The following is a 49,731-nucleotide window of genomic DNA, read 5'->3' on the forward strand; positions in this document are numbered from 1 at the left end:
TGGGTGTGCCGGATGAAGACGATGTCGATCTTGTCGTAGCGACGCTTCAGGAACAGGTGCAGCAGGACGAAAAAGCGCTTTGCCAAGTCCTTCTCCCGCTCTCCCATCGAGCCGGAGACATCCATCAGGCAGAACACAACGGCCTTGGAGTTGCGGACACGTTCGGGAACATGTGAATCGAAACGCAGGTCCAACGGGTCGATGTAGCCCACGATCTTGCGCCGCCGCACGAGGCGTTCCATCTGTTCGCGCAGGGCCTCCAGAAGCTGGCGTTGCTCTGGGTTCAGCGGCGTCTGATCCTCGAGCGCGCTTATCTCGGCCTCAAGCCTCTGGATGTCCGAAAGCGACGGGCGGCGCAGGGCCAGGCGGCGCCCAAGCGCATTGCGCATGGTACGGATCAGGTTGAGGTTGGCAGGCGTCCCCTGCGTCGTAAGCCCGGCCCTGCGGCGGCTCACGGATTCTGTTTCCAGAATGTTGCGTTTGATCAGGTCAGGCAGTTCCAGCCCCTCGAAGAGGATTTCGAGGTATTCGCCCTTGGTCAGTACGAAGGTGAACTCGTCCTCCCCCTCACCGCCATCGGACGCCTTCCGTCCGCCACTTCCGGCACCGCCCTTGGGTCTTTTGAACCGGTCGCCAACCACGAACTCCCGATTGCCCGGGAACACACGGTGACGCAGGCCGGAATTGCTGGCATGCACCAGCCGGGGTTCGCGGATGCCCTTGACCGGAATCGTCACCTGCTCGCCGCTGACCAGTCCCCTTGAGCTGCTCTCCTTGATCGTGCTGTCACGTACGGATTTGTCGACCATCTCCTTGACGTGGCGGCGCGCCCTGCGCAGAAACCGCTGACGGTTGGCCAGGCTCTTGCCCTTCGGATTGGGGCGCCTGTCGATGAAGTGATGCATCTGTCCCTGGCCCTCCCTCGTCTAGCCGGCCTTGTTCACCCGCATGTACCATTCAACCAGCCTGCGCGTTTGTCGCGCGGTGTAGCCATGGCCCCGCATCCGATCGACGAACTCCACATGTTTGCCTTCGGTTTCGCTGTCCTTCTTGGAGCCGAAACTGATCACCGGCAGAAGTTCCTCGACCTGGCTGAACATGTGCTTTTCTATCACGTCACGCAGTTTCTCATAAGAGTTCCACGCCGGGTTCTTCCCGGTGTTGGCCCGATGACGCAGGGCGAATTTCACGACCTCGTTGCGGAAATCCTTGGGGTTCGAAATTCCGGCAGGTTTCTCGATCTTCGACAGTTCCGCGTTCAGAACCTCGCGGTCATAAAGCTGACCGGTGTCCGGGTCCTTGTAGTCCTGCTCTTCGATCCAGGCATCGGCATAGGCGATATACCGGTCAAAGACGTTCTGACCGTATTCCGAATAGCTCTCCAGGTAAGCACGCTGGATTTCATTGCCGATAAACTCTCCGTACCGGGGGGCCAGTTCCGACTTGATGAACTCCAGGTAGGTCGCTTCGGTCTCTGGCGGGAATTGTTCGCGCTTGATCAACTGCTCCAGCAGATACATCAGATGCACGGGGTCCGCCGCCACCTCTTCGGTGTCATAGTTGAACACCGCGCTCAGCGCCTTGAAGGCAAAGCGGGTGGACACGCCGCTCATCCCCTCGTCGACCCCGGCCACATCCTGGTATTCCTGAACGGTCTTTGCCTTGGGGTCCGTTTCCTTCAGGGTTTCCCCGTCGTAGACGCGCATCTTGGAATAGAGGTTCGAGTTCTCGTGCGGCGTCAGTCGGGACAGCACGCTGAACCGCGCGAGGATCTTCAGCGTCTCGGGCGCACAGGGGGCGTCCTTGAGTTCACTGTTTTCAAGCAGTTTCGCGTAGATCTGCGCTTCTTCGGTAACGCGCAGGCAATAGGGCACCTTCACGATGCTGACCCGGTCGATGAAGGCTTCGTTGTTCTTGTTGTTCTTGAACTGCTGCCATTCGCTTTCGTTGGAATGGGCCAGAATGATGCCCTGATAGGGGATCGCGCCGAAGCTTTCGGTCCCCATGTAGTTGCCTTCCTGCGTGGCAGTAAGCATCGGGTGCAGCATCTTTATCGGGGCCTTGAACATCTCCACGAACTCCATCAGCCCCTGGGTCGTGCGGTTCATTCCGCCCGAGAAACTGTAGGCGTCGGGGTCGCTCTGGCTGAAGTGTTCCAACTGGCGGATATCGACCTTGCCCACCAGGGTCGAGATGTCCTGGTTGTTTTCATCACCCGGTTCGACCTTGGCAATCGCGATCTGACGCAAACGCGACGGATAAAGGCGGACGACGTTGAACTTGCTGATGTCACCCCCGAACTCGTCCAGCCGCTTGACGGCCCATGGCGACATCAGACCGGGAAGGCGATGGCGCGCAATTCCATATTGATCATACAGAATGTCACCCATCCGGACCGGGTCGAACAGGACGAGAGGACTTTCAAAGATCGGGCTGATCCGATCACCGGCCTTGAGGACAAAGATCGGCTGCTCTTCCAGCAGGCGCTTCAGGCGTTCCGCCAAAGAGGACTTGCCGCCACCTACCGGACCCAAGAGATAAAGAATCTGTTTTCGTTCTTCCAAACCCTGCGCCGCATAGCGGAAATAGCCGACAATGCGTTCGATGGTTTCTTCCATTCCGAAGAAGTCATCGAAGGCACGGTAGAGTTTGAGTGTTCTGTTCTGGAAGATTGACCCGAGCCGAGGGTCTTTCGATGTTTCGATCAGCTCTTCCGGCCCGATGGCTTTCAGCATGCGTTCCGCAACCCCCGCATACAAGGACTGGTCGTCCCTGCACCTGGTCAGGTATTCACCAAGAGAGATTTCGATGTCTTCTTCCTGGTGCTGCTTGGTGAAAACCTCAAAAATGTCGTCCATCGTTTAGCCTCCTACCAGATCGTCTCCCATGCGCTTGAACTCTGAAGTCGCCCCACCAAAACAGGGCTGCGGCAAGTCCAAAACGACTTCTTGCCCCAGAAGGTCTTGCCTATACCGCCCCATTCCAGCCCGTCTTGCCTCCCTGTGAAACACCTGTGGTCCCCGGGTCGAAACACCTGACGTCTTACGCCGATCAAGGCCGGCCTCTGATCACACAGTGTCTTTGGTCGTTTGCAATCCTGACATCCTGAATATGGGGATTCTGGTCGCGCAATTCGATACGGGCTTTCAACAAAACTGTGTGAGAAACGACCGCGTGGTCCCTTGCGAGGTACGATCATGGTTTCCAGACACGCAGGCTTACGATCTCTGGCCTGACAAGCATGATCAACCGGCGGCGCACCAGCGCGGCCAGGACCAAGTGAGCGGCTGGTAGGGTCGAGTACCTTGATTTCGAGAGTGCCATGGAAGAATCGGACGTGCCAGGAAGACCACAACTCAGTCTTGACCACTGTGCGTCCGTATTGCTTCCGGCGACTAGAAACACGAAAGCCGCGTCTTTCGACGCGGCTCGCAACATCTTGATATTCAGGATGAAAGTGGTGAGCCGTGTAGGATTCGAACCTACGACCCACTGATTAAAAGTCAGTTGCTCTACCAACTGAGCTAACGGCCCACTCTGTGGAGCCGGTGAGTATAACCCGGAGCGGGGCGGGTCAAGCACATTTTGGCAGGAATCTTCACGATCTCTGGCAAATTAATTGGGGGGGGCGTATATCGCCCTTCATGACAAGGCCGCAACAGACAGAATCCCTGCGTTTCATGAAATGGCATGGGGCGGGAAATGACTTCGTGATGATCGATTCACGGGGGCGCGAACCCGTGGTGACTCGCGAGTTGGCCGCTGCGCTGGGGGATCGGCACCGGGGGGTGGGATTCGACCAGTTGGCCGAAATCCGCACATCGGACGTGGCGGACATCGATCTTGATTTCTGGAACTCGGACGGCAGCCGCGCCGGGGCCTGTGGCAATGCCACCCGCTGCGTGGCGCGCTACATGATGGATCGCGCGCGGACGGATCGTTTGATCATTCGCACCGCGCGAGGCGTTCTGGAGGCACGCAGCGAAGGCGCGCTGGTCACGGTGAACATGGGCCAGCCGCAGCTGACCTGGCGCGAAGTGCCCCTGGCGCGGGAGGTGAACCTGCAACACCTGCCACTGGAGGGCGATCCGGTGGCGGTTGGCATGGGCAATCCCCATTGCGTCTTTTTCGTCGAGGATGCGGAGGGCGTGGACGTGGCCGGGATCGGCGCGCGGTTCGAGAAAGATCCGCTCTTCCCCGAAGCCACCAATGTGGAATTTGCCCAAGTGCGCAGCCGGGACGAAATTCGCATGCGGGTCTGGGAACGTGGCACCGGCATTACGCTGGCCTGCGGTTCGGGCGCCTGCGCCACCGCCGTGGCCGCCGCGCAGCGCGGCCTCACCGACCGCAAGGTGCGCATGGAGGTCGACGGCGGCTGGCTGTCGCTTGACTGGCGCGAGGACGGTGTGTGGATGACCGGCCCGACAGCCTTCGTCTTCGAGGCCGAACTGACCCCAGCCTTCCTGGACGCGCTCTGATGACCGCCAAGCCCCCCGTCTTCGCGACGCTCGGTTGTCGCCTGAACGCCTATGAGACCGAGGCGATGAAACGCCTGGCCGCCGAGGCGGGTGTCGAAGGTGCTGTTGTGGTGAACACCTGCGCCGTCACCGCCGAGGCGGTGCGCAAGGCGCGGCAGGAGATCCGCAAGCTGCGCCGCGACAACCCGGATGCCAAGGTGATCGTCACCGGCTGCGCCGCTCAGACCGAGCCCGAGACTTTCGCAGGCATGGAGGAGGTGGACGCAGTCATCGGCAATTCGGAAAAGATGGCGCCGGAAACCTGGGCGGGCCTCGCCCCCGACCTGATCGGTGATACCGAACGGGTACAGGTCAACGACATCATGTCGGTGACGGAAACCGCCAGCCATCTGATCGACGGGTTCGGCACGCGAAGCCGCGCCTACGTGCAGGTCCAGAACGGCTGCGACCACCGCTGCACCTTCTGCATCATCCCCTATGGCCGGGGCAATTCGCGTTCCGTGCCCGCAGGCGTCGTGGTGGATCAGATCAAGCGCCTGGTGGACCGCGGCTTCAACGAGGTGGTGCTGACTGGGGTCGACCTGACGTCCTGGGGCGCGGACCTGCCCGGCGAGCCGCGCCTGGGCGACTTGGTCATGCGGATCCTGAAACTGACCGACGTGCCGCGCCTGCGCATTTCCTCGATCGATTCGATCGAGGCGGACGAAAACCTGATGCTGGCCATCGCGACCGAGCCGCGCCTGATGCCGCATCTGCACCTGTCGCTTCAGCACGGCGACGACCTGATCCTGAAACGCATGAAGCGCCGCCACCTGCGCGACGATGCCATCGCCTTTACCGAAGCGGCGAAGAAACTGCGGCCCGGGATCACCTTTGGCGCAGACATCATCGCAGGTTTCCCGACCGAGACGGATGAGGCCTTCGAGAATTCGGTCAAGCTGGTGGCCGATTGCGAGCTGACCTGGCTGCATGTCTTTCCCTATTCGGCGCGCGAAGGCACGCCGGCGGCGAAGATCCCGAACAAGGTGGACGGGAATGTGATCAAGGCCCGCGCCGCACGCCTGCGCGAGGCGGGCGCCCGGCAGGTGGAACGGCACCTGGCGGCCCAGATCGGCCGGACCCATCGCATCCTGATGGAAAACCCGCGCATGGGCCGCACCGAACAGTTTGCCGAGGTGCGCTTTGGCAGCGATCAGATCGAAGCCCAGATCGTGACCGCCCGCGTCACCGGGATACTGGACGGACAGCTGACCGTCTGACAGGCTGCCTCCGATCCGAGGAGGTCCCATGCACCCGAACCCCGTCTTTCGCGACACGCCCACCACCCGCAACCTGGCCTTCGCGCGCGAGCGCGGCTTTGGCGTGCTGTCGGTCAATGGTGGTTCCGGCCCCCTGCTGGCCCATGTGCCCTTCGTGGTGAATGCCGAGGGGACCGAGGCCTATCTGCACCTGATGCGCTCGAACCCCATTGCCCGGGCGCTGGAGCAGGACCTGCCCGCTGTTCTGGCCGTGTCGGGGCCGGATGGCTATGTCTCGCCGGACTGGTACGACATGCCCGACCAGGTGCCGACCTGGAACTATGTCGCGGTGCATCTGCGCGGGTCGCTCACGCGCATGGCCGACATCCGGCTGCGCGGGGTGCTGGACTTGCTGTCGGCGGAATTCGAGGCCCGGCTGGCCCCGAAACCGGTCTGGCTCAGCGCCAAGGTCAGCCCGGAGGTCATGAACCGCATGATGCGCATGATCCAGCCCGTAAAGCTGGAGATCGGCGCGGTGGACGGCACCTGGAAGCTGAACCAGAACAAGCCCGATATCGCCCGCCTGGGCGCCGCCGAGGCATTGCCCGGCGGGGTCGGGCAGGAGCTCGATGGCCTGAGCGCGCTGATGCGCATGCCGCCCGAATAGGTGGACTTTCACACCTCTCCTTCCTACATTTTCTCTCAGGAGGAGAATGTCATGGCCCTGCCCCTAGCCCCCGTCGCCGCCCTTGCCCTGCGATATGGAACCGTCGCGCTTGCCGGATATGCGATTGCCCGGACCGTCGAAAAGGGGCGCCGCGATCAGCGGGCCGAAGACGCGATGGACGAGGTGCCCGAGGGTCTGACCGCCCGGCGGGAAGCCGAACAGGTCAATGCCACACATCGTTTTCGTCGTGTGATCCGCCTGGGCTCTGACGGTCCGGGGGTCGAGATCGACGCCACCACGCTTACCCGCATTCGTTTCCGAAAGGTTTGACCCCATGCAACTGATTTCCTCGCCCGCCTCGCCCTTCGTGCGCAAGGTGCGGGTGCTTCTGCTTGAAACCGGCCAGGACGGGGAAGTGGAGCAGATCGACGTCTCGACCACTCCGCTGGCTCCGGCCGCCGAAGTGACCGCCGCCAACCCCCTGTCGAAGATTCCCGCCCTGATCCGCCCGGATGGCCCGACACTCTATGACAGCCGCGTGGTGACACGGTTCCTGGACGCCCGGGCCGGGGGGCATTTGTACCCGTCCGAGCGCATTTGGGAGGTGCTGACGCTGGAGGCAACCGCCGACGCGCTTCTGGATGCCGCCGTGTTGATGGTCTACGAAGGCCGCTGCCGTCCGGATGACAAGCAGGACAGGGGCTGGCTGGACGCGCAATGGTCCAAGATCGAAGGCGCCCTGGACGCGCTGAATGAACGCTGGATGAGCCATCTTTCGGGCCCGCTCGACATGGGCCAGATCGCCGTGGCCTGCGCCCTGGGCTACCTCGACTTCCGCCACGGAGACCGCCAGTGGCGCAAGGGCCGAGACGCGCTGGACGACTGGTTTGCGGTCTTCTGCCAGCGCGAGAGCATGCAGGCGACGAAGCCGGTGGGATGACCCATCCGCCGGGGCACCGTTTCGCCGCCCCGGGTGAAATGGCGGCGGGGATCGGCATTCTGGTGGGAGTGAAGACAGCATCATCCGGCGCCGGGTCGAGGATCACCGGAGGGTCGGATCGAACGGAAACCCGAGCGCCTGACGAAACATCGTCGCGATATCGAAACAGTCCACGCGCGTTCTCCGGTTGATGCCAGCCACGACGCGGATCAACCCACCTCCCCCGGTCGCGGTTTCTTGACGCAGGTCAAGACTGATTCGGCTCGTTTGCGCTAACCAGCATTGAACATGGTGATTTTCTGACCACGCCGGGCTTGCTTTTCGGCGTCTGCGCCCTATTGACCGCTGGACGCAGCACCTTTCCTTGGCTAAACAGCGCCCCAACGGGCTGCGCGCAAGCGCGGCCTTCCGTCGTGTCGGTCGCGAAATGCGACCTAGCTAGGGAGATGCGAACGTGTCACACGCTGACGACCAAGGGGGAACCCGTCGGGATTTCCTGTATTACGCCACCGGGGGCACCGCCGCCGTGGCAGCCGGAGCCGCAGTATGGCCGCTCGTCAACCAGATGAACCCCTCCGCTGACGTGAAAGCGCTCAGCTCGATCCGGGTGGACATCTCGGGGGTCGAAGTGGGCAGTCAGATCACGGTGAAATGGCGGGGCAAGCCGGTGTTCATCCGCCGCCGCACCACGGATGAGATCGAGCAGGCCCGCGCCGAAAACAATGCCGCCGACCTGATCGATGCTTTCGCCCGCAACGACAACCGCGAGGACTTGCTGTCCGCCGACGACCAGAACCGTGCGATGGACGAAGCCGGCGAATGGCTGGTCATGATGGGTGTCTGCACCCACCTGGGCTGTGTGCCCCTGGGCGATGGCGCCGGTGAATACGGCGGCTGGTACTGCCCCTGCCACGGGTCGCACTACGACACTTCGGGCCGCATCCGCAAAGGTCCGGCCCCCGAAAACCTTCTCGTCCCCGTCGCCGAGTTCCTCGACGAAACAACGATCAAGCTGGGCTAAGGGAGACTTACATGTCCGGAATTCCGCACGATCATTACGAGCCCAAGACGGGTTTCGAAAAATGGCTGCATCAGCGCCTGCCCGTCGTGGGCCTGGCCTATGACACACTGATGATTCCCACCCCCAAGAACCTGAACTGGTGGTGGATCTGGGGCATCGTCCTGGCCTTCTGCCTGGTGCTGCAAATCGTCACCGGCATCATCCTGGTGATGCACTACACCCCCAATGTCGACCTTGCCTTCGCCTCGGTCGAGCACATCATGCGTAACGTGAACGGCGGCTACATGCTTCGGTATCTGCACGCGAACGGCGCCTCGCTGTTCTTCGTTGCCGTCTATATCCACATGTTCCGCGGTCTGTTCTACGGCTCCTACAAGGCGCCGCGCGAAGTGACCTGGATCATCGGCATGCTGATCTACCTGATGATGATGGGCACGGCCTTCATGGGCTACGTTCTGCCCTGGGGTCAGATGTCCTTCTGGGGCGCGACCGTCATCACCGGCCTGTTCGGCGCCATCCCGTTCATCGGTGAGCCGATCCAGACCTGGCTTCTGGGCGGCCCGGCAGTTGGCAACCCCACGCTGAACCGCTTCTTCTCGCTGCACTATCTGCTGCCCTTCGTGATCGCCGCCCTGGTGGCGCTGCACATCTGGGCGTTCCACACCACGGGCAACTCGAACCCGACCGGCGTGGAAGTGCGGCGCGGCTCGAAGGAAGAAGCCGAGAAGGACACCCTGCCCTTCTGGCCCTACTTCGTGATCAAGGACCTGTTCGCCCTGTCGCTGATCCTGCTGATCTTCTTCGCGATCGTCGGTTTCATGCCGAACTACCTGGGACACCCGGACAACTATATCGAAGCAGACCCGCTGATGACGCCTGCGTTCATCGTGCCCGAATGGTACTTCCTGCCGTTCTACGCGATCCTGCGCGCCTTCACCGCCGACGTCTGGGCCGTGCAGTTCGTCAGCTTCATCACCGGCGGCATCGTCGACGCGAAGTTCTTCGGCGTGCTGGCCATGTTTGGCGCCATCGCGGTGATGGCGGTTGCCCCCTGGCTCGACACCTCGTCGGTCCGTTCGGGCCAGTATCGCCCGATGTTCCGCTGGTGGTACCGTCTGCTGGTGATCGACTTCCTCGTCCTGATGTGGGTCGGTGCCCGTGACACGAACTTCCCGCATGACTGGATTTCGCTGATCGGTGCGACCTACTGGTTCGCCTACTTCCTGATCATCCTGCCGCTGCTGGGCCTCATCGAGAAGCCCGAGACGCCGCCGGCGACCATTGAGGAAGACTTCAACGCCCACTATCCCGGCGCAGCCGAGTGAGAGGATCGAGAGAAATGATCAAGAAACTCACAGCAACCGCCGCCCTGGCCCTGGCTCTGACCACCGGTGGCGCAATCGCCGCCGTCACTGGCGGTCCGATCGAAGACGAAGATTTTTCGTTCGAGGGTCCGTTTGGCACCTATGATCAGAACCAGCTGCAGCGCGGCCTGAAGATCTTTACCGAGGTCTGCGCATCTTGCCACGGCCTGAAGTTCGTGCCGCTGCGCTCCCTTGCGGATGAAGGCGGTGTCGGCTTCACCATGGACCAGGTTCGCGCCTATGCGGCCGAGAACTTCGAGGTCTGGGATCCCGATCTGGAAGACGGCGACGGTGACTTCCGTGCCGCCAAGCCGACCGACCCCTTCCCGGAAGGCAATGATCCGAATGCCCCCGACCTGAGCCTCATGGCGAAGGCGCGCGCGGGCTTCTCGGGCCCGGCCGGCACCGGCATCAACCAGCTGGTCAAGGGCCTTGGTGGCACCGAATACATCACCGCATTCCTGACCGGCTTCACCGGCGAAGAGATGGAAGTCGCGGGTTCGGTGCTTTACGCAAACAAGGCCTTCCCGGGCGGCTGGACGGCGATGCCGCCGCAGCTTTACGGCGAAGACGTTGAATTCGACGATGGTAGCGCCAACGACGCCCACAGCGAGGCGGTCGACGTGGCTGCCTTCCTGATGTGGACCGCCGAGCCCAAGATGATGGCCCGCCAACAAGCCGGCTTCGTCGCCGTCATGCTGCTGACCCTGCTGACCGTTCTGCTCTACCTGACGAACAAGAAGCTCTGGGCACCGCACAAGGGCAAGAAGCTGGACCTGTGATCCGCTTCACATAGAGACACGATCAGGGCGCCCTGCGGGGCGCCCTTTTCGGTTCCGGAAATCGGATCTGGTCAGGCTTGCCCCAGGTAGTCACGCAGGGCTTCGGGCGGGTTGGCGAAAATCTCGCCAGTCGACACCGGCGCATGGGCCCGGCCCTCGGCCACCAGCACCACGTGATCGGCGATCAGCCGGGCATCTTGCGGTTCATGGCTGACCATCATCAGCGTCGCGCCGGTCTCGTCCAGAAGGTCTGCCACCAGGGACAGCATCTCGGCCTTCAGGGCCGGTCCCAGCGCGCCGAAGGGCTCGTCCAGCAACAGAAGCGGCCGGTCGCGCAACAGGACCCTTGCAAGCGCCACGCGGGCCACCTGACCGCCGGACAGGCGCCCGGGCTTACGATCCCCATAACCGTTCAATCCGACCCGCTGCAATGCGCCCCCGACCCGCACACGCTCTGCCTCGGACAGGCGCAGGGACGGCGAAAGGCCCATCGCGACATTGTCGAAGGCGCTGAGATGCGGGAACAGGTTGTTGTCCTGGAACACCATGCTGACGGGCCGTTTCGCGGGGGCGGCGGGCATCGCTGCACCCTTCCACAGCACCCGCCCTGCCGCCACCGGCTGGAACCCGGCGATCGCGCCCAGCAGGGTGGACTTGCCCGCGCCGGACGGGCCCAGAACGGCCACCCGCGCGCCGGTGGGCACGCTCAGTTCGGCGTCGAGCGTGAAACCCTCCATCTCGACTCGCATCCCCTCAAGCGTCAGCATCCACGCGGCCTCCTCGGTCGAAGATCCAGAATATCACCAGCGACAGCGACAGCAGCAAGAGCCCGGCCGCCGCCGCATCATCCATGCGGTAGGCGCCCATCAGGCGATACATCTGCAAAGGCAGCGTCGCGGTCTGCGGGTCGGCGAACATGGTGATGACACCCAGATCCCCCATGCTCAACGCAGCTGCAAGCCCGCCCGAAAAGCCCAGCGGACGGCGCAGGCGAGGCAGCCAGAGCCGCCTGAACCGCGCCCAACCGGCAAGACCCAGCTGGTCGGCCAAAGGTCCGAAATTGGTCTCTATTCCGGCCAAAGCGGGCGTCAGGGCGCGCAGGGCAAAGGGCAGGGCCATGGCTGCGTTCACCAAAGCCGTGACCGGCAGAGCCAGGGCAAAGGGATCCATGATCGGAAAGACCACGACGAACAGCCCGGTACCGATGACCAGCGGCGAGGCGGCGATGGTCAGATACCCCACACCTTCGACCAAGGCCGATCCACGTCGCACCGCGAGGGCCGCAATCGGGAGGGCAAGCGACAGGCACAGCAGCGCGGATGAGAGCGAAACGACGATGGACAGGCCCGCGGCCTCGATCACAGAGCCGGGCAGAGACATCAGCTCCGGTACACCTCGCGCAACGATCATCGACAGCGGCAGCACCAGAAACAGCGCCGCCAACCCGATGCACAGCACGTCCTGGACCACCAGCCAACCGCCTCCGTCCCAGCGTGTCACAGCCCGGTCCAGCCCGCCACCCATGCCTCCGGGGATGGCCACGCGAAAGGCGATCAGCGCCGCGCCCGCGCCCATGGCAAACTGCACCAGCGCCAGAAGGGCGGCCTTGCCCAGGTCGAAATCGAAGCGGAAGGCCTGGTAGATGGCAAGCTCCACCGTGGTGGCACGCGGACCGCCGCCCAGTGCCAGCGCCACGGCGAAGGAGGTCAGGCAGATCAGGAAGATCACCAGAAGCGCTCCGGGCACAACCTCGCGCAGCATCGGACGTTCGAACACGCGAAATATGTCCGAGGGGGCAAAACCCAGCGACGCGGCGAGGCGGAACCGTTCCGCCGGGATCGCCAGCCAGCCCTGAAGGATCAGTCGCGTCGCCAACGGCAGGTTGAAGAAGACATGCGCGATGATGACACCATGCCAACCATAGATGGACACGGGCTCCAACCCGGCCCAGATCAGCGCCTGAGACAGGATGCCCGCGCGCCCGAACACGGCGAGCAGGCCCAGAACCGCAACGATCACCGGCAGGATGAAGGGGGCCCCCAGAAGGGTGATCAGGATGCCGCGTCCGGGAAATCTGCGCCGGGCAAGGGCGCGGGCGACCGGCACGGCCAGAGCGACCGAGAGCGCGGCAGACAAAGCCGCCTGCCACAGGGTGAAACGGATCGCCGCCCAGTCGGCAGGGCCAAATCCGCCCGCCCCTTCTGCGCGCCAGGCCACCGCGACGAGCGTGCCCAGCGTCAGGCAGACCACCACCCCCAGCGCGAGGGCGCCAAGGGTGGTGGTCCGTGTCATTTGGCCGACGCTGCCAGCCATTCGGTCAGCGCGGCGTCGCGCACGGCATCCGCCTTGGCCGCCGGGACGATCAGAGCCTTTTCCGGCTGGATCAGGGTCGAAAACCCGTCCGGCAGGCCCGCTGCCGGCGTGACCGCCGGATACATCCAGTTGGTGGTCGGGATGATTGACTGGAAGGCGTCCGAGCCCACGAAGGCCAGGAACTGGTCGGCCAGCTCGGGTACGTCCGTGGAGGCAATCTTGCCCGCCACTTCGATCTGCATGTAATGGCCTTCACTAAAGGCAGCGGCGGATTTCGACGCGTCCTCCTCGGCGATCAGGTGATAGGCCGGCGAGGTGGTGTAGGAGAGCACCATGTCGGCCTCACCCTCCAGGAACATGCCATAGGCCTCGGACCAGCCCTTGGTCACGGTCACGACCTGATCGTTCAGCGAGGCCCAGGCCTCGCCTGCCTTGTCACCATAGACCGACTTCACCCACAGAAGCAGGCCCAGGCCGGGGGTCGAGCTGCGCGGATCCTGGATCACGATGGACAGGTCGCTGTCGGCCAGTTCGGCAAAGCTTTTGGGCGGGTTAGAGACTTTCGTGTTGTCATAGACAAAGGCGAAGTAACCCCAGTCATAGGGCACGAAAGTCGCATCGGCCCAATCGACCGGCAGGGTCCAGTCGCCGGTCACGCCATGAGGCGCGAACAGCCCGGTCGCCTCGGCCGCGGCCGTCAGGTTGGTGTCGAGGCCCAGCACCACGTCAGCTTTGGTACGCGCGCCTTCGAGCTTCAGGCGCGACAGAAGCTCGGCCCCGTCGCCAACGGCCACAAACTCCAGGTCGCAGCCACATTCGGCCTCGAACGCGGCCTCGACCGCCGGGCCCGGGCCCCATTCCGAGGTAAAGCTGTCATAAGTGTAGACGGTCAGGGTTTCGGCCTGCGCGGCCGTTGCCATCAAAGCGCCTGCGATAACGGGAAAGGTTTTCATGTCATCCTCCATTTCGCCGGACGGTGTTCGGGTGAGGATCACCTTCCCTCCGCCGGTCTTAACCGGTTCAGGTTCTACGGGTTCGCGATATTGCATCTCAGCCAGGAAAAACCAGGCACCCCGAGGTCCGTCTTCTGTGAACCTTTGTGGCCACAAAGGCAAGCCCCTTGACGCCGGTTCCTTTTGGCGCAATGTGAGCGGTAACACAGCCAAAACCCCGGAACAGACCCATGTCCGAGACCTCCCAATCGCCCCTCAGGGGCCTGGGCGCCGCCTTTGGTGCTTTCGCGCTTTTCGCCACGCATGATGCCATCATCAAGGCTCTGGGCATGACCTATTCGGTGTTCCAGATCATCTTCTTCGCAATGCTGTTTGCCTTCGTGCCAATGGCGGTGGTGATGCTGGCCGACCGGCAGGTGGATAATTTCCGCCCGCACCATCCCTGGCTGATCCTGGGTCGGGCGGCGATGACGGTGCTGGCGATGGCCTCGGCCTTTTATGCTTTCACGGTGCTGCCGCTGGCCGAGGTCTATGCGCTTCTTTTCGCCACGCCCCTGCTGATCACCGCGCTATCGGCGCTGCTGCTGGGGGAGAAGGTGCGCCTGCAACGCTGGGGGGCGGTGATTGTCGGGCTGATCGGCGTGATCGTGGTGTTGCGGCCGGGGGTGACGCAGGTCAGCTTTGGTCATCTCAGCGCGCTGACCGCCGCAGTGGCGTCGAGTTTCGGTTCCATCATCGTGCGCAAGATCGGGGGCAAGGAGCGTTCGGCGGTGATGATCCTCTATCCGATGCTGGCAGCGATCCTGGCGATGGGGATCATGCTGCCCTTCGTCTACAATCCGATGGAACTGACGGATCTGGGACTTGTGGCCTCGGTCGGGCTGCTGTCGGTCATCGCGCAGGGCGGCATTATCATGGCCTATCGCGCAGCCCCTGCCGCCGTGGTCGCCCCCACGCAGTATTCGCAGATTATCTGGGCCGCGGGTTTCGGCGCGCTGTTCTTTGCCGAACGGCCCGACATGTGGGTGGCGGTGGGCGCGGGCATCATCATTGCGTCGGGCATCTTCATCGTCTGGCGCGAAACACGTCCCGATGTGTCCAACCGCAACCCGGTCCTGCGCAACCCGAACCCGCGTTACGACGCCGGCCCCAGCCCGAAACCGAAACACCGCCGCCCAAGCTGACTTTTCAACGGCGCGCCAAGCCGCTATCACGCGGGGACACAAGGAGCACGCCCATGTCGATGAACAGCTTTGGACACCTCTTCCGCGTCACCACCTGGGGCGAAAGCCACGGGCCGGCGCTTGGCGCGACGGTGGATGGCTGCCCGCCGGGCGTGGCGCTGGACCCCGGGATGCTCCAGTTCTGGCTGGACAGGCGCCGCCCGGGTCAGAACAAGAACATGACCCAAAGGAACGAACCGGATGCCGTGCGCATCCTGTCAGGGGTCTACGAGGGCAAGACCACCGGCACGCCGATCCAGCTGATGATCGAGAACACCGATCAGCGCTCGAAGGATTATGGCGAGATCGAAAAGACCTTCCGCCCCGGCCACGCCGACATCACCTACTGGCAGAAATACGGCATTCGCGATCCGCGCGGAGGGGGGCGCTCGTCCGCCCGTGAAACTGCCGCGCGCGTGGCCGCCGGGGGGGTGGCGCGCGAGGTGCTGAAGGTGCTGGTGCCGGGGATCGAGGTCAGGGGCTACATGACCCAGATGGGTGATCTGCATCTGGACCGGTCGAAATTCGACTGGGATGCGATCGACGGAAACCCGTTCTGGCTGCCCGACGCCACGGCCGCCACCGCGTGGGAGGCCTATCTGCAACAGATCCGCAAGGACAATGACTCGGTCGGCGCCGCGGTCGAGGTCGTGGTGCGCGGCGCCCCTGCGGGCCTGGGCGCACCGGTCTATGCCAAGCTGGACACTGATCTGGCTGCCGCGATGATGTCGATCAACGCCGTGAAGGGTGTCGAGATTGGCGAAGGCATGGCCGCCGCCGCGCTGCGGGGCACATCCAATGCCGACGAGATCTTCATGGGGCCAGACGGTCCCGAATACAGCTCGAACCACGCGGGCGGTATTCTGGGCGGGATCTCCACCGGGCAGGACATTGTCGTGCGCTTCGCGGTGAAACCGACCAGCTCGATCCTGACCCCGCGCAAGTCGATCACCAAGTCCGGTGAGCCCATCGAGGTTATCACCAAGGGCCGCCACGACCCCTGTGTCGGCATCCGCGCGGTGCCCGTGGGCGAGGCGATGGCCGCCTGCGTGGTGCTGGATCACCTGCTGATGGACCGTGCCCAGACCGGTGGTGTGCGCGGTCCGATCGGGTAGCTCTCCCGCCCGCGCCCTGCGCCTTCGGCTTGTGCCCGGTTGGGCGTGGCGCGCCCGCAAGCGGGCGCGTTGCCTCCGGCGGGGATATTTTTGAAAGATGAAAAGGGGGCCGTTGTGGCTTCCATACGATTCGACTGCCCGTCGCCGGGAAGGTCGGCAGCACTGGCGGAATGCAGGGGTGGGCCAGATCACGCCCGCAAGGGATCTTTCTTTGCCAGCTGCACCAGAAGGATACCGAGGGTGATGATCGCCACGCCAATCCCGTCGAGCCAGCCCAGCGCCTCGCCCAGCAGAACGGCGGCGACGACCACACCGAAGAAAGGGTTGAGGAAATGGAAGGTGGCTGCGCGCACCGCTCCGACACGCGTGACCAGGGCAAACCAGATCCAGGTGGCCAACAGGCCCGGCCCCAGCACGGTATAGGTAAATGCGGCGCCCAGTTGCCATGTCCAGGTGACTTCGGGCGTTTCCAGCGCCAATGAGGCGATGGCCAACGAAAAGGCCCCCACGAACATCTGCAGCCCCACGATCATCATCAGATTGCCGCCGGAACTTGCGGTGCGCACCGATAGGGTGGCGATGGTCAGCGCGGCGGCGGCGATGAAACAGAGCGCCACGCCGGTCACATCCACCCCCCCGGACAGGCGCGAGCCCATGATCAGCATCACACCGGCAATACCCAGCGCCAGACCAAAGGCCGCCCGCGGTTTCAGCCGGTCGCCGAACAGGCTCCAACCGGCAAGGGCCACCATCAGCGGCATGGTCGAGGCGATGATCGAGGCAAGTCCGGCCTCGACCCATTGCATTGCGACGAAATTCAAGCCCAGGTAGAGCGCGTTCTGGCAAAGGCCGAAAATGATCACCGCGCGCCACTGGGTACGGGTCAAATGCCAGCTCTGCCCCAGCGCCCTGGCAATTGCCACTCCGATCAGTCCCGAGATCAGGAATCGCACCGCAAGCGAGCCCATAGGCGGCGCATAGGCCACGATCACCCGCGCTGAGGTAAAGGCCGAGCTCCAGAGAAATGCAAACCCCAAGCCCATGAAGATCGCGCGCAGGTCCATTCCAATCTCCATCTGAAAGGGTCGTAAAGTCGAGAGAGACTTTCGCACTTCCGGGCAAATGGCAATGGCAGTTCTTTTGACCTTGCACACAAGATTTTCTGCCCGCTCAACGACACCGGAAGAGCAATGAAAAAGGGCCGCCGGAGAGGCGACCCTTTGACAGATTTCGTGTGAAGCCGGGCTTAGCCGTTCACGCTGTCCTTCAGCGCCTTGGCGATGGTCATTTTCACGACCTTGTCGGCATCCTTGTGAATCTGCTCGCCGGTGGCGGGGTTGCGCACCATGCGGGCCGGACGTTCACGGCAGTAGATCTTGCCAACACCCGGCAGGGTCACTGCGCCGCCACCCGAAACTTCGTCGGTGATAATCGACACGATACCGTCCAGAGCGGCCGAAGCGGCTTTCTTGTCAGCGCCCATCTGTTCGGCCAGAGCAGCCACCAGTTGGGTTTTGGTCATCGGTTTTGCCATGTAAATAACTCCTCGTTGGCCCCCTATGCTGGGGTTAGATTGCGCGCATTAAACTGGATATGGTTGGGGTACACAATCATTTGTGTCCCGAAATTTGACCAAATTGGCAGGTTTTCCCCTTTTTTTTAGGGTTGACCCGGCGTCAGGGCGGCGTGGCGCGGTTACAGGAAGGCTGTTTCCTCGAAACTGCGCAGTTTCCGGCTGTGGATGCGTTCCAATGGCATGCCCCTCAGGATTTCCATCGCCCGAATACCGATAAGCAAGTGACGCCCCACCTGGTCCTTGTAGAAATCGGACGCCATGCCGGGCAGTTTCAGCTCGCCGTGCAGGGGTTTGTCACTGACGCAGAGCAGCGTCCCATAGGGCACGCGGAACCTGAAACCGTTGGCCGCGATGGTCGCACTTTCCATATCCAGCGCAATGGCGCGCGACTGGCTGAGCCTCTGGACAGGGCCGGTGTGATCGCGAAGTTCCCAGTTGCGGTTGTCCAGGGACGCCACGGTGCCCGTACGCATGATGCGCTTGAGTTCGAAATCCTCCAGTTCGGTCACATCCGCCACGGCCTGCTCCAGCGAGCGCTGGATCTCCGCCAGCGGCGGGATCGGGATCCAGATTGGCAGGTCATCGTCCAGCACCTTGTCCTCACGCAAATAGGCATGGGCCAGGACGAAATCGCCCAGCCGCTGCGAGTTGCGCAGGCCGGCACAGTGGCCGACCATCAACCAGGCATGGGGGCGCAGCACCGCAATATGGTCGGTTGCCGTCTTGGCGTTCGACGGACCCACACCGATATTGACCAGCGACACCCCCGTCCCGTCCGGCCGCTTGAGGTGATAGGAAGGCATCTGCGGCAGTTTCGCGGGCACCTCGATCTTGCAATCACAGGTCGTGATCTCGCAATTGCCCGGACCGACGAAGCTGGTGTAGCCGCTGTCGGGATCGGCCAGGGCGCGGCGGGCATAGGCCTCGAACTCCTCGACGTAGAACTGGTAGTTGGTGAACAGCACGTGGTTCTGAAAATGCGAGGGGTCGGTCGCGGTATAGTGGCTGAGCCGGGCCAGCGAATAGTCCACCCGCTGCGCGGTAAAGGGCGCCAGTGGCGCGGAACCGTCCTCGTGCGTGTAGCCCAGCCCGTTGACGATATCGTCATGGGTGGTCGCCAGGTCCGGCACATCAAAGACATCGCGCAACGGAAAGGCCATTGCCCCTTCCTGTGGCACGGTCACGGAGGGGTCATTCGCCACGGCGAAATGCACCGGGATCGGGGTCTGCGAGGGGCCGATCAGCACCGGCACGCCGTGGTTTTCCAGCAGCAGACCGATCTGCTGCACCAGGTAGTTCCTGAATAGGTCCGGGCGGGTGATCGTGGTGGAATAGATCCCCGGCGCCGAGACATGGCCAAAGCTCAGGCGGGTATCAACCTGGGCGTGGCTGGTCGTGGTCAGCCGAATCTCGGGATAATAGGCACGGTAGCGTGTCGGGGGCTGCGCGCCATGCACGGTCTGGCTGAAGGTTCCCGCCAGAAAGGTACAGGCTTCGGCATACAGCGCCTTCAGCCGCTCAACGGCCGCCTGGGCGTCGGTGAAAACCTCGTGCTCCGCGTGGGGCGGAGTCACGACCGGAATACGCAGCTCGCTCGCGTTCATGCGCTCTCCTCGAACAGGGGTGTGATTTCGAATGTGTTGACGTCGACCAGGCCGAGGTCGCTGATCCGCAGTTCGGGGATGACCACCAGCGCCAGGAAGCTGTGCTGGATCGACGCGTTGTTCAGGGTGCATCCGCAGGTGCACATGGCCTCGACGATGGCCTCGGCCTTTTCGGCCACCAGCGGCGCGGGATCGTCGGACATGAGCCCGGCAACCGGCAGTTCGACCAGCGCCAGTTCCTTGCCATCCCTGTAGACACAGATGCCGCCGCCAACCTCGCCCAGACGATTGGCGGCCAGCGCCATGTCGCCGTGATCGGTGCCGACCACGATCATATGATGGCTGTCATGGGCCACAGTCGAGGCCATGGCCATGTTACCTCGGTAGCCGAAGCCACTGACAAATCCGTTCACCACGCCGCCGGTGCCCTTGTGCCGTTCGACCAGGGCCACCTGCGCCACATCCTGTGACGGGTCGGGCAAGACAATGCCATCCGTGACAGACAGGTCCGCCCGCAGTGCCTTGGTCGGCGCCTGGTTTTCGACGATACCGATCACCCTGGCGGTGACAGAGTTGGCACCATCCGGCGCGTCGATACGGAAATCGGAAGCCGTGAGCACCTTGCCCAGATGCATGGTGTCGCGCGCATGGTCCGGCCAGGCGAGATGCGGAAATTCGACCCTGTTCCGCCCGGATTCCGCAACTTTGATACCCTTGGCGTAAACCGCGTTGATTGGCAGACTCCGCAGGTCGTCGGTCAGGATCACATCCGCCCGCCGCCCCGGGGCGATGCTGCCCAGCTCACGTTCCAGCCCGAAATGGGTAGCGGTGTTGATCGTCGCCATCTGCAGGGCGACCAACGGATCGCAACCACATTCGATCGCATGGCGCACGGCGCGGTTCATGTGACCCTCGTTCACCAGCGTGCCGGAATGGCAATCATCGGTGCACAGGATGAAACTGCGCGGATCGAGCCCTTTCTCAGTCACCGCACTGATCTGTTTTTCCACGTCGAACCACGCCGATCCAAGCCGCATCATGACCCGCATGCCCTGCCGCACCCGCGCAATCGCGTCCGCTTCACAGGTGCCTTCATGGTCATCCGCCGGACCACCCGCAGCATAGGCATGGAAGTTCGGGCCCAGGTCGGGGCTGGCATAATGCCCGCCCACGGTCTTGCCCGCGCGCTGGGTCGCCGCGATTTCGGCCAGCATCTTGTCATCGCCATGGATCACACCGGGGAAGTTCATCATCTCGCCCAACCCGATGATGCCGGGCCAGGTCATCGCCTCGGCCACGTCCTCGGGGGTGATCTCAAAGCCCGTCGTTTCCAACCCCGGCGCCGACGGCGCGCAGCTGGGCATCTGGGTAAAGATCGAAATCGGCTGGATCAGAGCCTCATCATGCATCAGCCGCACCCCTTCGATCCCCAGCACATTGGCGATCTCATGCGGGTCGACGAACATCGAGGTGGTGCCATGCGGCGTGACGGCGCGGGCAAACTCCGCCGGGGTCAGCATGCCGCTTTCGACATGCATATGCCCATCGCAGAGACCGGGGATCAAATATTGCCCTTCGGCCTCGACCACCTCGGTCCCCTCACCGATACAATGCGAGGCATCCGGCCCGACATAGGCAAAACGCCCGTCGGCCACCGCCACCTGCCAATTCAAGATCTCACGCGTGTGCACGTTCACCACACGCCCGCCTCGAATCACCGTGTCGGCTGGCGTCCGGCCTGCCGCCACCGCCACAAGGCGGGCCGCGGATTCAGGCCATGTTTTGAAAGATGTATTCTCCATGGATCAATTGTTCAGGTTTTCCCTGCCCCTTCAAGCCCCCTTCGTGACCTCGGTACGTAGCCACCGCGTGAAGGCCCGGGCGTGGGGGTTTGCCTCCGCTTGTGGAGTTTGCAGCAGGTAGTAGGCCTCGGGCATCTCGGCACGGTGTCGGAAAGGGGCAACAAGTTTGCCGTCCCGGACAAGCCTCCCGGCGATCATGTCATGGGCCAGGGTCAGCCCCCCGCCCGCCTGGGCAACGGCGAGGGTAAAGGTAAAGGTCGTGGCAAAGGTTATGGGCGGATCAGGCCAGGTTAGAGACTGTTCTTCGGCCCAGCCCGCCCAGCTCCCCAGCATGTTCATGCAGTCATAGAGCGGCTGATCGGCGAGGGTTTCCAGAGACACCTCGTAGCCCGGCGCGCAGACCGGGTAGAAGTGATCGCGGGTCAGAAGCTCGGCCCGCGTTCCTTCGTCGGGGCGCAGGGAATATCGGATTTCCACATCCACGCCTTCGGCCATCGAGGCGGGCTCCCACAGCTCGGTCTGTATCTCCAGGTCGATCTCGGGATGCGCGGCACGGAACGCAGGCAGGCGCGGCGCGAGCCAGTGGATCGAGAAGGTGATATTCGATTGCACGCGCAACAGGTTGGTGCGCCGCCCTGTCACCGCATTGGTCCCGCGCCTGAGCGTGCCGAAGGCATCGCGCACAACCGGCAGATAGGTCAAACCGGTCGAGGTCAGCTCCAGAGCTTTCGGGCGCCGATGAAACAGGGGGCGCCCCAGGTGTCCCTCCAGCGACTTGATCTGCTGGCTCACCGCGCTTTGCGTCATGTTCAATTCGCGCGCCGCCCCGGTAAAGGACAGGTGGCGCGCCGCGGCCTCGAAAGCACGCAACCAGTTCAGCGGAGGCAGGTCTTGCCGCATCTGCATAATCTTCCCATTAGTTTGACTAATAGGATGGCCGTGTTTTTTTCATTTGTTAAGTGCCGTCGCGCGCGGCACCGTTCCTGAAAGAACAGGGAGACCGATATGAGCGTCGCGAAACTGCGCCCCAACATGGACCATTGGCAGGAAAGGGTGGACATGGCCGCCGCCTTCCGCTGGACCGAACGGCTGAACATGCACGAGGGGGTGGCGAACCACTTCTCGCTGGCGGTCAATGACGATGGCACGCAGTTCCTGATGAACCCGAACCAGATGCATTTCGCGCGGATCCGGGCGTCGGATCTTCTGCTGCTGGATGCCAATGACCCGGATACGATGTCAAAACCGGGTGCGCCGGATCCGACAGCCTGGGGGCTGCATGGCTCGATCCACCGGCTCTGCCCGCAGGCGCGCTGCGTGATGCATGTGCATTCCATTCACGCGACCGTTCTGGCCTGCCTGGCCGATTCGAACATCCCGCCGATCGACCAGAACACGGCGACCTTCCACAACCGCTATGTGATCGACGACGGCTTCGGCGGGCTGGCCTTCGACGACGAGGGCGCGCGCTGTGCCGCGATGCTGACCGACCCGAAGGTCAAGACCATGATCATGGGCAATCACGGTGTTCTGGTGATCGGGGATAATCCGGCGGATGCGTTCAACCGGCTCTATTACTTCGAACGCGCGGCCGAGACCTATATCCGCGCGTTGCAAACCGGCCAGAAGCTGCGGGTGCTGTCGGACGAAATAGCCGAAAAGACCGCGCAGGAGCTTGAGGATTACCCCGGCCAGGCCGAAGCACACATGCGCGAGATCAAGGCAGTCCTGGACGCCGAAGGCTCGACTTACGCGGATTAGGGTCACATTGACACAGACATCAGCCCCGCGCAGCAGGCAACACCGTCGCGCAGTATGCGACCCGAAAAACTGGTGGTTTTCGGTTGCGGCATGGTCGGCCCGCAGCGCAACGCCACCTCCCCCCGACGGCAGGAGCAACCCTGGGAGGAACAACGCCGTCTATATCCACGGGCAGATTAGAAAGCCACGCAGAATGCATCACTATTCCGCCCTAAATCCAACCTTCGATGCTGATCTGCGTGCGCGTGAAATCTGGTTTTTTGCCACGGAGGAGCAACCAGGATGACCGATACAACCCCCAACCTGGACCGGGTATCCGACCCCGCCGAAGCCACGCCGATGGAAAACATGTCGCGCGATTGGAACTACCATCCGGAGTTGCCTCTGGATAACCCGTCGATCTTCAGGTGGCCGCCAAACCCCGCCTTTCTGGCGGGCTGGCTCGCCCGCAACTGGCTGACCCTGTCCGAGCGCGTCCTGATGCTGGGCCTCGCTCTGCTGCTCTATTTCCTGTTCTACCCGTCGCTCGAAACCGCGCAGAGCTTCGCCTTCGGCTGGATCGCCCGGATCTATGTGGTCAACTTCGCGATCATCGCCCTGACCGCAGGCGGGCTGCACTGGTATTTCTACATCCGCAAGGGCCAGGGCAATAAGCTGAAATTCGAGCGGCGTGCGCAGGGCAAGAACAACTCGTTGTGGGATTTCAACGACCAGGTGAAGGACAACATGTTCTGGAGCCTCGGGTCCGGCGTTGCGCAACTGACCCTGTTTCAGGTGTTGACCATGTGGTTGATGGCCAATGGCTATTCGCCCACCATCACCTTCTCGAGCAACCCGGTCTGGTTCCTGGCCTTCCTGGTGATCCTCCCGATGTGGTCGGCGTTCCACTTCTACTGGGTGCACCGGCTTTTGCATCAGCCGGTCCTCTACAAGCGCGTGCATTCCCTGCATCATCGCAATGTGAACATCGGTCCATGGAGCGGGTTTGCGATGCACCCGGTGGAGCATTTCATCTACCTGACCACGCTTTGCATCCATTGGGTTGTCGCCAGCCACCCGATTCACCTCTATTTTCACATCGTCTTCCAGGGGCCGGGTGCCGCGATGACCCACACGGGATACGAAGACCTGCTGATCAAGGACAAGCGCCGGCTGGCGCTGGGCACCTTTTACCACCAGCTGCACCACCGTTATTACGAGTGCAACTACGGCAACCAGGAGATGCCCTGGGATCGCTGGTTCGGCACGTTCCATGACGGATCACCCGAGGCCACAGCAAAAACCCGGGCGCGCAAGAAACGGATGTTCGGATAGACTCTAATCCGCCTGTAAACGCATTTCGCGTGGGGTTTGCCCAAACTCCGCGCGAAAGGCCCGGGTAAAGGCGCTGGCGTCTTGGTACCCCGCGCGCAGGGCGATTTCGGCCACCGACAGGCCGGTTTCCAGAACCAGCTTGCGCGCCGCGATCAGACGCAGGCGTCTGTAGATCACCTGAGGCCCCGCCCCCAGTTCGCGTTGCATCCGCGCCTCGAGGTCTTTCAGCGGACGCCCCACACGCCGGGCGATTTCCGGAATGCGAAGGGGGTCTTCCAGATGTTCCTGCATCAGGGCCACCGCCCGGGCGACCGATTTGCCCCGCGCAAGCGGCGCATCCTGTGGACCGGTGGCCCCGGGCGACATGAACAGCATGGCGACCTCCAGCCGCAGCGCCGGGCCATGGGCCGCCCCGATCAGCTCCACCATCAGGTCGAAGGCCGCCTGGGCACCGGAACAAGTGATCCGGTTGTCCTCAACCACATGGCGCTTGCGCTGCGCCCGAACCTCGGGGAAGGCCTCCTCGAAGCGGTCCAGTTCCTCCCAGTGAATGGTTGCCCGCCTGCCTTCCAAAAGCCCCGCCGCCGCCAACAGCCAGGCCCCGGTATCGAACCCGGCCAGGGTGGCATACCGCCCCGCCGCCGCGCGCAGGGCCCTCAACACCATCGGCGTTGCATGGCCGATGAAATGATACGACGGGAGCGCGATCAGCATGTCGCCTGTACCGTCCATCGGTTCCGCCGCCACGGTCATCCCGCTGGAGGACGTCGCGGGCGCCCCGTCCACGGTGAGGAATCGCCATTCGTAAATCCATCGCCCCGACAGCTGGTTCGCCGCCCGCATCGGCTCGACCGTATTCGCAAGACACAGGCCCGAGAAATGGTCGAACAGAAGCAGATCCACCCGCTGCGGCGCGGCGTTTTGTTTTTCCCAACTCTGCATGATTTTTTCTAATCCTGCACAAAGGCGCCGCGCAACCCCCTTACGCTTGGTCAAAACCGCGAACAGAAAGGGTTCCCGATGCACTTTGGTCTGTCCGAAGAACAGGAGATGATCGTCTCGACCGTGCGCAGCTTTGTCGAGAACGAGATTTATCCCCACGAAGCAGAAGTCGAGCGCACCGGCCAGGTGCCGCATGAGCTGGGCGAGGAAATCAAACAGAAATGTATCGACCTTGGCTTCTACGCCTGCAATTTCCCCGAAGAAGTCGGTGGTGCGGGTCTATCTCACCTTGATTTCACTCTGGTGGAGCGCGAACTGGGTCGTGGCTCCATGGCCCTTACCCATTTCTTCGGCCGCCCGCAGAACATCCTGATGGCCTGCAATGACGACCAGCGTGAACGCTATCTGCTGCCCGCCGTGCGTGGCGAACGCATGGATGCGCTGGCGATGACCGAACCGGATGCGGGCTCGGACGTGCGCGGCATGAAATGCCAGGCGCAGCGCGATGGTGGCGATTGGGTGGTGAATGGCTCGAAACACTTCATTTCCGGGGCCGAACACGCGGATTTCTTCATCGTGTTCATCGCCACCGGCGTGGATGAGACCCCAAAGGGCCCGAAAAAACGCATCACCACCTTTCTGATCGACCGCGGCACGCCTGGGTTCGAGGTGCGCGCGGGCTACAACTCGGTCAGCCACAAGGGCTACAAGAACTACATTCTGACCTTCGACGATTGCCGTCTGCCCGACAGCCAGGTCCTGGGCGAAGTCGATGGGGGCTTCGCGGTGATGAACGAATGGCTCTATGCCACCCGTCTGACCGTCGCCGCCTTCTGTGTTGGCCGCGCGCGCCGCTGCTTTGATTACGCGCTGGACTATGCCGCCGAGCGCAAGCAATTCGGCCAGCCGATCGGCAAGTTCCAGGGCGTGGGTTTCCAGATTGCCGACATGATCACCGAAATCGACGCGGCCGACTGGCTGACCCTATCCGCCGCCTGGCGCCTGGATCAGGGTCTGCCGTCCAACCGCGAGATCGCCTCGGCCAAGCTCTATGCGTCCGAGATGCTGGCGCGCGTCACCGACACCACGCTGCAGATCTTCGGCGGCATGGGGCTGATGGACGACTTCCCGATTGAACGGTTCTGGCGGGACGCGCGGGTCGAGCGTATCTGGGACGGCACCAGCGAAATACAACGTCATATCATCAGCCGCGACCTGCTGCGGCCGCTCGGCGCATGAGCGGGCGGAACCTTTCGCGCCTGTTCCGTCCCCGCACGATCGCCGTGATTGGCGGCGGCGCCTGGTGTGGTCAGGTGGTAGAACAATGTCGCAAGATGGGCTTCGATGGCGAGGTCTGGCGCGTGCATCCGAAGGGTGGAAAAGGTGTCTATCCCACCCTGGAAAGCCTTCCCAGCGCACCGGATGCCGCCTTTGTCGGCATCAATCGCCACGCGACGATCGAGGCGGTGCGCGTGCTGTCGCAGATGGGTGCGGGGGGGGCGGTCTGTTTCGCTTCGGGCTTCTCCGAGGCCGCTGCCGAAGACACGCAAGGCCACGACCTGCAGGCCGAGCTGCTGGAAGCCGCCGGGGACATGCCGATCCTCGGTCCCAACTGCTATGGTTTCATCAATGCCATCGACGGCGCGCTTCTGTGGCCCGATCAGCACGGGTCAACGCGGGTGGACAAGGGCGTCGCGATCCTGACGCAGAGCTCGAATATCGCGATCAATCTGACCATGCAGGCGCGCGGGCTGCCAATTGCCTACACCGTGACCTGCGGGAACATGGCCCAGACTGGCCAGGCCGAAATTGCCGCCGGGCTCTTGGATGACGACCGTGTCACCGCCATCGGCCTGCATGTCGAAGGTTTCTCCGATCTGCGCGCCTGGGAGGCGCTTGCCGCCAAGGCTTATGCCAAAGGCATTCCGCTCATCGCTCTCAAAGTGGGACGCTCGGCGCAGGCCCAGGCGGCAACAGTGTCTCATACGGCGTCTCTGGCGGGCGGCGACGCGGGCGCGCAGGCCCTTCTGGACCGGCTGGGCATTCCCCGTCTGGACAGTCTGCCCGCTTTCCTCGAGACGCTGAAGCTGCTCCATATCACCGGACCGCTGCCGTCGAACCGGATCGCCTCGATTTCCTGTTCGGGGGGCGAGGCATCGCTGGCCGCCGACACCGCACATGGGCGCGACGTTGTGTTTCCGCCGCTGAACGAGGGCCAGAAACAGGCTCTGACCCATGCGCTTGGGCCGATGGTGGCGCTGGCGAATCCGCTCGATTACCACACCTATATCTGGCGTGACGAGGGGGCGATGACCGCTGCCTGGTCGGGCATTGTGGACCCGGAACTGGCGCTGACCATGATCATCCTGGACTATCCCCGCGCGGATCGCTGTGACCCGGCCGATTGGGATATCGCGACCCGGGCCGCCCTGAACGTTCGGGCACAGACCGGGGCGAATGTCGCCGTGGTCGCCAGCCTGCCGGAGCTGATGTCGGAAGCCACTTGCGAACGGCTGATGGCCGGCGGCGTGGTGCCGGTTCTGGGGCTGGACGAAGCGGTCCTGGCCGCCGAAGCCGCCGCGAGATGGCGCGCACCGATGGCGGAACCGCTCTGTCTGCCGGGAGGCGAACGTGACGCGCGCGTCCTGTCCGAGGCCGAGGCCAAGACTGCTCTGGTCAACCACGGGCTGGACATCCCGAAGGCAAAAACAGGCTCTGATCCTGCTAAATTGGCCACCGAAGTCGGTTTTCCCCTGGTTCTGAAAGGTGAAGGTATTGCCCACAAGACCGAGGCGGGCGCGGTGGCATTGGGTCTGACCAGTGCCGGGGGCGTTGCCGAAGCTGCGGCCAAGATGCCCACGGACAGTTTTCTTTTGGAGGAAATGATAGATGACGGGGTGGCGGAACTGCTGATCGGCGTGACTCGCGATCCGGCCCATGGTTTCGTGCTGACCCTCGCCGCCGGGGGCACCCTGACCGAACTTCTGAAAGACAGTGCTTCTTTGCTGGTCCCGGCATCACCTGAAGGCATTCGAAAGGCTCTAACCCGCCTCAAAATGCATAAACTACTGACAGGCTACCGTGGTGCCCCCGCTGCAAATATCGCCGCCATTCTGGACGCGGTGAACGCGATCCAGAGCTACGTGCTTGCCAATGCCGACCGGCTTGAAGAAGTTGAAGTGAACCCGCTCATCTGCACCCCCATCCGCGCGGTGGCGGCGGATGCTCTGATCCGAGAGGAACCCGCATGACAAATCCGATCAAGACCCGGCGCGACGGTGCCATACTGGAAGTGACCCTGGACCGCCCGAAGGCCAATGCGATCGACCTGGCCACGTCGCGCATCATGGGCGAGGTGTTCAAGACCTTCCGCGATGACCCCGATCTGCGCGTGACAATTCTTACCGGAGGGGGTGAAAAATTCTTCTGCCCCGGTTGGGATCTGAAGGCGGCCGCGGATGGGGACGAGGTCGATGGCGACTATGGCGTCGGGGGCTTTGGCGGGTTGCAGGAGCTGCGCGACCTGAACAAGCCGGTGATCGCTGCGGTGAACGGCATTGCCTGCGGCGGCGGGCTTGAACTGGCACTGTCGGCAGACATGATCCTTGCCGCTGATCACGCCTCATTCGCCCTGCCGGAAATCCGGTCGGGCACCGTGGCGGATGCGGCCAGCGTCAAACTGCCCAAGCGCATCCCCTACCATATCGCGATGGAGCTTCTGCTAACCGGCCGCTGGTTCGACGCCGAAGAGGCCCACCGTTGGGGGTTGGTGAATGAAATCGTCGCGCCGGAGCGGTTGATGGACCGCGCCCGGGAGCTGGCGCGGCTGCTCGCCTCGGGCCCGCCGCTGGTCTACGCCGCGATCAAGGAGATCGTGCGTGACGCCGAGGACACCAGGTTCCAGGACGCGATGAACCGCATCACCAAGCGTCAGCTGCGCACGGTCGATGTGCTTTATGACAGCGAGGACCAGCTGGAAGGTGCCCGCGCCTTTGCCGAGAAACGCGATCCCGTGTGGAAGGGCAAGTAGGGCTGGAACTCCCCCCGCGCGGGTGAAATAGTGCCGGGTATGAAGCGGCTATTGATATTCGGCTACGGCTATTCGGCCCGCGCGCTGGCGGAGGTTCTGCGCGCGGAAGGCTGGGAGGTGCGGGGCACCACTCGCGAAGGCAGCGACGCGCTCCGATGGCCCGGAACGGACATGTCGACGCATCTGGATTGGGCCAGCCACCTGCTGATCTCGATCGCCCCGAATGCTGACGGCGACCCGGTGCTAAACACGCTGAAAGACGACATCGAGAAGGCGCAGTTCGACTGGGTGGGGTATCTTTCCACCACCGGCGTCTACGGCGACCATGGCGGCGGATGGGTCGACGAATCCTCACCCTTGACCCCGGCCACGAAACGCGGCCAGCAACGGGTCGAAGCCGAGGCCGCCTGGCGGGCGCTGAACCTTCCCCTGCACATCTTCCGCCTGGCGGGTATCTATGGTCCGGGACGCGGCCCCTTCGCCAAGGTGCGGGCAGGCACCGCACGGCGCATCGTCAAACCGAACCAGGTGTTCTCACGCATCCATGTCGAGGACATCGCGCAGGTGCTGGCTGCGTCGATTGCACGGCCCAATCCGGGCGCAATCTACAATGTGTGCGACGATGAAGCCGCCCCGCCGGAGGACGTGCTGGCCATGGCGGCCGAGATGCTGGACCTGCCGGTCCCGCCCGCCGAGGATTTCGCCACGGCCGATATGACCCCGATGGCGCGCAGTTTCTATGCGGAATCCAAACGGGTCCGCAACGACCGGATCAAGGGCGATCTTGGCGTACAGCTGGCCTACCCCACCTACAGAGAGGGGTTGGCCGCGTTGCTTGAGCTGGATTAGCGACTCAGGTAACGCTGTTGCCACCCGTCAGGGCAACACCAAGAATGATCAGGAACATGATCGGAACAAGAATACCGTGGTCCGAGCCAGCGGCAGCCTCTTCGATGATCACGGCCGGTTCGACGATCGGATCGGTAAGGGCGCCGGCAAAGGCCGAGTTGGCGGTCAGGATGATGGCAGCAGCCAGGGCTATCTTCTTCATGGTTTCCCCCTAAATTCAGTATTGAATCTGCTTCATAGGAGCCGGCGATTCGTGTCCAGCCTTCACTTGGCGGGAGGAGTATTTCTGGCGGGCATGTTGCCTTTCCGCGTCAGGCGCGGCGGTTTTCCAGCGTGGCAACGCCCAAAACATCCAGAACCTTCGCCTCGACATCCTCGGCGTTCAGCTTTGCATCCGCATACATGGCTGCCGGGCTGGCGTGATCAATGAAAGTATCGGGCAGGACCATCGACCGGAACTTGAGCCCGGTATCGAACACCCCTTCGTCGGACAGAAGCTGGCCGACATGGCTGCCAAAGCCCCCTACCGCGCCTTCCTCGATGGTGATCAGGGCTTCGTGGCCCGCTGCCAGCTCCAGGATCATCTCGCGGTCCAGGGGTTTGGCAAAACGCGCGTCCGCAATGGTCGGGGTGATCCCGCGTGCTTCGAGTTTTTCGGCGGCTTTTTCAACCTCGGAAAGGCGCGTGCCGAAGGACAGGATGGCAACGCGCGCACCCTTTCGGATCATGCGGCCCTTGCCGATTTCCAGCACCTCGCCCCTTTCGGGCAGTTCGACGCCGACCCCTTCTCCGCGCGGGTAACGGAAAGCCGAGGGGCGGTCGTCAATGGCATGCGCGGTGGCGACCATATGCATCAACTCCGCCTCGTCGGCAGCGGCCATGACCACGATGTCGGGCAGGTTTGCCAGAAAAGCGATATCGAAGGATCCGGCATGAGTCGCCCCGTCGGCGCCAACCAGCCCGGCGCGGTCGATCGCGAAGCGCACCGGCAGGCGCTGGACGGCCACGTCATGCACCACCTGGTCATAGCCGCGCTGCAGGAAGGTCGAATACATCGCGCAGAAGGGTTTCAACCCGCCCGCCGCAAGTCCGGCGGCGAAGGTCACGCCATGCTGTTCGGCAATGCCCACGTCGAAGGTGCGGCTGGGGTAGCGGGTCAGCATCTGCGCCAGCCCGGTGCCATCCGGCATCGCAGCGGTCACGGCGCAGACCTTGTCATCCTCGGCGGCCAGGCGCACCAGTTCCTTGCCGAACACGGACGTATAGCTGGGCGCGTTCGACGGCGCCTTGTGCTGCTTGCCGGTCACGACGTCGAACCTGGCGGTGGCGTGCCCCTTGTCATCCGCCGCCTCGGCCGGGCCATAGCCCTTGCCCTTTCTGGTGATCACGTGGATCAGCATCGGCCCGGTGGCGCGATCGTGCACGGTACGCAGCACCGACATCAGATCTTCCATGTCGTGGCCATCAATCGGCCCGACGTAGGAGAAGCCGAGTTCCTCGAACAGGGTGCCCCCGATGGTCATGCCTTTCAGCATCTCCTTTGCCCGGCGCGCGCCTTCCTGGAAGGGTTCGGGCAGAAGGCTCACGGCGCCCTTGGCGGCAGCGCGGAATTCCTGGAAGGGTTCGCCCGCGTAAAGACGGGAAAGATAGCTCGACAGCGCCCCCACCGGTGGGGCGATGGACATATCGTTGTCGTTGAGGATCACGAAGAGCCGCTTGCCCAGATGGCCCGCGTTGTTCATCGCCTCGAAGGCCATGCCGGCGGACATGGAGCCATCGCCGATCACCGCCACCGCGTCACCGATCCCGTGCTCCGGTGCCCCGCCCAGATCGCGCGCGACGGCAAAGCCCAATGCGGCGCTGATCGAGGTCGAACTGTGCCCTGCCCCGAACGGGTCAAAGGCGCTTTCGGACCGTTTGGTGAAACCGGAAAGCCCGCCCTCGGTACGCAACGTACGGATACGGTCACGACGCCCGGTCAGGATCTTGTGCGGGTAACACTGATGGCCCACGTCCCAGATCAGCCGGTCCCGCGGCGTGTCAAAGATGGCATGCAGCGCGACGGTCAGTTCGACCACGCCAAGCCCCGCGCCGAGGTGGCCGCCGGTCTCGGAAACGGCCGAGATCGTCTCGGCCCGGACCTCATGGGCCAGCTGCTCCAACTCGCGGTCAGAAAGCGCCTTCATGTCGGCGGGAACCGCGATACGGTCCAGGATCGGGGTCACGGGACGCTCGGACATGAGGGTTTCCTTGGCTTACCTGTCACGCGAGATAACGAACCGGGCGGCTTCCCGCAAGGTTTCGGCATCTGCACCATAGGGGGAAAGCGCATCGCAGGCGTCATCAATCAGACCCTGTGCCATTGATTTCGCCTTCTCGAGCCCCAGAAGCGAGACAAAGGTCGCCTTGCCCGCGTCGGCGTCCTTGCCGACTGCCTTGCCGACAGCTTCCGCATCGCCCTCGATGTCCAGCACGTCGTCCCAGATCTGAAAGGCCAGCCCCAACGCGCTGGCATAGTTGCGAAGCGGTTCCTGATCGGCCCGGGCCAGGACCGCACCCGCCTCGGCACTCCAACGAATGAGAGCGCCGGTCTTGCCCGCCTGAAGCAGCGTGATCTCGGGCAGGGTCAGCGGCACCTTGGCGGTTTCAGCGGCAATATCCAGCGCCTGGCCATGGACCATGCCGTGCTGCCCGGCGCATTGCGCCAGCGAAGAAATCAGTTGCAGCTGACCGAGGCCCAGCGGGTGATGGGTCAACAGTTCAAAGGCAAGGCTCTGCAACGCATCGCCGACCAGAACGGCGGTCGCCTCGTCCCATTTCCTGTGCACCGTGGGCAGGCCGCGGCGCAGATCATCGTCATCCATGCAGGGCAGGTCGTCGTGGACCAGCGAATAGGCATGGATCGCCTCGATCGCCGCGGCGGCCCAGACCGAGGTGTCATCGTCCACATCATGCAGACGGGCGCTTTCCATCACCAGGAAGGCACGCAGCCCCTTGCCGCCCGCCGTGGCATAGCGCATCGGCTCGGCCAGCGCACCCTTGTCGTCAATTGCCCCGTGCAGACAGGCGCGCGCGGCGCGCGTCGTCTGTTCCAGCCGTGCCTTGAACATTTACAGCCCTTCGACGGGTTTGGTGCCGGTGGGGGTGCCGTCCGCGTCCAGCGTGATCGCGGCGACCTTTTCCTCGGCCTCCTTCAGCGTGGTCTCGCAGCGTGCTTTCAGGGCTGCGCCGCGTTCATAAAGCTTGATCGAAGCTTCCAGCGCCACGTCACCACGCTCCAACTGGCCGACCACGCCTTCCAGCTCACGCATCGCCTCCTCGAAGCTCATTTCTTCCACCGGCTTGCCGCTCATGCCCCGCGCTCCATCATGACCTTGACATAGGCCCCGACGCTCTCGCCAAGGGCCGTGAGATCATAGCCCCCTTCGAGGCAGGAGACCACCCGCCCGTCGCAGCAATCAGCCGCCAGATCGCAGATGCAGTGGGCGAGCCAGGCAAAATCCCCGGTCTCCCATTGCAGCCCGGCAAGCGGATCGCGGGCGTGGGCGTCGAACCCGGCCGAAACCACCACAAGTTCGGGGTCATAGTCCCTGAGGACCGGAAAGACCTTTTCCGCGTAGGCTTCGCGCATGACCTCGCCCCCGGTCGCCTCTTCCAGCGGCACGTTGATGATCTGGCCGAAAGCGCCCTTCTGGTGAATGCCACCAGTAAACGGGTAGAAGGGCATCTGGTGGCTTGAGGCGAATTTCACCCGACTTTCGTGCCACAGCACATCCTGCGTGCCATTGCCGTGGTGCACGTCGAAATCGATCACGGCCACGCGGCCGAGGTCGTATTCATTCGCCGCGTGAATCGCGGCAATCGCCACGTTGGAGAAGAAACAGAACCCCATCGCCCGGGCTTTCTCGGCGTGGTGGCCCGGGGGGCGGGTGGCGACAAAAGCATTGGTGATCTCTCCCGCCATCACGGCATCCACCGCCGCCACCGCGCCTCCAACAGCCCGAAGGGCGGCCTCCCAACTGCCCGGAGACATGAACGTGTCGGGATCCAGATGCGCATCGCCATAGTCCGGCATCGCTGCCTTGATCCGGTCGTAATAGACCTTGGAATGGCCCTTGCGGATGGTTTCCAACGCGCCTCGCGGGGCCAGACGCCGGTCCAGCGGGGCAAACTCTGGCGCGGCCAGTACGGCCTCGATCGCCTCGATCCGCGCCACCTGTTCCGGGTGGCCCTGCGGCGTGACATGCTCCAGGCAGGCGGGGTGCGTGAACAATGCTGTTGTCATGGCCGGACCCTAGGCCATTCGCCGGAGGCAAACCATTGAGAAAACTCGATGTGCGACACCGTAGTCCCCTTCTCCAGCCGGTAGTTCCTCCCAACCACCGCCGCACATTTCATCTTTCCGGAAGTATCCCAGGGGGTCCGGGGGACTGGTCCCCCGGCTCTGCCACGCCCTTTATTCCGGCGCCAGCATATAGCCCGCGCCACGCACGGTCTGCAGGAAGCGCGGTTGTTTCGGGTCCGCCTCGATCTTCTTGCGCAGCCGGGTGATCTGAACGTCCACCGCGCGTTCCTGCGCCTGGCCCTCGGCCCGGCCCAGCTGTTCCACCAGATCGCCCCGGCTGACCGGTTCGCCCACCGAGCCCGCGAAGATCTTCATCAACTGGTTTTCCGTAGCGGTGAGACGGATCAACTCCTCGCCCGACCACAGCTCGCCCCGTTCGACATCATAGCGCACCGGACCCAGGTGCAGCATCTTCGGCGCCAGGTCCGCAGCCACCTGCGGCACCCGGCGGAGGATCGCATTGATGCGCAGGAGCAACTCCTTGGGCTCGAAGGGCTTGGCCAGGTAGTCATCCGCCCCGGCCTCGAGCCCGGCAATGCGATCCTCGGTCTCGCCCTTGGCCGTGAGCAGCAGGATCGGCGTGGCGATACGCCCGCGCAGGTCGCGGGTCAGAGAAATCCCGTCCTCCCCCGGCATCATCACGTCCAACACGATCAGGTCGAATTCCAACCCGTCCAGCAAACGGCGTGCATGGGACGCATCGCGTGCGGCCGAAACCCAGAACCCGTGCCGGATCAGGAATTTCTGCAACAGCCCGCGAATGCGTTCGTCGTCATCGACGATCAGCAGATGGGTATCTGTACCATCACTCATGTCCGGCATCCTTCAATCGATTGAACAGACGCCGCAGCTCCGGGTCCATCATCGCCTCAAGGACCGCACGGAATCCCTGAACCGCTTCCGGCCCTGCCTCGCGATAGGCCACGCGCATGCGTTCGCGCTGCGCATCCGACAGCTCGCGCTCCAGCGCCTCCCCCACATCGGTCAGAAACAGGTGCCGTTCGCGCTTGTCCCGAGTGCCAACCCGGCTTTCGACCAGCCCGTCCTCGACAAGGGTTCGCAGCACGCGGTTCAGGCTCTGTTTCGTCACGCCGAGAATGGAGAGGAGGTTGTTCACCGTGGTGCCCGGGCTGCGCGAGATGAAATGGATCGCGCGGTGGTGTGCGCGCCCGTATCCTTTTTCGTCCAGGATGCGATCCGGGTCGGCCGTGAAGCCGCGATAGGCGAAGAACATCGCCTCGATTCCCTTCCGCAGCTGTTCGTCGGTCAGGAACAGAAGAGTCTGTCCCCCCGGCGTGCGCCCGTCATTCATCTGCCGCCCCGTCACATTTGGTGTTTCAACTTCGGATTTTATGTCAGTCTTGTTGACTTTCCAAGAATCAATTGATACCCATCCTCGGATTTTGCGAAATATTATGTCCGAACCGGCCATACTGTCGCAACAATCGCAAATTTGAAACGCCCGAGGTGGCACAGCAAAGGAACATGGTCATGAGCGGATATGAGGACCGCGACGGCAAGATCTGGATGGATGGCAAGATGGTGGATTGGCGCGACGCGCAGGTACACGTCCTGACTCACGCGCTGCATTACGCCTCGTCGGTATTCGAGGGCGAACGCTGCTACGACGGCAAGGTCTTCCTCAGCCGCAAGCATTCGGAACGGCTGCTGAAGTCGGGCGAAATGATGGACATGCCGATCCCCTATTCCGTGGACGAGATCGAGGCCGCCAAGCGCGCGGTCCTGGATGCCAACGGGCTGACCAACGCCTATGTGCGTGTGGTGGCCTGGCGTGGCGCCGGTGAAGACATGGGGGTCAGCGCCGCGCGCAACCCGGTCCGCATGGCGGTGACTGCCTGGGAATGGGGCGACTATTATGGCGATGCCAAGATGAAGGGCGCCAAGCTGGACGTGGCCAAGTGGAAACGCCCCTCGCCGGAAACGATCCCGACCGCGGCCAAGGCCGCCGGCCTTTACATGATCTGCACCATGTCCAAACATGCCGCCGAAGCAAAGGGTTGCTCGGATGCGCTGTTCATGGATTACCGCGGCTATGTGGCCGAGGCGACCGGCGCCAATGTCTTCTTCGTCAAGGACGGCGAGGTGCACACACCGCTGCCCGATGCGATCCTGAACGGCCTGACCCGTCAGACCGTGATCGGCATGCTGAAGGAACGCGGTATTACCGTGCATGAACGCCATATCCTGCCGGAGGAACTGGAAGGTTTCGAACAATGCTGGCTGACCGGGTCCGCCGCCGAGGTGACTCCGGTGGGGCAGATCGGCGACTGGCATTTCGAGGTTGGCGCGCTGACCCGCGAAATCGCCGAAGCCTATGAGAAACTGGTGCGCGCGTAAGCCCGTTAACCGGTTTTGAACCTGTAGCTCCTATCCTGAGATCATGCTTGGGATAGGAGTTTTCATATGCTGGTCATGCAGCGCAGCGTCACGCATCTGCTGATCGTCATCTTCCTGGTGGTCGCCCCGACCGCAGGCGCGCTGACCTATTATTGGTGGACCAAGAACCCCAGCGTGCGGCCTCTGGGCATTACCCGTGAAAGCCTTGATGCCTTCGAACGCGGCGGCGGGCCGGTGTTCGAGATCATCGCGCAGATCTCCTACGACCCACGTCATTCCGGGGGCAGATCCCAGGCCGAGCTGCACCGCATCTTCTCCAATGCGTTCCGCGCCAAGGGTGTGCATGTGAACGTGAAATTCGCCCGTACCGGCGGGGCAGGCACCTGGGTCACTTATGTTGTCGGACCCTCGACCATCGGACCTTACCCTCTGTCTGAAGCTTCCAATGGTATCAACAAGGCGGTGGAAGCCTATCGGATGAGCGTGAAACCACCCGCCGATTGACGCAGGCAAGGGGGTGCGCCTACGGCGCCCCTCCTTCCAACCGTTCAAGCGCCCAGCGCGCGGCATCCGCCACCACCGGCGCCGGGTCCGTGGAAAGCCGCCTCGCGGCCGGGATCAAGCTGACGTCACCGGAATTTCCGATCGCATAAAGCACGTTGCGCACGAAACGGTCGCGCCCCAGCCGTTTGATCGGCGAGCCGCTGAAAAAGCTGCGAAACTGCGCATCATCCATAGCGACAAGATCGGCCAGCCTGGGCGCCACCAGATCGTCGCGCGCGGCATAGCGCAGCTCATGCGCTGCCACCGCGAACTTGTTCCAGGGACAGGCGGCAAGGCAGTCGTCGCAGCCGTAGATGTGATTGCCCAGCAGAGGCCGCAACTCGACGTCAATCGGTCCCTGATGTTCGATCGTCAGGTAGGAAATGCAGCGCCGCGCATCCAGTTGGAAGGGCGCGGGAAAGGCTTTGGTCGGGCAGGCGTCCAGACAGGCCGTGCACGACCCGCAATTCTCCCGACCCGGCGCATCCGCCGGCAGCTCCAGAGTGGTAAAGATCGCCCCAAGAAAGAACCAGCTGCCCAATTCGCGGCTCAGGAGATTGGTGTGTTTGCCCTGCCAGCCCAGACCCGCGGCAGCCGCGAGCGGTTTTTCCATTACCGGGGCGGTGTCGACAAAGACCTTGATCTCACCGCCATAGTGCTCGATCAGCCAACGCCCGACCCGTTTCAGGCGTTTCTTGACGATGTCATGGTAGTCGCGGTTCTGCGCATAGACACTGATCGCGCCGCGGTCGGGCTTGCCCAGAACGTCGCGCGGGTCATGGTCCTGGGTGTAGGGTTCGGCCAGCATGATGACCGATCGTGCCTCGGGCCATAGCGCCGCCGGATTGCCACGCCAGTGCATGCGCTCGCCCATCCAGCCCATGTCGCCATGTTTGCCTTCGGCCACGAACCGCGCCAACCGGTCAGCGATTTCCGGCACAGAATCCGGGCGGCAGACACCCGCCTGTGCGAACCCTTCGTCCAGGGCCTTGTCGATGATGGCGGCTTTGACCTCGGCGGTCAAAAATCCAGGTCCGCATAGTGGGCGGGCGGCGGGAATCCGGGCACCTGGTCGGCCAGGATAGAACGGAACGCCGGGCGCGATTTGATCTTGGCATACCATTCGCGCACGTTTTCGTTGCGGTTCCAGTCCACGTCGCTGATGTAGTCCAGCGCGGACAGATGGGCGGCGGCGGCGAAATCTGCCAGCGTCATCTGGTCGCCCGCCAGCCAGCGGCGCAGATCCAGGAGCCAGCCCATGTAGTCAAGGTGATACTTGATCGCCTTGGCCCCCGCCTTCACGGACGAGCTGTCCGGGTAGCCCTGTTTCATGACCTTCTTGTTGACCCGCTCATAGAGCAGTTTCGAAGTGACCTCGTGGTGGAACTTGTCGTCGAACCAGGTGACAAGGCGGCGCACCTCGTATTTGCCTTCCGGGTCAGAGGGCATCAGCGAGGGGGTCGGGTGACACTCTTCGATATATTCGCAAATCGCGGCGCTCTCGGTCAGGGTCTTGCCGTCCATTTTCAGGATCGGCACCTTGCCGGCGGGATTGCGGCGCAGGAACTCCGCGCTTTTTTCCCAATAGCGTTCTTCGATCAGTTCGACTTCCAGCTTCTTTTCGGCCAGCGACAGGCGGACCTTGCGACAGAAGGGGGACAGGGGGACGTGAAACAGTCGGATCATGGCTCAATCGGGAATGGTGCGCGTATGCCCCCTAATGCCGCAAAAAGGTAGGGAGGATCAATCCTCGAAACAGGTGGCCCGCCCATCCCGGCGGATCGTTGCGGCCCCGTCACGGATTTCGGCGGCGCGGCGCTCGACAAAGGCGGAGGGCCGCGCCGCCGAGCGACGTTTCGGATCCGGCAGAAGCGCGGCAAGAAGAGCGGCCTGGCGGGCGCTCAGATCTTCGGGCCCCACGCCAAAATAATGACGCGCGGCCGCCTCGACGCCAAAGACGCCCTCGCCGAACTCGGCCACGTTCAGATAGACCTCGATGATGCGCCGTTTGGACCAGACCAGTTCCATGCCCGGCGTGATGAGCGCCTCCAGCGCCTTGCGCACCCAGCTGCGCCCTTGCCAGAGGTAGACATTCTTGACCACCTGCTGGCTAAGGGTAGATGCGCCGCGCCCGCCACCTTCTTCGATGGCCGCGCGGATGGCCCTCATGTCGAACCCCCAGTGGGCACAGAAATTCGCATCTTCGGCGGCAACGACCGAGCGCGCCATGACCGGGGCAATCTCGACCAGCGGCACCCATTGGAAATCGACCTCGCCCAAGCGGCTTCGTTCAGCGTTCATGTAGGGTGTCGACCGGGGATCAAACAGGGCGTAGAAGCTGATCGCGAGGGCCAGGACGCCAATGGCCAGCAGCACGAGCCGACGCAGCTGCCTGAACGTCCAGCGCAAGGGACGCGGCCGCCAGCGCGCGGCTTTCGATCTGGATTTTCCTGCTCGTGCCATGGGTCTTTCTGACCATGCCGGACAGGGGCGGGTCAAGCAAAGGAAAAGGGCGGCCCTGTGGGGCCGCCCCATGTGTCAGAGCTCCGCCGCTTATTCTGCCGGGATTGCCGCGGCTTCGCTATCCAGGGGGACGGGCAGCTTGTCCAGCATCTCTTTCGGGCAGATCTGCAGGAAGTTGGCCTTCTCAGCGTCCCAATGCTGCAGGATCTCGCCGGCTTTCACGCTGCGGGTTTCCTCGAAGTGACGGGTGATCAGCCCCTTCAGCTCGGCTTCCCAATGTGCGTTTGCGACGGGATTTGTGACCAGGGTTTCCATGTTCATGTGGTCCTGGGCCTCGCCTTCCGGGTCATAGAGGTAGGCCATGCCACCGGTCATGCCCGCCCCGAAGTTCGATCCGATCGATCCCAGGATCACGGCGATGCCGCCGGTCATGTATTCGCACCCGTTCGAGCCGCAGCCCTCGATCACCACGCTGGCGCCCGAGTTGCGCACGGCGAAACGTTCACCCGCGCGGCCGGCCGCAAAGAGGTACCCATCGGTCGCGCCGTAAAGCACCGTGTTGCCGATGATCGTATTCTCGGACGCAACCAGCGGCGAGGCCATCGGCGGACGCACAACCACGGTGCCGCCGGACAGGCCCTTGCCAACGTAGTCGTTTGCATCGCCCGAGACTTCGAGCTTCAGACCGGGTGCCGCGAAGGCGCCCAGTGCCTGACCGGCCGACCCGGTCAGCTTTACCGTCAGGTGATCCGGCTGCAGGTTGTTGCGCATGCCGAAATTCTGCACGATGTGGCTCGAGGTGCGGGTGCCCACGGTGCGGTGGGTATTCTGCACGGCGTAGGACAGCTGCATCTTCTCGCCATCTTCGAGGAACCGGCTTGCATCGCGCACGATCTCTGCATCCAGCGTGTCTGGCACGGCGTTGCGCGGCTGGTCGCGGTTGTAGACAATTGAATCCGCACCATCCACGGTCAGCAGAAGCGGATTCAGGTCCAGGTCGTCCAGATGGGCCGAGCCACGGCTGACCTGGCTCAACAGATCCGCGCGGCCAATGACCTCGTCCAGCGAGCGGGCGCCGATACGGGCCAGGATCTCGCGCACTTCCTGGGCGTAGAAGGTGATCAGGTTGACCACCTTGTCCGCCGTGCCTTCGAACTTGTCACGCAGGCTTTCGTCCTGAGTGCAGACGCCAACCGGGCAGGTGTTCGACTGGCACTGACGCACCATGATGCAGCCCATGGCGATCAGGGCGGCGGTGCCGATACCGTATTCCTCGGCTCCCATCATCGCGGCCATGACGATGTCGCGCCCGGTGCGCAGGCCACCGTCGGTGCGCAGGGTGACACGTTCGCGCAGGTTGTTCATGGCAAGAACCTGGTGGGCTTCGGTCAGGCCCATCTCCCACGGCAGACCGGCGAACTTGATCGAGGTCGCAGGGCTGGCGCCCGTGCCGCCATTGTGGCCCGAGATCAGGATGACATCGGCCTTGGCCTTGGCCACACCGGCGGCAATCGTGCCGACGCCGGACGAGGCCACCAGTTTCACCGTTACCTTGCAGCGCGGGTTGATCTGCTTGAGGTCATAGATCAGCTGCGCCAGATCCTCGATCGAATAGATGTCGTGGTGCGGCGGCGGCGAGATCAGCGTCACGCCCTTGGTCGAGTGACGCAGTTTCGCAATGAGGTCAGTGACCTTCATACCGGGCAGTTGCCCGCCCTCGCCGGGCTTGGCGCCCTGGGCGACCTTGATCTCCAGTTCCTCGCAATGCAGCAGGTATTCCGCCGTCACGCCGAAACGGCCCGAGGCGACCTGCTTGATCTTGGCAGACGCGTTGTCGCCATTGGGTTCCGGGGTGAAATCATCCGGGCTTTCGCCGCCTTCACCCGAATCCGACTTGGCGCCGATGCGGTTCATCGCGATCGACAGGGTGCGGTGCGCCTCGGGCGACAGCGCGCCCAGGGACATGCCCGGGGTCACGAAACGCTTGCGGATTGCGGTGATGCTTTCGACCTCTTCGATCGGGATCGGCTTGCCGATGGGCTTGATGTCCAACAGGTCGCGCAGGTGGATCGGCGGGTTCGACTGCATGCGCGCCGAATACTGCTTCCACAGTTCATAGGACGCCTTGTTGCAGGCATGCTGCAGCAGATGCATGGTCTGGGCTTCCCAGGCATGGGTCTCGCCGGAGCGGCGCGCCTTGTAGAAGCCGCCGACCGGCATGGCAGCATTGCCTTGGCCAAAGCCCGCGGCATGCACCGCTTCCAGCTTTTTCTGGATACCCGAGACACCGATGCCCGAAATCCGTGACACCATGCCGGGGAAATATTCGGCGCACATGGCGCGCGACAGGCCGACGGCCTCGAAGTTCAGGCCACCACGGTAGGAGGAAATGACCGAGATGCCCATCTTTGCCATGATCTTCAGCAGACCCTGGTCGATGGCTTCGCGATAGCGACGTGTCGCTTCTGTCAGGGTGCAGTCCAGCAATCCGCGGTCGATACGGTCGGCCAGACTGTCCTCGGCCAGGTAGGCGTTGACCGTGGTCGCGCCACAGCCGACCAGAACGGCAAAGTAATGCGGGTCGATACATTCGGCGGACCGCACGTTCAGCGAGGTAAAGGTGCGCAGACCCTTGCGGGTCAGCCAGCTGTGCACTGCCGAGGTCGCCAGAATCATCGGCATGGCCACACGGTCTTCACCCTGGTCGCGATCCGACAGGACGATGTGACCGGCACCGGAACGCACGGCTTCCTCGGCCTCCTCGCGGATACGCTTCAGACCCGCCGACAGGCCGCCAGCACCGGCATCCGCCGGGAAGCTACAGTCAATGCGCGCCATCGGAGCGTTGAACCCGTTGACCAGCTTTTCGAACTGGGCATTGCCAACGAAGGGGCTGTCCAGGACCAGGATTTCCGTCTGGCTGGAGCTTTCATCAAGCACGTTCTTGAGGTTGCCGAAACGGGTCTTCAGCGACATCACGCGATATTCGCGCAGGCTGTCGATCGGCGGGTTTGTCACCTGGCTGAAGTTCTGGCGGAAGAAATGGCTCAGCGGGCGATATTTGGTCGACAGAACCGCCGACGGGGTGTCATCAACCATCGAGGCCAGCGCCTCTTTGCCGTCCTCGGCCATCGGGGCCAGGATGTGTTCCAGCTCTTCCAGCGTGTAACCAGCTGCGATCTGGCGCTTACGAAGCTCTTCACCGGAAAACAGCGGCTGCTCCTCGACCTGGGCCAGCTCGGCTTCCATATCGACGATCTTGCCGACCCATTCCCCGAAGGGACGGCTGGCGGCCAGTTTGTCCTTGATTTCCGTGTCGTGGTACAGCGCACCTTCGGCCATATCGACGGCCAGCATCTGACCCGGGCCCAGGGCGCCTTTTTCCACCACGGCCGATTCGTCCGTGGGCACCATGCCCGCCTCGGACCCGGCAATCACCAGCCCGTCACCGGTCACGACATAGCGCATCGGGCGCAGACCATTGCGGTCCAGACCGGCACAGACCCAGCGGCCGTCGGTCATTGCAAGCGCAGCGGGGCCATCCCAGGGCTCCATCACCGAGTTGCAGTAGGAATACATGTCCTTCCACGCGTCGGGCAGGTCGATGGCCTGCTTCGACCAGCTTTCCGGAATCAGCATGGTTTTCGCCATCGGTGCGGAGCGACCGGCGCGCACAAGCACTTCGAACACACCGTCCAGCGCGGCCGAATCAGACGCGCCGCCGGAGACGATCGGCTTGATGTCCTCGGCCAACTCGCCAAAGAAGGAGCTGGCCATGCGGATCTCATGCGACTTCATCCAGTTGACGTTGCCCTTCAGCGTGTTGATCTCGCCGTTATGGGCCAGCATGCGGAACGACTGGGCCAGCCACCACTGCGGGAAGGTGTTGGTCGAATAGCGCTGGTGATAGATCGCGAAGGCGGATTCGAACCGTTCGTCCATCAGGTCCGGGTAAAAGACGGCGACCTGTTCGGCCAGCATCATGCCCTTGTAGATGATCGACCGGCAGGACAGCGACGCGAGGTACAGGTCGTTGATCGAGGCAGCCTGGGCGGCCTTTTCAATCCGGCGGCGGATCACGTAAAGCTCACGTTCGAACTGCTCTTCATCCACGCCCTTGGAGTTCGAGATCAGGATCTGTTCGATCTCCGGACGGGTCGCATTGGCCTTTTCCCCCAGGCAGGACACGTCCACCGGCACATGGCGCCAGCCGTAGATCGAATAGCCCATGCGCAGGACTTCGGTCTCGACGATGGTGCGGCAGGTTTCCTGGGCGCCGAAATCGGTGCGCGGCAGGAACACCTGGCCAACCGCGATCAGCTCGTCCATGCGGGGTTCATGCCCGGTGCGACGGATCTGGTCATAGAAGAAGGGCGCCGGAATCTGAACATGGATGCCCGCGCCGTCGCCGGTCTTGCCATCCGCGTCCACGGCGCCCCGGTGCCAAATCGCCTTCAGCGCATTGATGCCCGCATCAACCACCTTACGCGAGGGTTTGCCATCCACCGACACCACAAGGCCGACGCCACAGGAGCTGTGCTCGTCCTCGGCGCGGTAGAGCGAATGCTCGGCCATATAGGCGCGGCGGGCTTCTTCGTTGCGAACCCATTCAGCATCGTATTTGGTCATTGGCTCTCTCCTTTCGGCGCATTCCGGGCCGGTGCCCAAACCTGCGTTGGCTGGTCCGGCGCGGGGGCCGGGATATTCGTGTGGGGACGCGGAAGGCGCGTCTTGATCTCTTCGCACCCGTAAAGCGGCGTTGTGGCGCCGAAACCGGGTTCACCCGGGTGGATGAAATCCACCGGGCGGGAATCGTATTCGATGGTGCCACCGTCCTGCGCCACCACCTGGTCGACGGCGGGGAAGAACAGGCGCAGCTCGCGGCTGACATATTGCGTGCCCCTGGACTGGTAATCGACGTCACCGGCTTCGGTGAAATAGCGCAGTTCGGTCGACAGTTCCTCCAGCTCGATCCCGTCTATTGTCACCCTTTCGCCGGTCAGCACATCGGCGCCAATCACCCGCATCTTCCGGGTCTGACCCTGCATCGTACGGCGCACGGTAAAGGCAAACGTGTCGTGACCGATGTCGAGCAGGTCATCCATGTGGATCGGGTCTTCGCTGTCCAGCAGGACCTCGCGGGAATTGTCCCAAAGATAGGTGGTGTCCAGCCACTGGTACTGGTGGTCATAGGACGACATCGACAGAAGCCCCTGCCCATCGAAAGCCGCGGCCCAGTGATAGCCCTCGGGCTCCTTTTCACAGCGCCACATCAGCAGCGAGGTGCAGCCCTGGGTCTGCACGGTCAGGAAGGCTTCGCAGCCCTGCGGCACAAGCGCGTCCTGTGCCTGCACCGGCAGGGTGCAGGCAAGGAAAGCCGCCAGGGCCTTGGTCAGGCTGGGGAGGGAACGCGCCATGGTTATTCCGCAGCAACCTGCACTTGGGCGTTCAATGTCTCGAGGATATTGTCGGCGGCGTCGCGCCCGTCCTTGATCGCCCAGACCACCAGCGAAGCCCCGCGCACGATGTCGCCCACGGCCCAGACGCCGTCCAGGTCGGTCTTGCCGGTGTTGAACTGCGCCTTGATGGTGCCCCAGCGGGTCACGGGCAGATCGGGTTCGCCCCAAAGGGTCGGCAGGTCTTCGGGCTCAAAGCCCAGCGCCTTGATCACCAGGTCGGCCTCTTCGACGTAATCGGCACCTTCGATCACCTCGGGGCTCTGACGGCCCGAGGCGTCCGGAGCCCCCAGGCGCATCTTCTGCACCATGACGCCGCTGACCGGATCCCCTGCAAAGCCCCTGGGCGCGGCAAGCCAGACGAATTCCACGCCCTCTTCTTCCGCATTCTTCGTTTCACGCTGCGACCCGGGCATGTTGGTGCGGTCACGGCGGTACAGGCATTTCACGCTTTCGGCGCCCTGGCGAATGGCCGTTCGCACACAGTCCATCGCGGTGTCGCCGCCGCCGATCACGACCACCTTCTTGCCCTCGGCGTTCAATTCGCCGCTTTCATATTCGGGAACGGTGTCGCCGAAGTTCAGCCGGTTCGAGCAGGTCAGGTAATCGATCGCCTTGACGATGCCCGCCGCCCCGGCGCCGGGACCCTGCAGGTCACGCGACTTGTAGACACCGGTGGCAATCAGCACCGCGTCATGCTGGCCGCGAATCGCCTGAAAGGTCAGGTCCTCGCCGACATTGCAGTTCAGCACGAATTTCACACCGGCCTTTTCAAGCTGGTCGAAGCGACGCATGATCACGTCCTTCTCCAGCTTGAAGCCCGGGATGCCATAGGTCAGCAGACCACCAGCGCGGTCGTGGCGGTCATAGACCGTGACCTGCACGCCGGAACGGATCAGACGGTCCGCGGCGGCCAGTCCGCCGGGGCCCGCGCCGATGATGCCTACGCTTTCGCCACGCTCGGCGCCCGGCACGATGTCCTCGACCCAGCCTTCTTCCCAGGCGGTGTCGGTAATGTATTTCTCGACCGCGCCGATGGTCACGGTCTCATGGCCCGACTGTTCGATCACACAGTTGCCTTCGCACAGACGGTCCTGCGGGCAGATGCGGCCGCAGATTTCCGGGAAGGTATTGGTGGCCTGCGACAGGGCGTAGGCTTCTTTCAGCCGGCCGGTCGCGGTCATGTGCAGCCAGTCAGGGATGTTGTTGGACAGCGGGCAGTGCGCCTGGCAATAGGGCACACCGCACTGGCTGCATCGGCTCGCCTGTTCTGCGGCCTTGGCAGCGGCGAATTCGGCATAGATTTCGTTGAAGTCCTGGCTGCGCGCGTCTGCCCCACGCTTTTCAGGCATGTCGCGGTTCACTGTCACGAATTTCAACATCGGCTGCTTGGCCATCCCTCGCTCTCCATCTTATGGCTAGGTGCGCCTGTGTAATCGGGTCGCACTCAAATGAAAAGTCAGAAAGACTGACCTATATATCGCGAAGGGGCAGGTTTTTTTTCGATTCTTGCCGCGTTGCGGAATTTTTAGGTATATATTGCTGACCTTTATCCGGTCTTTTCTTTTCACCTCAATCAGTTAGCTTGGCGCCGATTTTAACGCAGATGGGTCATGATGTCACTGTTACAGATCTTCATTATCGCCGTTGTTCAAGGGGTTACAGAGTTCCTGCCGGTGTCGTCCTCGGGACATCTGATTCTGATTCCCTCTCTGACCGGCTATGAGGATCAGGGCCAGGTGATCGACGTCGCGGTGCATCTGGGCACGCTGGTCGCGGTGGTTCTGTTCTTCCGGGATGACGTTCGCGCAGCTATTGGCGGGGTTCCGCGGCTGGTGCGGGGACGTGTGGACACGCCAGGGGCTCGTCTGGCCTTTCTGCTGCTGGTTGCGACCCTACCGGTGGTCGTCGCGGGGTTCGTGCTGAATGCAACCGGGCTTGACGATGCCCTGCGCTCAATCACCGTGATCGGCTGGACCATGATTATCTTCGGCGTGGTGCTTTACCTGGCCGACAAACGGGGCGGCCTCACCAAACACGAAGGCGACTGGTCGCTGCGCGATGCGGTGATCATGGGGCTGTGGCAGGCGCTGGCACTGATCCCGGGGACCTCGCGCTCAGGCGCGACGATCTCGGGGGCGCGGGCGCTGGGCTATGCCCGCGAGGACGGTGCCAAACTGGCGATGCTGATGTCGATCCCGACGATCATCGCCTCCGGGACGCTGTTGGGGATCGAAGTCGTCGGCACCGCGAACGTGGCGGCCGCGCGGGACGGGCTGATCGCCGCCGCCCTGTCCTGTGTCGCCGCCCTGCTCGCGCTGAGCCTGATGATGCGGTTGCTGAAATCGGTGAGCTTTACCCCCTACGTGATTTACCGCATCGCATTGGGTGGAGTGCTGTTGTGGATAGCCTACAGCTGAAACGGAACCGCCGCCCGGATGGGGCGGCGGGCTGTGTGATTGTCCGACCAATCAGGCCTTCAGGTTCTTGGCCGAGTTGGTAATCGCCGCATACTGACCCGAGGGGCGGAAGCGCCACAGGTAATCCGGCAGGATCACATCCATCGCCTTGGGTTGAATACCCAGGGCCGCGAAACCCCTGGCGTCCTCGGCCACCACATTGTCTTCGCGCAGCGACTTGACCTGGTCGCGGCTCAGCGTGGCGGGCACCAGGCCGAACGAGACCTTCTGCATCATGTCGAACCCCCAGCCCATGATCCGGGCAATCCAGAACGGGATGTTCAGCACGCCGCGGCGGCGCTCAATCAGCTCCAGCATGCGCCGCATCAGTCCGCGCATCGTGTCAACGTCCGGGCCGCCCAATTCGTAGATGCCGGCTTCTGCTTCGCCCAAGACGCCCTTCTCGGCCGCGGCGGCAACATCATCGACATAAACCGGCTGGAACTTCGTTTCGGCCCCGACGACCGGCAGCACCGGACCCATCAGGGCAGCCATGCCTGCGAAACGGTTGAAGAACCCGTCTTCGGTTCCGAAGATGATCGAGGGGCGCAGGATCACGGCACCGGGGAAAGCGGCCTGCACGGCGGCTTCGCCTTCACCCTTGGTGCGCTTGTAGTCGCAATCACTCTCCGGGTTGGCGCCAATGGCCGACAGATGCACCATCTGGCCCACACCCTGTTCGGCCGCTATGCGGGCGATGCGCGCGGCACCGTCCTTCTGCACGGCGTCAAAGCCGTTCTTGCCCAGCTCGACCAGAACGCCCACGCAGTTGACCACCGCATCGGCCCCCGCCATCGCAGCACGCACACTGTCATCATCGCGAATATTGCACAGGATGGGCTCAACCTGGCCGACGGCACCATAGGGTTTCACAAAAAGCGCTTCATTGGGGCGACGCACGGCCACGCGTACGCGCCAGCCCTGTTTCGCCATGCGGCGCGCGATATAGCGCCCTACAAAGCCCGAACCGCCATAGATGGTGACGAGTTTCGACATGCTGGGTCTCCTTGAATTCGGTGCGTTCTGCTTAGCTTTTCAAGGCGTTTTTCACAAGCGGCAAAGCAGCGCGGGGAGCGGGGTGAAAAAAAGAAAAGAAAAGTCCAGAATCGCGTTGACACCCCCCGCCGCCATCTTTAAATCGCCCTTCACGACACCTGCCCAGGTGGCGGAATTGGTAGACGCGCTAGCTTCAGGTGCTAGTGTCCGTATGGACGTGGAGGTTCGAGTCCTCTCCTGGGCACCATTTCTTTCCCATAAGATACTGCAGTTAAACGAAAAGCTGCTCTACGGGAGTCGAACCGTAGAACAAATCGTTGAACAATTGACCTGCCCCCCGAGGCTCCCTCATTCATAGCGAGAGTCTGCAGGTTTGGTTTTCATAGTCTTCGGTTTGAGGGTGGGCAAGCGCGCCGGGCGCGGAGCCCTCAAATTGCTCAAGCGTCCGGCGCGCTTCTGCGGGCGTTTGGTTTCCGAGCGACGAGTGCGGTCTGACGTTGTTGTAGTCGTATCGCCAGAGCGCGAGCTTTCGCCTTGCATCGTCCAGGCTGTCGAACATTTCCTCGTTCAGGAGCTCGTCGCGCAGGCTGCCGTTGAAGGACTCGATGAAGGCATTCTGCTGGGGTTTGCCCGGGTCGATGTAGTGCCAGTCCACGCTGTTTTCGTTCGCCCACTTCAGGATTGCACGGCTGGTGAACTCGGTGCCGTTGTCAGAGACAATACTGGCCGGTTTTCCATACAGCCGAACAAGCGCATCCAGTTCCCGCGCCACGCGGGTGCCCGAGATGCTGGTGTCGGCCATCAGGCACAGGTTTTCTCGGCAGCAATCATCGTTCACCGCCAAAATGCGGAACCTGCGCGACGCGCCGAACGTGTCGGACAGAAAGTCCAACGACCAGCGTTCGCCGGGCCTCAGCGCCTCCGGCATCGGCGTCCGTGAGCCACGCGCCCGTTTGCGGCCCCGTCGTCGCCTGACGCCCAGCTTTTCCTCCGTGTACAGCCGATACAGTTTCTTGTGGTTCATGATCATCCCTTTGCGCTCCAGCATCACCCCGATCCGTCCCTCTCGGCGATGCTGGCATCGCCGAGAGGGCAACGGGATAGCCAAACCGGCGCCGCTTGGCAGCGACGACCTTCAT

General features: G+C 63.0%; 44 protein-coding genes, 2 tRNA genes, 1 pseudogene and 1 riboswitch. Of the genes and pseudogenes, 20 read left to right on the forward strand and 27 right to left on the reverse strand.

Annotated features, from left to right (window positions below; all coding sequences use genetic code 11):
* From Q1V43_RS07475 to Q1V43_RS07485, 3 genes are all read right to left on the reverse strand, one after another.
* The coding region (locus Q1V43_RS07475; RefSeq protein ID WP_300516004.1) for a DUF444 family protein at window positions 1–905 on the reverse strand (905 nt) is incomplete at its 3' end.
* A 21-nt stretch (window positions 906–926) separates the two neighbouring features.
* Window positions 927–2,858, reverse strand: coding sequence for a PrkA family serine protein kinase (locus Q1V43_RS07480; protein ID WP_300516006.1), 1,932 nt, complete (start codon window positions 2,856–2,858; stop codon window positions 927–929).
* A 600-nt stretch (window positions 2,859–3,458) separates the two neighbouring features.
* Window positions 3,459–3,534, reverse strand: a tRNA-Lys gene (locus Q1V43_RS07485).
* A gap of 146 nt (window positions 3,535–3,680) precedes the next feature.
* Between Q1V43_RS07485 and dapF the strand changes: the two genes are divergently transcribed.
* From dapF to Q1V43_RS07525, 8 genes are all read left to right on the forward strand, one after another.
* Window positions 3,681–4,478, forward strand: coding sequence for a diaminopimelate epimerase (dapF, locus tag Q1V43_RS07490; RefSeq protein ID WP_300516008.1), 798 nt, complete (start codon window positions 3,681–3,683; stop codon window positions 4,476–4,478).
* Complete coding sequence (gene mtaB, locus Q1V43_RS07495; RefSeq protein WP_300516010.1) at window positions 4,478–5,737, forward strand: tRNA (N(6)-L-threonylcarbamoyladenosine(37)-C(2))-methylthiotransferase MtaB; 1,260 nt, start codon at window positions 4,478–4,480, stop codon at window positions 5,735–5,737. The genes dapF and mtaB overlap by 1 nt, the downstream gene beginning before the upstream one ends.
* 28 nt (window positions 5,738–5,765) lie before the next feature.
* Entirely contained in the window at window positions 5,766–6,383 is a 618-nt protein-coding gene (locus Q1V43_RS07500) for an FMN-binding negative transcriptional regulator (RefSeq protein WP_300516012.1), read from the forward strand.
* A gap of 51 nt (window positions 6,384–6,434) precedes the next feature.
* Window positions 6,435–6,713 (forward strand): hypothetical protein, encoded by a 279-nt coding sequence (locus Q1V43_RS07505; protein WP_300516014.1) that lies wholly within the window; start codon window positions 6,435–6,437, stop codon window positions 6,711–6,713.
* Between the two features lie 4 nt (window positions 6,714–6,717).
* The gene (locus Q1V43_RS07510; protein WP_300516015.1) at window positions 6,718–7,323 is read left to right on the forward strand and encodes a glutathione S-transferase; all 606 of its coding nucleotides are present in this window, start codon (window positions 6,718–6,720) and stop codon (window positions 7,321–7,323) included.
* A gap of 454 nt (window positions 7,324–7,777) precedes the next feature.
* The gene (gene petA, locus Q1V43_RS07515) at window positions 7,778–8,344 is read left to right on the forward strand and encodes a ubiquinol-cytochrome c reductase iron-sulfur subunit (protein ID WP_300516017.1); all 567 of its coding nucleotides are present in this window, start codon (window positions 7,778–7,780) and stop codon (window positions 8,342–8,344) included.
* Between the two features lie 11 nt (window positions 8,345–8,355).
* A complete protein-coding gene (petB, locus tag Q1V43_RS07520; RefSeq protein WP_300516019.1) occupies window positions 8,356–9,669 on the forward strand; it encodes a cytochrome b in 1,314 nt (437 codons plus the stop codon).
* 14 nt (window positions 9,670–9,683) lie between these two features.
* Window positions 9,684–10,490, forward strand: coding sequence for a cytochrome c1 (locus Q1V43_RS07525; protein ID WP_300516022.1), 807 nt, complete (start codon window positions 9,684–9,686; stop codon window positions 10,488–10,490).
* 71 nt (window positions 10,491–10,561) lie between these two features.
* On the opposite strand, the gene Q1V43_RS07530 is transcribed toward Q1V43_RS07525, so the two are convergent.
* From Q1V43_RS07530 to thiB, 3 genes are read right to left on the reverse strand one after another with little or no spacing between them, the layout of a single operon-like run.
* Window positions 10,562–11,257: an ATP-binding cassette domain-containing protein gene (locus tag Q1V43_RS07530; protein ID WP_300516025.1), complete on the reverse strand. Its 696-nt coding sequence runs from the start codon at window positions 11,255–11,257 to the stop codon at window positions 10,562–10,564.
* Complete coding sequence (locus Q1V43_RS07535) at window positions 11,244–12,782, reverse strand: thiamine/thiamine pyrophosphate ABC transporter permease ThiP (protein ID WP_300516028.1); 1,539 nt, start codon at window positions 12,780–12,782, stop codon at window positions 11,244–11,246. The genes Q1V43_RS07530 and Q1V43_RS07535 overlap by 14 nt, the downstream gene beginning before the upstream one ends.
* Window positions 12,779–13,756 carry a thiamine ABC transporter substrate binding subunit gene (gene thiB / locus Q1V43_RS07540; RefSeq protein ID WP_300516031.1) on the reverse strand — a complete coding sequence of 326 codons (978 nt, stop codon included), beginning with the start codon at window positions 13,754–13,756 and terminating at the stop codon, window positions 12,779–12,781. The genes Q1V43_RS07535 and thiB overlap by 4 nt, the downstream gene beginning before the upstream one ends.
* A 27-nt stretch (window positions 13,757–13,783) precedes the next feature.
* A riboswitch (TPP riboswitch) is annotated at window positions 13,784–13,889 on the reverse strand.
* A 97-nt stretch (window positions 13,890–13,986) separates the two neighbouring features.
* Between thiB and Q1V43_RS07545 the strand changes: the two genes are divergently transcribed.
* Together Q1V43_RS07545 and aroC are read left to right on the forward strand one after the other, a co-directional pair.
* Window positions 13,987–14,940 (forward strand): DMT family transporter, encoded by a 954-nt coding sequence (locus tag Q1V43_RS07545; RefSeq protein WP_300516033.1) that lies wholly within the window; start codon window positions 13,987–13,989, stop codon window positions 14,938–14,940.
* Between the two features lie 53 nt (window positions 14,941–14,993).
* Window positions 14,994–16,094 (forward strand): chorismate synthase, encoded by a 1,101-nt coding sequence (gene aroC, locus Q1V43_RS07550; RefSeq protein ID WP_300516036.1) that lies wholly within the window; start codon window positions 14,994–14,996, stop codon window positions 16,092–16,094.
* A 188-nt stretch (window positions 16,095–16,282) separates the two neighbouring features.
* Here the strand turns inward: aroC and Q1V43_RS07555 are convergent, their stop codons facing one another.
* From Q1V43_RS07555 to Q1V43_RS07575, 5 genes are all read right to left on the reverse strand, one after another.
* Window positions 16,283–17,158 carry a DMT family transporter gene (locus tag Q1V43_RS07555; RefSeq protein ID WP_300516107.1) on the reverse strand — a complete coding sequence of 292 codons (876 nt, stop codon included), beginning with the start codon at window positions 17,156–17,158 and terminating at the stop codon, window positions 16,283–16,285.
* A gap of 182 nt (window positions 17,159–17,340) precedes the next feature.
* On the reverse strand, window positions 17,341–17,628 hold the full coding sequence (locus tag Q1V43_RS07560) for an HU family DNA-binding protein (RefSeq protein WP_300516039.1): 288 nt from the start codon (window positions 17,626–17,628) through the stop codon (window positions 17,341–17,343).
* Between the two features lie 161 nt (window positions 17,629–17,789).
* Window positions 17,790–19,274 (reverse strand): AMP nucleosidase, encoded by a 1,485-nt coding sequence (locus Q1V43_RS07565; protein ID WP_300516041.1) that lies wholly within the window; start codon window positions 19,272–19,274, stop codon window positions 17,790–17,792.
* Window positions 19,271–21,076, reverse strand: coding sequence for an adenine deaminase (gene ade, locus Q1V43_RS07570; RefSeq protein WP_300516044.1), 1,806 nt, complete (start codon window positions 21,074–21,076; stop codon window positions 19,271–19,273). The genes Q1V43_RS07565 and ade overlap by 4 nt, the downstream gene beginning before the upstream one ends.
* A gap of 30 nt (window positions 21,077–21,106) precedes the next feature.
* Window positions 21,107–21,982, reverse strand: a complete 876-nt coding sequence (locus tag Q1V43_RS07575) for a LysR substrate-binding domain-containing protein (protein WP_366146211.1) — start codon at window positions 21,980–21,982, stop codon at window positions 21,107–21,109.
* 99 nt (window positions 21,983–22,081) lie between these two features.
* Between Q1V43_RS07575 and Q1V43_RS07580 the strand changes: the two genes are divergently transcribed.
* Window positions 22,082–22,837, forward strand: a complete 756-nt coding sequence (locus tag Q1V43_RS07580) for a class II aldolase and adducin N-terminal domain-containing protein (protein ID WP_300516045.1) — start codon at window positions 22,082–22,084, stop codon at window positions 22,835–22,837.
* A 282-nt stretch (window positions 22,838–23,119) separates the two neighbouring features.
* Complete coding sequence (locus Q1V43_RS07585; RefSeq protein ID WP_300516047.1) at window positions 23,120–24,151, forward strand: sterol desaturase family protein; 1,032 nt, start codon at window positions 23,120–23,122, stop codon at window positions 24,149–24,151.
* 3 nt (window positions 24,152–24,154) lie between these two features.
* Here Q1V43_RS07585 and Q1V43_RS07590 read toward each other — a convergent pair whose 3' ends face one another.
* Window positions 24,155–25,093: a helix-turn-helix domain-containing protein gene (locus Q1V43_RS07590; protein ID WP_300516049.1), complete on the reverse strand. Its 939-nt coding sequence runs from the start codon at window positions 25,091–25,093 to the stop codon at window positions 24,155–24,157.
* A 78-nt stretch (window positions 25,094–25,171) separates the two neighbouring features.
* On the opposite strand from Q1V43_RS07590, the gene Q1V43_RS07595 reads away from it, so the two are divergent.
* The 4 genes from Q1V43_RS07595 to Q1V43_RS07610 are packed head-to-tail and all read left to right on the forward strand — an operon-like array spanning window position 25,172 to window position 29,972.
* Window positions 25,172–26,332 carry an acyl-CoA dehydrogenase family protein gene (locus Q1V43_RS07595; RefSeq protein WP_300516051.1) on the forward strand — a complete coding sequence of 387 codons (1,161 nt, stop codon included), beginning with the start codon at window positions 25,172–25,174 and terminating at the stop codon, window positions 26,330–26,332.
* Complete coding sequence (locus tag Q1V43_RS07600; RefSeq protein WP_300516053.1) at window positions 26,329–28,344, forward strand: acetate--CoA ligase family protein; 2,016 nt, start codon at window positions 26,329–26,331, stop codon at window positions 28,342–28,344. The genes Q1V43_RS07595 and Q1V43_RS07600 overlap by 4 nt, the downstream gene beginning before the upstream one ends.
* Window positions 28,341–29,123, forward strand: coding sequence for a carnitinyl-CoA dehydratase (locus Q1V43_RS07605; RefSeq protein WP_300516055.1), 783 nt, complete (start codon window positions 28,341–28,343; stop codon window positions 29,121–29,123). The genes Q1V43_RS07600 and Q1V43_RS07605 overlap by 4 nt, the downstream gene beginning before the upstream one ends.
* Window positions 29,124–29,162: 39 nt before the next feature.
* Window positions 29,163–29,972, forward strand: coding sequence for an SDR family oxidoreductase (locus Q1V43_RS07610; protein ID WP_300516058.1), 810 nt, complete (start codon window positions 29,163–29,165; stop codon window positions 29,970–29,972).
* A gap of 4 nt (window positions 29,973–29,976) precedes the next feature.
* Here Q1V43_RS07610 and Q1V43_RS07615 read toward each other — a convergent pair whose 3' ends face one another.
* The 7 genes from Q1V43_RS07615 to Q1V43_RS07645 form a co-directional block, all read right to left on the reverse strand.
* Window positions 29,977–30,174, reverse strand: coding sequence for a hypothetical protein (locus Q1V43_RS07615; protein ID WP_300516060.1), 198 nt, complete (start codon window positions 30,172–30,174; stop codon window positions 29,977–29,979).
* Between the two features lie 109 nt (window positions 30,175–30,283).
* Window positions 30,284–32,212 carry a 1-deoxy-D-xylulose-5-phosphate synthase gene (gene dxs / locus Q1V43_RS07620; protein WP_300516063.1) on the reverse strand — a complete coding sequence of 643 codons (1,929 nt, stop codon included), beginning with the start codon at window positions 32,210–32,212 and terminating at the stop codon, window positions 30,284–30,286.
* Between the two features lie 15 nt (window positions 32,213–32,227).
* Window positions 32,228–33,082 carry a polyprenyl synthetase family protein gene (locus Q1V43_RS07625; protein WP_300516066.1) on the reverse strand — a complete coding sequence of 285 codons (855 nt, stop codon included), beginning with the start codon at window positions 33,080–33,082 and terminating at the stop codon, window positions 32,228–32,230.
* Window positions 33,083–33,325: an exodeoxyribonuclease VII small subunit gene (locus tag Q1V43_RS07630; RefSeq protein ID WP_300516069.1), complete on the reverse strand. Its 243-nt coding sequence runs from the start codon at window positions 33,323–33,325 to the stop codon at window positions 33,083–33,085.
* Window positions 33,322–34,257: a histone deacetylase family protein gene (locus tag Q1V43_RS07635; RefSeq protein ID WP_300516072.1), complete on the reverse strand. Its 936-nt coding sequence runs from the start codon at window positions 34,255–34,257 to the stop codon at window positions 33,322–33,324. Before Q1V43_RS07635 ends, Q1V43_RS07630 begins: the two co-directional genes overlap by 4 nt.
* A gap of 171 nt (window positions 34,258–34,428) precedes the next feature.
* The gene (locus Q1V43_RS07640) at window positions 34,429–35,130 is read right to left on the reverse strand and encodes a response regulator (RefSeq protein WP_300516075.1); all 702 of its coding nucleotides are present in this window, start codon (window positions 35,128–35,130) and stop codon (window positions 34,429–34,431) included.
* Entirely contained in the window at window positions 35,123–35,629 is a 507-nt protein-coding gene (locus Q1V43_RS07645) for a MarR family transcriptional regulator (protein WP_300516078.1), read from the reverse strand. Before Q1V43_RS07645 ends, Q1V43_RS07640 begins: the two co-directional genes overlap by 8 nt.
* A 179-nt stretch (window positions 35,630–35,808) precedes the next feature.
* On the opposite strand from Q1V43_RS07645, the gene Q1V43_RS07650 reads away from it, so the two are divergent.
* On the forward strand, window positions 35,809–36,675 hold the full coding sequence (locus Q1V43_RS07650; RefSeq protein ID WP_300516081.1) for a branched-chain amino acid aminotransferase: 867 nt from the start codon (window positions 35,809–35,811) through the stop codon (window positions 36,673–36,675).
* A gap of 66 nt (window positions 36,676–36,741) precedes the next feature.
* Window positions 36,742–37,179 carry a hypothetical protein gene (locus tag Q1V43_RS07655; protein WP_300516084.1) on the forward strand — a complete coding sequence of 146 codons (438 nt, stop codon included), beginning with the start codon at window positions 36,742–36,744 and terminating at the stop codon, window positions 37,177–37,179.
* A gap of 19 nt (window positions 37,180–37,198) precedes the next feature.
* On the opposite strand, the gene queG is transcribed toward Q1V43_RS07655, so the two are convergent.
* From queG to Q1V43_RS07685, 6 genes are all read right to left on the reverse strand, one after another.
* Window positions 37,199–38,242, reverse strand: coding sequence for a tRNA epoxyqueuosine(34) reductase QueG (gene queG / locus Q1V43_RS07660; protein WP_300516087.1), 1,044 nt, complete (start codon window positions 38,240–38,242; stop codon window positions 37,199–37,201).
* A complete protein-coding gene (locus Q1V43_RS07665; RefSeq protein ID WP_300516090.1) occupies window positions 38,239–38,904 on the reverse strand; it encodes a glutathione S-transferase family protein in 666 nt (221 codons plus the stop codon). Before Q1V43_RS07665 ends, queG begins: the two co-directional genes overlap by 4 nt.
* Window positions 38,905–38,961: 57 nt before the next feature.
* Window positions 38,962–39,681: a monofunctional biosynthetic peptidoglycan transglycosylase gene (mtgA, locus tag Q1V43_RS07670; protein WP_300516093.1), complete on the reverse strand. Its 720-nt coding sequence runs from the start codon at window positions 39,679–39,681 to the stop codon at window positions 38,962–38,964.
* 90 nt (window positions 39,682–39,771) lie between these two features.
* Complete coding sequence (gene gltB / locus Q1V43_RS07675; protein WP_300516096.1) at window positions 39,772–44,310, reverse strand: glutamate synthase large subunit; 4,539 nt, start codon at window positions 44,308–44,310, stop codon at window positions 39,772–39,774.
* Window positions 44,307–45,098, reverse strand: coding sequence for a hypothetical protein (locus Q1V43_RS07680; protein ID WP_300516098.1), 792 nt, complete (start codon window positions 45,096–45,098; stop codon window positions 44,307–44,309). The genes gltB and Q1V43_RS07680 overlap by 4 nt, the downstream gene beginning before the upstream one ends.
* Before the next feature lie 2 nt (window positions 45,099–45,100).
* Window positions 45,101–46,534, reverse strand: a complete 1,434-nt coding sequence (locus tag Q1V43_RS07685; protein WP_300516101.1) for an NAD(P)-dependent oxidoreductase — start codon at window positions 46,532–46,534, stop codon at window positions 45,101–45,103.
* Window positions 46,535–46,753: 219 nt separating this feature from the next.
* Between Q1V43_RS07685 and Q1V43_RS07690 the strand changes: the two genes are divergently transcribed.
* Window positions 46,754–47,557: an undecaprenyl-diphosphate phosphatase gene (locus Q1V43_RS07690; protein WP_300516113.1), complete on the forward strand. Its 804-nt coding sequence runs from the start codon at window positions 46,754–46,756 to the stop codon at window positions 47,555–47,557.
* Window positions 47,558–47,608: 51 nt separating this feature from the next.
* On the opposite strand, the gene Q1V43_RS07695 is transcribed toward Q1V43_RS07690, so the two are convergent.
* The gene (locus tag Q1V43_RS07695; RefSeq protein WP_300516104.1) at window positions 47,609–48,592 is read right to left on the reverse strand and encodes a complex I NDUFA9 subunit family protein; all 984 of its coding nucleotides are present in this window, start codon (window positions 48,590–48,592) and stop codon (window positions 47,609–47,611) included.
* A gap of 160 nt (window positions 48,593–48,752) precedes the next feature.
* On the opposite strand from Q1V43_RS07695, the gene Q1V43_RS07700 reads away from it, so the two are divergent.
* Window positions 48,753–48,839, forward strand: a tRNA-Leu gene (locus Q1V43_RS07700).
* A gap of 105 nt (window positions 48,840–48,944) precedes the next feature.
* Here Q1V43_RS07700 and Q1V43_RS07705 read toward each other — a convergent pair.
* A pseudogene (locus Q1V43_RS07705) lies at window positions 48,945–49,652 on the reverse strand (IS3 family transposase); the annotation flags it as partial.
* Between the last annotated feature and the right edge of the window lie 79 nt (window positions 49,653–49,731).

The sequence above is a fragment of the Aliiroseovarius sp. genome, assembly GCF_030148435.1.
GTDB lineage: Bacteria > Pseudomonadota > Alphaproteobacteria > Rhodobacterales > Rhodobacteraceae > JASBTN01.

Bases quoted from the DNA above. Each gene is read 5' to 3' on its own strand.
- Q1V43_RS07480 (WP_300516006.1), bottom strand. From the start codon at position 2,858: ATGGACGACATTTTTGAGGTTTTCACCAAGCAGCACCAGGAAGAAGAC.
- dapF (WP_300516008.1), top strand. From the start codon at position 3,681: ATGAAATGGCATGGGGCGGGAAATGACTTCGTGATGATCGATTCACGG.
- mtaB (WP_300516010.1), top strand. From the start codon at position 4,478: ATGACCGCCAAGCCCCCCGTCTTCGCGACGCTCGGTTGTCGCCTGAAC.
- Q1V43_RS07500 (WP_300516012.1), top strand. From the start codon at position 5,766: ATGCACCCGAACCCCGTCTTTCGCGACACGCCCACCACCCGCAACCTG.
- Q1V43_RS07505 (WP_300516014.1), top strand. From the start codon at position 6,435: ATGGCCCTGCCCCTAGCCCCCGTCGCCGCCCTTGCCCTGCGATATGGA.
- Q1V43_RS07510 (WP_300516015.1), top strand. From the start codon at position 6,718: ATGCAACTGATTTCCTCGCCCGCCTCGCCCTTCGTGCGCAAGGTGCGG.
- petB (WP_300516019.1), top strand. From the start codon at position 8,356: ATGTCCGGAATTCCGCACGATCATTACGAGCCCAAGACGGGTTTCGAA.
- Q1V43_RS07525 (WP_300516022.1), top strand. From the start codon at position 9,684: ATGATCAAGAAACTCACAGCAACCGCCGCCCTGGCCCTGGCTCTGACC.
- Q1V43_RS07530 (WP_300516025.1), bottom strand. From the start codon at position 11,257: ATGCTGACGCTTGAGGGGATGCGAGTCGAGATGGAGGGTTTCACGCTC.
- Q1V43_RS07535 (WP_300516028.1), bottom strand. From the start codon at position 12,782: ATGACACGGACCACCACCCTTGGCGCCCTCGCGCTGGGGGTGGTGGTC.
- thiB (WP_300516031.1), bottom strand. From the start codon at position 13,756: ATGAAAACCTTTCCCGTTATCGCAGGCGCTTTGATGGCAACGGCCGCG.
- Q1V43_RS07545 (WP_300516033.1), top strand. From the start codon at position 13,987: ATGTCCGAGACCTCCCAATCGCCCCTCAGGGGCCTGGGCGCCGCCTTT.
- aroC (WP_300516036.1), top strand. From the start codon at position 14,994: ATGTCGATGAACAGCTTTGGACACCTCTTCCGCGTCACCACCTGGGGC.
- Q1V43_RS07555 (WP_300516107.1), bottom strand. From the start codon at position 17,158: ATGGACCTGCGCGCGATCTTCATGGGCTTGGGGTTTGCATTTCTCTGG.
- Q1V43_RS07560 (WP_300516039.1), bottom strand. From the start codon at position 17,628: ATGGCAAAACCGATGACCAAAACCCAACTGGTGGCTGCTCTGGCCGAA.
- Q1V43_RS07565 (WP_300516041.1), bottom strand. From the start codon at position 19,274: ATGAACGCGAGCGAGCTGCGTATTCCGGTCGTGACTCCGCCCCACGCG.
- ade (WP_300516044.1), bottom strand. From the start codon at position 21,076: ATGGAGAATACATCTTTCAAAACATGGCCTGAATCCGCGGCCCGCCTT.
- Q1V43_RS07575 (WP_366146211.1), bottom strand. From the start codon at position 21,982: ATGCAGATGCGGCAAGACCTGCCTCCGCTGAACTGGTTGCGTGCTTTC.
- Q1V43_RS07580 (WP_300516045.1), top strand. From the start codon at position 22,082: ATGAGCGTCGCGAAACTGCGCCCCAACATGGACCATTGGCAGGAAAGG.
- Q1V43_RS07585 (WP_300516047.1), top strand. From the start codon at position 23,120: ATGACCGATACAACCCCCAACCTGGACCGGGTATCCGACCCCGCCGAA.
- Q1V43_RS07590 (WP_300516049.1), bottom strand. From the start codon at position 25,093: ATGCAGAGTTGGGAAAAACAAAACGCCGCGCCGCAGCGGGTGGATCTG.
- Q1V43_RS07595 (WP_300516051.1), top strand. From the start codon at position 25,172: ATGCACTTTGGTCTGTCCGAAGAACAGGAGATGATCGTCTCGACCGTG.
- Q1V43_RS07600 (WP_300516053.1), top strand. From the start codon at position 26,329: ATGAGCGGGCGGAACCTTTCGCGCCTGTTCCGTCCCCGCACGATCGCC.
- Q1V43_RS07605 (WP_300516055.1), top strand. From the start codon at position 28,341: ATGACAAATCCGATCAAGACCCGGCGCGACGGTGCCATACTGGAAGTG.
- Q1V43_RS07610 (WP_300516058.1), top strand. From the start codon at position 29,163: ATGAAGCGGCTATTGATATTCGGCTACGGCTATTCGGCCCGCGCGCTG.
- Q1V43_RS07615 (WP_300516060.1), bottom strand. From the start codon at position 30,174: ATGAAGAAGATAGCCCTGGCTGCTGCCATCATCCTGACCGCCAACTCG.
- dxs (WP_300516063.1), bottom strand. From the start codon at position 32,212: ATGTCCGAGCGTCCCGTGACCCCGATCCTGGACCGTATCGCGGTTCCC.
- Q1V43_RS07625 (WP_300516066.1), bottom strand. From the start codon at position 33,082: ATGTTCAAGGCACGGCTGGAACAGACGACGCGCGCCGCGCGCGCCTGT.
- Q1V43_RS07630 (WP_300516069.1), bottom strand. From the start codon at position 33,325: ATGAGCGGCAAGCCGGTGGAAGAAATGAGCTTCGAGGAGGCGATGCGT.
- Q1V43_RS07635 (WP_300516072.1), bottom strand. From the start codon at position 34,257: ATGACAACAGCATTGTTCACGCACCCCGCCTGCCTGGAGCATGTCACG.
- Q1V43_RS07640 (WP_300516075.1), bottom strand. From the start codon at position 35,130: ATGAGTGATGGTACAGATACCCATCTGCTGATCGTCGATGACGACGAA.
- Q1V43_RS07645 (WP_300516078.1), bottom strand. From the start codon at position 35,629: ATGAATGACGGGCGCACGCCGGGGGGACAGACTCTTCTGTTCCTGACC.
- Q1V43_RS07650 (WP_300516081.1), top strand. From the start codon at position 35,809: ATGAGCGGATATGAGGACCGCGACGGCAAGATCTGGATGGATGGCAAG.
- Q1V43_RS07655 (WP_300516084.1), top strand. From the start codon at position 36,742: ATGCTGGTCATGCAGCGCAGCGTCACGCATCTGCTGATCGTCATCTTC.
- Q1V43_RS07665 (WP_300516090.1), bottom strand. From the start codon at position 38,904: ATGATCCGACTGTTTCACGTCCCCCTGTCCCCCTTCTGTCGCAAGGTC.
- mtgA (WP_300516093.1), bottom strand. From the start codon at position 39,681: ATGGCACGAGCAGGAAAATCCAGATCGAAAGCCGCGCGCTGGCGGCCG.
- gltB (WP_300516096.1), bottom strand. From the start codon at position 44,310: ATGACCAAATACGATGCTGAATGGGTTCGCAACGAAGAAGCCCGCCGC.
- Q1V43_RS07680 (WP_300516098.1), bottom strand. From the start codon at position 45,098: ATGGCGCGTTCCCTCCCCAGCCTGACCAAGGCCCTGGCGGCTTTCCTT.
- Q1V43_RS07685 (WP_300516101.1), bottom strand. From the start codon at position 46,534: ATGGCCAAGCAGCCGATGTTGAAATTCGTGACAGTGAACCGCGACATG.
- Q1V43_RS07690 (WP_300516113.1), top strand. From the start codon at position 46,754: ATGTCACTGTTACAGATCTTCATTATCGCCGTTGTTCAAGGGGTTACA.
- Q1V43_RS07695 (WP_300516104.1), bottom strand. From the start codon at position 48,592: ATGTCGAAACTCGTCACCATCTATGGCGGTTCGGGCTTTGTAGGGCGC.